Source organism: Allofranklinella schreckenbergeri, from assembly GCF_003703475.1.
Classification (GTDB): domain Bacteria; phylum Pseudomonadota; class Gammaproteobacteria; order Burkholderiales; family Burkholderiaceae_C; genus Lampropedia; species Lampropedia schreckenbergeri.
Map to the genome: position 1 here is coordinate 113281 of NZ_RDQM01000007.1, position 47519 is coordinate 160799.

General features: G+C 64.8%; 44 protein-coding genes (1 of these 44 running past the window's edge). 28 read left to right on the forward strand and 16 right to left on the reverse strand.

The features are described 5' to 3' along the window. A protein-coding gene (locus tag EBQ26_RS06995; protein ID WP_122238294.1) for an ATP-binding cassette domain-containing protein crosses the window boundary here: on the forward strand, positions 1–153 show its 3' portion. 1758 nt of this gene lie to the left of the window's left edge; 153 of the gene's 1911 nt are visible here — the last part of the coding sequence; its start codon lies off the left edge, out of view; it ends in the stop codon at positions 151–153. A gap of 78 nt (positions 154–231) precedes the next feature. Continuing rightward, a complete protein-coding gene (locus tag EBQ26_RS07000) occupies positions 232–726 on the forward strand; it encodes a lysozyme inhibitor LprI family protein (RefSeq protein ID WP_122238295.1) in 495 nt (164 codons plus the stop codon). Between the two features lie 131 nt (positions 727–857). Here the strand turns inward: EBQ26_RS07000 and EBQ26_RS07005 are convergent, their stop codons facing one another. From EBQ26_RS07005 to cydD, 10 genes are all read right to left on the reverse strand, one after another. Continuing rightward, complete coding sequence (locus EBQ26_RS07005; RefSeq protein WP_122238296.1) at positions 858–2423, reverse strand: RNA polymerase factor sigma-54; 1566 nt, start codon at positions 2421–2423, stop codon at positions 858–860. Between the two features lie 16 nt (positions 2424–2439). Beyond that, positions 2440–3237, reverse strand: coding sequence for an LPS export ABC transporter ATP-binding protein (gene lptB / locus EBQ26_RS07010; protein WP_122238297.1), 798 nt, complete (start codon positions 3235–3237; stop codon positions 2440–2442). A gap of 7 nt (positions 3238–3244) precedes the next feature. Next, a complete protein-coding gene (gene lptA, locus EBQ26_RS07015) occupies positions 3245–3868 on the reverse strand; it encodes a lipopolysaccharide transport periplasmic protein LptA (RefSeq protein ID WP_122238298.1) in 624 nt (207 codons plus the stop codon). A 296-nt stretch (positions 3869–4164) separates the two neighbouring features. After that, a complete protein-coding gene (gene hisG, locus EBQ26_RS07020) occupies positions 4165–4812 on the reverse strand; it encodes an ATP phosphoribosyltransferase (RefSeq protein WP_122238299.1) in 648 nt (215 codons plus the stop codon). 451 nt (positions 4813–5263) lie between these two features. Then, on the reverse strand, positions 5264–5389 hold the full coding sequence (cydX, locus tag EBQ26_RS07025; protein WP_122238300.1) for a cytochrome bd-I oxidase subunit CydX: 126 nt from the start codon (positions 5387–5389) through the stop codon (positions 5264–5266). Positions 5390–5433: 44 nt separating this feature from the next. Continuing rightward, positions 5434–6591, reverse strand: a complete 1158-nt coding sequence (gene cydB, locus EBQ26_RS07030; RefSeq protein ID WP_122238301.1) for a cytochrome d ubiquinol oxidase subunit II — start codon at positions 6589–6591, stop codon at positions 5434–5436. Next, entirely contained in the window at positions 6588–8210 is a 1623-nt protein-coding gene (locus tag EBQ26_RS07035) for a cytochrome ubiquinol oxidase subunit I (RefSeq protein ID WP_122238302.1), read from the reverse strand. The genes cydB and EBQ26_RS07035 overlap by 4 nt, the downstream gene beginning before the upstream one ends. Positions 8211–8467: 257 nt before the next feature. Further along, complete coding sequence (locus EBQ26_RS07040) at positions 8468–8851, reverse strand: hypothetical protein (protein ID WP_122238303.1); 384 nt, start codon at positions 8849–8851, stop codon at positions 8468–8470. 370 nt (positions 8852–9221) lie between these two features. Then, a complete protein-coding gene (locus tag EBQ26_RS07045; RefSeq protein WP_238944218.1) occupies positions 9222–11000 on the reverse strand; it encodes an amino acid ABC transporter ATP-binding/permease protein in 1779 nt (592 codons plus the stop codon). After that, complete coding sequence (gene cydD / locus EBQ26_RS07050; RefSeq protein WP_122238304.1) at positions 10997–12937, reverse strand: thiol reductant ABC exporter subunit CydD; 1941 nt, start codon at positions 12935–12937, stop codon at positions 10997–10999. The genes EBQ26_RS07045 and cydD overlap by 4 nt, the downstream gene beginning before the upstream one ends. Before the next feature lie 322 nt (positions 12938–13259). Here cydD and EBQ26_RS07055 point away from each other — a divergent pair, with 322 nt between their 5' ends. Then, on the forward strand, positions 13260–14708 hold the full coding sequence (locus EBQ26_RS07055) for a M16 family metallopeptidase (protein ID WP_238944219.1): 1449 nt from the start codon (positions 13260–13262) through the stop codon (positions 14706–14708). A 138-nt stretch (positions 14709–14846) separates the two neighbouring features. Here EBQ26_RS07055 and argB read toward each other — a convergent pair whose 3' ends face one another. Further along, the gene (gene argB / locus EBQ26_RS07060; protein ID WP_122238305.1) at positions 14847–15737 is read right to left on the reverse strand and encodes an acetylglutamate kinase; all 891 of its coding nucleotides are present in this window, start codon (positions 15735–15737) and stop codon (positions 14847–14849) included. A gap of 255 nt (positions 15738–15992) precedes the next feature. Then, positions 15993–16691, reverse strand: coding sequence for a TetR/AcrR family transcriptional regulator (locus EBQ26_RS07065; protein WP_122238306.1), 699 nt, complete (start codon positions 16689–16691; stop codon positions 15993–15995). A gap of 166 nt (positions 16692–16857) precedes the next feature. On the opposite strand from EBQ26_RS07065, the gene EBQ26_RS07070 reads away from it, so the two are divergent. From EBQ26_RS07070 to EBQ26_RS07155, 18 genes are all read left to right on the forward strand, one after another. Beyond that, positions 16858–17676 carry an alpha/beta fold hydrolase gene (locus EBQ26_RS07070; protein WP_122238345.1) on the forward strand — a complete coding sequence of 273 codons (819 nt, stop codon included), beginning with the start codon at positions 16858–16860 and terminating at the stop codon, positions 17674–17676. A gap of 4 nt (positions 17677–17680) precedes the next feature. After that, a complete protein-coding gene (locus tag EBQ26_RS07075; RefSeq protein ID WP_095539988.1) occupies positions 17681–17977 on the forward strand; it encodes an extradiol ring-cleavage dioxygenase in 297 nt (98 codons plus the stop codon). 92 nt (positions 17978–18069) lie between these two features. Beyond that, the gene (locus EBQ26_RS07080) at positions 18070–18909 is read left to right on the forward strand and encodes a DODA-type extradiol aromatic ring-opening family dioxygenase (protein WP_122238307.1); all 840 of its coding nucleotides are present in this window, start codon (positions 18070–18072) and stop codon (positions 18907–18909) included. 25 nt (positions 18910–18934) lie between these two features. Continuing rightward, complete coding sequence (locus tag EBQ26_RS07085; protein ID WP_095542135.1) at positions 18935–19282, forward strand: non-heme iron oxygenase ferredoxin subunit; 348 nt, start codon at positions 18935–18937, stop codon at positions 19280–19282. A 22-nt stretch (positions 19283–19304) separates the two neighbouring features. Next, positions 19305–20723, forward strand: coding sequence for an aromatic ring-hydroxylating dioxygenase subunit alpha (locus EBQ26_RS07090; RefSeq protein WP_122238308.1), 1419 nt, complete (start codon positions 19305–19307; stop codon positions 20721–20723). Further along, positions 20720–21283, forward strand: coding sequence for a 3-phenylpropionate/cinnamic acid dioxygenase subunit beta (locus EBQ26_RS07095; protein WP_095542133.1), 564 nt, complete (start codon positions 20720–20722; stop codon positions 21281–21283). The genes EBQ26_RS07090 and EBQ26_RS07095 overlap by 4 nt, the downstream gene beginning before the upstream one ends. 12 nt (positions 21284–21295) lie before the next feature. After that, on the forward strand, positions 21296–22108 hold the full coding sequence (gene hcaB / locus EBQ26_RS07100; RefSeq protein ID WP_095539993.1) for a 3-(cis-5,6-dihydroxycyclohexa-1,3-dien-1-yl)propanoate dehydrogenase: 813 nt from the start codon (positions 21296–21298) through the stop codon (positions 22106–22108). Continuing rightward, the gene (locus tag EBQ26_RS07105) at positions 22105–23151 is read left to right on the forward strand and encodes an NAD(P)H-dependent flavin oxidoreductase (RefSeq protein ID WP_122238309.1); all 1047 of its coding nucleotides are present in this window, start codon (positions 22105–22107) and stop codon (positions 23149–23151) included. Before hcaB ends, EBQ26_RS07105 begins: the two co-directional genes overlap by 4 nt. Then, positions 23148–23969, forward strand: coding sequence for a 2-keto-4-pentenoate hydratase (locus EBQ26_RS07110; RefSeq protein ID WP_238944220.1), 822 nt, complete (start codon positions 23148–23150; stop codon positions 23967–23969). Before EBQ26_RS07105 ends, EBQ26_RS07110 begins: the two co-directional genes overlap by 4 nt. 167 nt (positions 23970–24136) lie before the next feature. Next, positions 24137–25279 (forward strand): ABC transporter substrate-binding protein, encoded by a 1143-nt coding sequence (locus EBQ26_RS07115; RefSeq protein WP_122238310.1) that lies wholly within the window; start codon positions 24137–24139, stop codon positions 25277–25279. An 11-nt stretch (positions 25280–25290) separates the two neighbouring features. After that, entirely contained in the window at positions 25291–27126 is a 1836-nt protein-coding gene (locus EBQ26_RS07120; RefSeq protein ID WP_122238311.1) for a feruloyl-CoA synthase, read from the forward strand. Continuing rightward, positions 27123–28082 (forward strand): acetaldehyde dehydrogenase (acetylating), encoded by a 960-nt coding sequence (locus EBQ26_RS07125; protein WP_095542127.1) that lies wholly within the window; start codon positions 27123–27125, stop codon positions 28080–28082. Before EBQ26_RS07120 ends, EBQ26_RS07125 begins: the two co-directional genes overlap by 4 nt. Before the next feature lie 64 nt (positions 28083–28146). Further along, positions 28147–29208 carry a 4-hydroxy-2-oxovalerate aldolase gene (gene dmpG / locus EBQ26_RS07130; RefSeq protein ID WP_122238312.1) on the forward strand — a complete coding sequence of 354 codons (1062 nt, stop codon included), beginning with the start codon at positions 28147–28149 and terminating at the stop codon, positions 29206–29208. A 4-nt stretch (positions 29209–29212) separates the two neighbouring features. Then, a complete protein-coding gene (locus EBQ26_RS07135) occupies positions 29213–30244 on the forward strand; it encodes an FAD-binding oxidoreductase (RefSeq protein ID WP_095540000.1) in 1032 nt (343 codons plus the stop codon). A 23-nt stretch (positions 30245–30267) separates the two neighbouring features. Continuing rightward, a complete protein-coding gene (locus tag EBQ26_RS07140; protein ID WP_095542124.1) occupies positions 30268–31320 on the forward strand; it encodes a branched-chain amino acid ABC transporter permease in 1053 nt (350 codons plus the stop codon). A 10-nt stretch (positions 31321–31330) separates the two neighbouring features. Then, positions 31331–33295, forward strand: a complete 1965-nt coding sequence (locus EBQ26_RS07145; RefSeq protein WP_122238346.1) for a branched-chain amino acid ABC transporter ATP-binding protein/permease — start codon at positions 31331–31333, stop codon at positions 33293–33295. Then, positions 33292–34083 (forward strand): ABC transporter ATP-binding protein, encoded by a 792-nt coding sequence (locus tag EBQ26_RS07150; protein WP_122238313.1) that lies wholly within the window; start codon positions 33292–33294, stop codon positions 34081–34083. Before EBQ26_RS07145 ends, EBQ26_RS07150 begins: the two co-directional genes overlap by 4 nt. A gap of 249 nt (positions 34084–34332) precedes the next feature. Continuing rightward, positions 34333–35637 carry a dihydroorotase gene (locus tag EBQ26_RS07155; RefSeq protein ID WP_122238314.1) on the forward strand — a complete coding sequence of 435 codons (1305 nt, stop codon included), beginning with the start codon at positions 34333–34335 and terminating at the stop codon, positions 35635–35637. 118 nt (positions 35638–35755) lie between these two features. On the opposite strand, the gene EBQ26_RS07160 is transcribed toward EBQ26_RS07155, so the two are convergent. The 4 genes from EBQ26_RS07160 to EBQ26_RS07175 all read right to left on the reverse strand — a co-directional run bounded on the left by EBQ26_RS07160 (position 35756) and on the right by EBQ26_RS07175 (position 39045). Beyond that, the gene (locus EBQ26_RS07160) at positions 35756–36949 is read right to left on the reverse strand and encodes a vWA domain-containing protein (protein WP_122238315.1); all 1194 of its coding nucleotides are present in this window, start codon (positions 36947–36949) and stop codon (positions 35756–35758) included. Between the two features lie 65 nt (positions 36950–37014). Then, the gene (locus EBQ26_RS07165; protein ID WP_122238316.1) at positions 37015–37638 is read right to left on the reverse strand and encodes a GNAT family N-acetyltransferase; all 624 of its coding nucleotides are present in this window, start codon (positions 37636–37638) and stop codon (positions 37015–37017) included. After that, on the reverse strand, positions 37635–38174 hold the full coding sequence (locus EBQ26_RS07170) for a hypothetical protein (RefSeq protein WP_147474019.1): 540 nt from the start codon (positions 38172–38174) through the stop codon (positions 37635–37637). The genes EBQ26_RS07165 and EBQ26_RS07170 overlap by 4 nt, the downstream gene beginning before the upstream one ends. Positions 38175–38202: 28 nt before the next feature. Beyond that, the gene (locus EBQ26_RS07175) at positions 38203–39045 is read right to left on the reverse strand and encodes an AAA family ATPase (RefSeq protein ID WP_122238347.1); all 843 of its coding nucleotides are present in this window, start codon (positions 39043–39045) and stop codon (positions 38203–38205) included. Positions 39046–39582: 537 nt separating this feature from the next. Here EBQ26_RS07175 and EBQ26_RS07180 point away from each other — a divergent pair. The 7 genes from EBQ26_RS07180 to EBQ26_RS07205 form a co-directional block, all read left to right on the forward strand. Beyond that, positions 39583–42459 (forward strand): 2-oxoglutarate dehydrogenase E1 component, encoded by a 2877-nt coding sequence (locus EBQ26_RS07180; RefSeq protein ID WP_122238318.1) that lies wholly within the window; start codon positions 39583–39585, stop codon positions 42457–42459. A gap of 111 nt (positions 42460–42570) precedes the next feature. After that, a complete protein-coding gene (odhB, locus tag EBQ26_RS07185) occupies positions 42571–43794 on the forward strand; it encodes a 2-oxoglutarate dehydrogenase complex dihydrolipoyllysine-residue succinyltransferase (protein WP_122238319.1) in 1224 nt (407 codons plus the stop codon). A gap of 4 nt (positions 43795–43798) precedes the next feature. Beyond that, positions 43799–44080, forward strand: coding sequence for a BrnT family toxin (locus tag EBQ26_RS07190; protein WP_122238320.1), 282 nt, complete (start codon positions 43799–43801; stop codon positions 44078–44080). Beyond that, positions 44061–44282 carry a hypothetical protein gene (locus tag EBQ26_RS07195; RefSeq protein ID WP_124780947.1) on the forward strand — a complete coding sequence of 74 codons (222 nt, stop codon included), beginning with the start codon at positions 44061–44063 and terminating at the stop codon, positions 44280–44282. Before EBQ26_RS07190 ends, EBQ26_RS07195 begins: the two co-directional genes overlap by 20 nt. Then, on the forward strand, positions 44272–44523 hold the full coding sequence (locus EBQ26_RS12670; RefSeq protein ID WP_124780945.1) for a hypothetical protein: 252 nt from the start codon (positions 44272–44274) through the stop codon (positions 44521–44523). Before EBQ26_RS07195 ends, EBQ26_RS12670 begins: the two co-directional genes overlap by 11 nt. Then, positions 44520–45947 carry a dihydrolipoyl dehydrogenase gene (gene lpdA, locus EBQ26_RS07200; RefSeq protein WP_122238322.1) on the forward strand — a complete coding sequence of 476 codons (1428 nt, stop codon included), beginning with the start codon at positions 44520–44522 and terminating at the stop codon, positions 45945–45947. The genes EBQ26_RS12670 and lpdA overlap by 4 nt, the downstream gene beginning before the upstream one ends. Before the next feature lie 297 nt (positions 45948–46244). Continuing rightward, on the forward strand, positions 46245–47519 hold a 1275-nt coding region (locus EBQ26_RS07205), incomplete at its 3' end, for a DUF11 domain-containing protein (RefSeq protein WP_147474020.1).

A 47519-nucleotide genomic window follows, 5' to 3' on the forward strand; every position in this document is an offset into this window, starting at 1 on the left:
GAGGCCGAGCAAGCGCGCATCCACGCCGAACTGGCCGACGGCAGCCTGTACGCCAGCGACCACCAAAAAGCCGCCGCCCTGGCCGAACGCGCCGCCGCCATTGAGGACGAATTGCTGCAAGCGCTGGAGCGCTGGGAGGCGCTGGGGGGATAAGCCCCTTCTCATCTCCTGCTGCCACCTTGTACCGCCTTTCACGCCGCCTTTCGCACCGCCCGCCGAGACAAAAGCCCCATGCCGAAAACCGCCCCGCCAGCCGTTGGCCCAGCCGCCTTCGCCTTCAGCGCCATCGCCGCGCTGGGGGCGCTGGCCCCGCTCGCCCATGCGCAAAACGACACCACCGCCTACACCGCCTGCCTGGAGAAAGCCGCCAGCGTCACCGCCGACGCCCTCGATTGCATGGCCCAAGAGCTGAAGGTGCAAGACAGCCGCCTCAACCAAGCCTTGCACCAGTATCTGGAGGGGCTGGGCCAGGCGCGCCAAACGCAATTTCGCCAGGTGCAAACCCTTTGGCAGCAATACCGCGACGCCCAATGCCACTTCTACCTGACCCCCGACGGCGGCAGCCAGGCGCGCCTGACGGCCAGCGAATGCCTGCTCAGCGAAACCGCCCAGCGCGTGGAGCTGCTGCGCGCACTCATCCAGGAACAAGAGCTGGCGCCCGACTCCGAGCGCCAACCTGAGGCCCACCCCGCCACACAGGCCGCGGCCGAACCAGCCCCCAATTGAGCTTGCGGCTGGAAACCTCCTTTATACTCCAAATCAAAAGGAAAATAAATTGCCTTGTTTCGGCATGATGGTATTCAAATCAATTTTCTCTTGATTTGAATTGCCCAGCAGATGACGGCGCAGCTCTGCGCTTACAGGCTTTTGCGCAAATTGGCGGGCGCAATGCGCAGAGCTTCGCGGTATTTGGCTACCGTGCGGCGCGCGCATTCGATGCCCTGGGTTTTGAGCAGCTCGGAAATCTGGTTGTCCGACAGCGGCTTTTGCGGGTTTTCTGCCGCCACAAGCTGCTTGATGAGCGCACGCACGGCGGTGCTGGAGGCGCTGGCGCCCGAGTCCGTCTCCAGCCCCGAGCCGAAAAAATGCTTGAGTTCAAAGGTGCCGTGCGGCGTATCCATGTATTTGGCGGTGGTCACGCGCGAGACGGTCGATTCATGCATGCCCAGCTCCTCGGCCACCTCGCGCAGCACCAAGGGGCGCATGGCCACTTCACCGTGCTGGAAGAAAGCCTGCTGGCGCTGCACGATGACTTTGGCCACACGCAAGATGGTGTCAAAGCGCTGCTGGATGTTTTTGATGAACCAGCGCGCTTCCTGCAAATGCTGCTGCAAGGGCGCGCCTTCAGCGCCGCTGCGGCGCAGGGCGCTGGCGTAGGCCTCGTGGATGCGCAGCCGGGGCATGACGTCGGGGTTGAGCCGCACTTCGAACTCGCCCTGCCGACCGCGCGCGCCCGGCGCGGGGCGCACGATGACATCGGGCACGATGAGGTTGCGCTCCACATCAGCAAAGCGCCGCCCGGGCTTGGGTTCGAGCCGCGCAATCAGCGCCAGCGCCTGGCGCACCGGCTCGGGCTGGGCATGCAGCAGCGCGCAAAGCTGGCGCACATCGCGCCGCGCGATCAGCTCCAGCGGCTGCGCGCACAGGCTGCGCGCCAGCGCCAGCACGGCCATGTCCCCGGCGTAGTCCTCTGAGCGCTCCAGCGCGCGGATTTGCAGTTGCAGGCATTCGGCCAGATCGCGCGCGCCTACGCCCGCAGGCTCCATGGTGTGCAGCAGATTGAGCGCGAGCTGGAAATGGTGCAGCAGCTCGTCCACCTCTTCCAGGCTGCGCGCCAGGGGCAGGACCAGGTCCTCCAGCGTGTCTTCCAGATAGCCGTCTTCATTGAGCGATTCGATGAGAAAGTCCAGCGCGGCCCGGTCGGTGGGCGAGAGGAAGAATTCCCCGGCCTGCTGGTGCAAGAAGTCGCTCAGCGAGATGTGCGCGCCACGGATGTCGGCGGCATCCACATCGGCATCGCCGCCGCCCTGGCCGCGCGGCGGGGCGTCGCCCCCCCATTCATCGTCGTTGGGGGAAATGTCCAGCGAGCCATCGCCATCCCAATCGGCAGGGGCATCGGCCAAGGCCTGGCCTTCGGCCTCGTGGGCAGCGGCGGCCTCATCGCCAGCGTCGTCGCCGAAGGCCTCGCGCTCCAGCGCTTTTTCTCCGCTGGGCACGGGCGCATCGGCGGCGCTCAAGCCGAATTCTTCGCGCTCGGCGCGCTCCTCGCCCTCTTGCAGTTCCAAAAAAGGGTTGACCTCCAGCATGTGCTCGACTTCTTGCTGCATCTCCAGCGTGGAGAGCTGCAACAGCCGAATGGACTGCTGAAGCTGGGGCGTGAGCGCCAGGTTCTGCGAAGTCTTGAGGGAGACGCCGAGCTTCATGGCACGCTGCCTCGCTTCACATGCGGAAGTTCTCGCCCAGATAGACGCGGCGCACGTCGGGGTTCTCGATGATCTCCTGCGCCGGGCCTTGCGCCAGCACGGAGCCTTCGCTGATGATGCAGGCGCGATCGCAAATGCCCAGGGTTTCGCGCACGTTGTGGTCGGTAATCAGCACGCCAATGCCGCGCTCTTTGAGAAATGCAATGCTGCGCTGGATTTCCATGACCGCGATGGGATCCACGCCCGCAAAAGGCTCATCCAGCAAGATAAAGCGCGGCTGCGTCGCCAACGCCCGCGCAATTTCCACGCGCCTGCGCTCACCGCCCGAGAGCGCAGGCGCAGGCGTGCTGCGCAAATGCTCCACCCGCAGCTCGCCCAGCAAACGCTCCAGCCGCGCATCGACTTCCGCGCGCGATAGCGCCTTGCCCTGCGCATCGACTTGCAGCTCCAGCACCGCGCGCACGTTTTCCTCCACCGTCAAACGGCGAAAAATGGAAGCCTCCTGCGGCAAGTAGGACAAGCCCAGGCGCGAGCGCTTGTGAATGGGCATATCGGCAATGGAATGGCCGTCGATGAAGATATCGCCACCATCGCTGCGCACCAGGCCGACGATCATGTAAAACGACGTCGTCTTGCCAGCGCCATTGGGGCCAAGCAAGCCCATCACTTCACCATTGACGACATCCAGGGACACGTCCTTGACGACCTTGCGCCCGCCATAACTTTTCTGCAAATGGCGCACTTGCAGGCTGGAAACACCCTTGGCCTGCCGATCGGCGGCGCTGATCTCTGCACTTTGGAGCGATACCACCATCGCCGCCTCACTGGCCTTGCAAGCGGCTGCTCGGCTGAAGCGCCGCACCGCCTGCGCCTCCCGCCCCCTGTGCGCTGGTGCCCGAAGCGGTTGATGCGCCAATCACCGCGCGCACACGGCCCGAGCCGCCCTGCCCGGCCTTGCGGGCGCCATCCACCGTGAACACGCCTGTGGTGTTGTTGTAAACAATCACCGCGCCATCGATTTCGTCATTGAGGCGCCCGGCCTGCAAGCGCCGCAACTCGGCTTTGCCTATGAGTTTGACTTGATCTGCCTTGCTGTCGTACTCGATACGCCCAGCCTGCGCCTCCACCACCTCCACAGGCGCGCCTTTGGGCGTATCGCGCTGCTGGCGGAAAAAAGCGCGGCGGCCGCCTGAGGCTTCCACCGTGCCGAACTGGCTGCCATCGGCGCGCTGCTGCACCGTGAGCTTGTCGCCTTTGAGCACGATGGTGCCTTTAGTCACCACCACATTGCCGGAAAACACCGTCACCTGGGCCGCATCATCGTGGCGCAGCCCATCGGCCTCGACATTCATGGGTTGATTGCGGTCGCTGGCCAAGGCCAGCGCGTTTGACGCCATGGAACAGGCTGCGGCGAGTACCGCCAGGGAGATCCAGAGTTTCTTCATCACGGCACGATTCTTGCTTTGGGAAATGGTTCAACGATTCTAGCCCGCATGGGCTGGCCCTGTACACAGGGCAGGCGGTGGCGCGGCAAAACGCCAACACACCAGCGCAGCGCAAAAAAAACCCCGCTGGGAAGCGGGGTTAAAAGGGTCTTGGATAGTTCTCGCAATTTCAAACGATTCCCTTCAGGATTCGCCTATGGAATGAACTCATGCGCTGTAGCCGCCGACTCGCGGCTGGGGCCAATTGTATCGCAAATTGCTCGGATTTTGCATTTAGTCCACATCTTGCCTCTTTTTCAGCCATCTTGGTGACGAACTGCCTGCGCAAAGGTATTGATCAAGGGCCGCAATTGGGCCTGCTTCAGGCGCAGCGCCGCTTGATTGACGACCAGTTGAGAGCTGATTTCCATGATGGTCTCCACCTCTTTCAAGCGATTGGCGCGCAAAGTATTTCCAGTGGAAACCAAATCCACAATCGCATCGGCCATGCCCGTCAGCGGTGCCAGTTCCATACTGCCGTAGAGCTTGACCAAATCCACGTGCACGCCTTTGCGGGCAAAAAATTCGCGTGCAATGCCTGTGTATTTGGTCGCCACGCGCAGCCGCGCGCCGCGGCGCACGACGTTGTGGTAATCGAAATGCTCAGGCGTCGCCACGCTGACGCGGCAGCGCCCAATGCGCAAATCCAATGGTTGAAACAGGCCCTGGCCACCATGTTCAATCAGCACATCTTTACCCGCTACGCCCATGTCTGCGCCGCCAAACTGCACATAGGTTGGCACATCGCTGGCCCGCACGAGCACAACGCGCACGTCCTCGCGGTTGGTGGGCAAAATCAACTGGCGGGATTTTTCCGGGTCTTCAAGCACTTGGATGCCAGCCGCTGCCAGTAGCGGCAAAGTTTCTTCGAAGATGCGCCCTTTGGACAGGGCTAGTGTGATCATGGCGTTCTCTGAAAAGGGTGGGTGAACGAGGCGCGGATTCTAGAGCGTGTCAGGGACTGTGCCGCCCTCACGCCAGCCCCGACAAAGGGGCCAGAAAGCCCGCATGCATTGGCGTTTTCCACAAAAAACCGCCGCAGCGGCAATCCACTGCGGCGGTTTGGGACTTTTCAATGGTTTAGAGCGTGTGATGCACTTTCCGCCCCCCGCGAGAGCGCCCCGACGTGTGCAGTGCAAAGCGCTGGCCCCGCCGCAGCCTGGCGGGCTGCAAGGGGGCGGCAACGCCGCAATGCGCATGCCGGGGCGCTTCTCCCTTCGGGCTGGCCCCAAAACCATGCACTCGCCGCGTTGGCCCGCTTGCCAAGGCAATCAGCCTTGGCGGCGCGCGCCGCCTTGCGATTACACGGTTTTGGGGCCAGCGCGGGGGAGCGCAAAGTGCATAACACGCTCTAGATCAAAGGCTCCCAGAGCCTGTTTGGCGTGCGCGCTCGGCGTCGTCCATCAGCTCGTACCACATGGCGTTGAGCACGGCCAGGGCGGCGGCCAGCGGCAGGCCCAGCATCCAGGCGAAATACCACATTGTGAGTTCCTTTCAAAAATGGTTGATTCGGTGTTGGGCCGCGCTCAGTAGATGGCGTGGCCTTTTTCGTCGTCCACGTCCGCGTTGCGCACCTTGCCGCGCATGACGGAGTACACCCAGCTGGTGTAAGCCAGCACGATGGGCAGGAAGATGAGGGTGACCACCAGCATGATGAACAGCGTCATGTGGCTGGAGGACGAATCCCACACCGTCAGGCTGGCCGCCAAGTTGGAGCTGGAGGGCAGGATGAAGGGGAACATGGACACGCCCACGCTGAGGATGATGCCGGCGATGCCCACGCCGCTGGCCAGCAGGGCGAGGATTTCGCGACGAGCAGCCAACATCAGCGCAGCCAGCGCGAAGCCGACGATGCCCAATGCAGGCACCAGCCACAGCACGGGGGCTGCAGCATAGTTGGCAAACCAAGCGCCGCCATCCACCACCACGGTTTTGTACAGCGGGTTGGAGGGGCCGTTGACCACCACCTCGCTGGTGATGCGGTAACCCTCCACACCCTTGGCCAGGTACAGGCCCAGCAGCGCGAACAGCACGGCGCTGCCGATGGCGCAAGCGATACCCCATTGGCGCACGCGCTGTTGCACGGGGCCTTCGGTCTTCAGTTGCAGCCAGGTGGCGCCGTGGCAGGTGAGCATGAGCACGGAGAGCACGCCCGCCAGCAGCGCGAAGGGGTTGAACAGCGCCCAGAACGAGCCTTCGTAGTGGATTTGCATGTCCGGCTCAATGCGGAAGGGCACGCCTTGCAGCACGTTGCCCATGGCCACGCCGAACACCAGCGAAGGCACAAGGCCGCCGATGAACAGCATCCAGTCCCAGCGGTTACGCCAGGCGCTGTCCTCCACCTTGCTGCGGAACTTGAAACCCACGGGTCGCAAAATCAGCGCAAACAAAATGGCGAACATGGCCAGGTAAAAGCCGGAGAAGGACACGGCGTAAAGCTGCGGCCAGGCAGCGAAGATGGCGCCGCCAGCCAGAATCAGCCAAACCTGGTTGCCTTCCCACACGGGGCCGACGGTGTTGATGACCACGCGGCGCTCGGTATCCGTCTTGGCCACGAAGGGCAACAGCGTGCCCGTGCCCAGGTCAAAGCCGTCGGTGACGGCAAAGCCCACCAGCACCACGCCCAGCACCAGCCACCAGATGACGCGCAGGACTTCGTAATTCAGTAGTTCATGCAAGATCATGCGGACTCTCCAGCAGCAGTACGAGGGGTCAAAGAAGGGGCGGCGGCGTGGCCCGCGGGTGCGGGCGACAAATCGCCGGGCAAGGCTTGCAGCTCACGCGCATCGGGGCCTTTGCGGATGGCCGCCAGCATCAGCTTCATCTCGATGATGAGCAGCACGGTGTAGATGGCCACAAAGCCCAGCATGGTCAGCAGCACGGTTTTGGCGCCCAGGTTGGAGACGGCCACGGCCACCGGCAGCACGCCTTCGATGGCCCAGGGTTGGCGGCCGAACTCGGCCACGAACCAGCCGCACTCGGCGGCAATCCAGGGCAGCGGGATGGACCACACGGCCACTTTCAGCAGCCAGGGGTGGGCATCGAGGCGGCGGCGCGCCGAGAGCACGAAGAAGGTGGCCGTCAGCACGATGAAGAAAAAGCCCAGGCCGACCATGATGCGGAAGGTCCAGAACAGCGGCGCGACCTGCGGCACGGTGTCCCAGGCGGCCTGTTCGATCTGCGCGGCGCTGGCCTGGCGCGGATCGTCCACATAGCGCTTGAGCAGCAGGGCGTAGCCCAGGCGGTCGCTGTGCGCCTCGAACTGCTCCATCAGCGCCTGCGGCGCTTGCTTGCCGTTGAGGGCGCGGATTTGCTCCAGCGCGTCATAGGCAATCAGGCCGTTGCGGATGTGCTGCTGCGCGGAGGCCACCAAATCCTTGATGCCGGGGATTTGCGTATCCAGGCTGCGCGTGCCGATCAGGCCCATGACCCAGGGGATGTGGATGGCGTAGTGCGTCTTGCGCGCCTCCTGATCGGGCAGGCCCACCACGGTGAAGGAGGCGGGCGCAGGCTCGGTCTCCCACATGCCTTCGATGGCGGCCAGCTTCATGCTCTGGTGTTCGGAGGAGAGGTAGCCGCTCTCATCGCCCAGCACCACCACCGACAGCGAGCCGGCCAGGCCAAAGGCGGCGGCCACCGTCATCGAGCGCTTGGCCAACTCGACGTGACGGCCCTTGAGCACGAACCAGGCGGCCACGCCCAGCACGAACAGCGCCGCCACGGTGTAGCCGGCCGAGACGGTGTGCACGAACTTGGCCTGCGCCACGGGGTTGGTCACCACGTCGAAGAAGCTGTCCACCTCCATGCGCATGGTGTGCGGGTTGAGCTTGGCGCCCACGGGGAATTGCATCCAGCCGTTGGCCACCAAAATCCACAGCGCCGAGAGGTTGGTGCCAATGGCCATGGCCCAGGTCACCACCAGGTGCTTGACTTTGGACAGGCGCTCCCAACCGAAGAAGAACATGCCCACCAGCGTGGCCTCCAGGAAGAAGGCCATCAGCGCCTCAATGGCCAGCGGCGCGCCGAAGATGTCGCCCACGTAGTGGCTGTAGTAGCTCCAGTTCATGCCGAACTGGAACTCCATGACGATGCCCGTGGCCACGCCCATGGCGAAGTTGATGCCAAAGAGAGTGCCCCAGAACTTGGTCATCTGGCGCCAGATGGGCCGGCGCGTCATGACGTACACCGTCTCCATGATGGCCAGCAGGATGGACAGCCCCAGCGTCAGGGGCACGAATAAAAAGTGGTAGAGGGCCGTCAAGGCAAATTGCAGCCGTGACAGGCCCACGATATCAAGATCCATAAGGGATACCTTTCCAAGGATTCATGCGGGGATTGACGAATGCGTGATGCCCCCCGCGCCGGGGGAGACACCACAGTTTTTTTAAAAAATGCTCAGCCAGCCACTTTCCGAAGGCCAAAAGCCCCCACAGCAGCGCGCTGTGCCGCACACCTTTATTTCAAATCAAAATAAAAACTACTTTATATCCATCATTCCTAGACAAGTGGATTTTATTTCTTTTTGATTTGTAAAATAATGGGTTTGCAGCCGATCAGGCGCTACAGCGGCGGCGCTCTGGCCTCGCGCATCAGCAGGCACGGCGTGCGCACCGGCGCGCGGTAGCGCGGCCACGCCAGGCACTGCCAGCCCAGCGCCAGCAACAGCAGCAGCAACGGCACGGGCCAAGGCTCATCCAGCTCGCCTTGCAAGCCCGCCGCGGCCCAGGCGCACACATTGGCGCTGTGCTCGGGCAGCTCTTGCGGCTGCCCGGCGGCAGCAACCACCAGCGGCCCCTGGGCAGTGCACAACACCACGGGTAACGCCGACGAAAACGCCCCGCGCCCAGGCATAAACCCTTGCGGCACCAGCGCGCGCAGCAGCAACGCCAGCACCACCAGCGCCGCCGCCCAAGCCAGCGGCAGGCGATGCAGCCGCCGTTGCAACCAGTGCGGCCAGCGTGGCCCATGCGGCCCGCGCAACCATGGGGACGGCTGACCGCTGCGCGCGCACCAGCGACTACCACTGGCGCCATTGCGTATGGCTTTAGAGCGTGTGATGCACTTTTCGCCCCCCGCGAGAGCGCCCCGGCGTGTGCAGTGCAAGGCGCCGTCCCCGCCGCAGCCTGGCGGGCTGCAAGGGGACGGCAACGCCGCAATGCGCATGCCGGGGCGCTCTCCCTTCGGGCTGGCCCCAAAACCATGCACTCGCTGCGTTGGCCCGCTTACCAAGGCAGCCAGCCTTGGCGGCGCGCGCCGCCTTGCGATTACACGGTTTTGGGACCAGCGCGGGGGAGCGCAAAGTGCATCACACGCTCTAGTCATCGCGCAAGCCTTCCAGCAAACGGGTGAATGCGGGCGTGCCCCGCACGGCCTGCGCGGCGATGCGTCCATGCTCCAGCAACACCAGGCGATCGGCCAGCGCCGCTTCGCGCCGCAAGTGGGTGGCAATCACCGCCGTCTTGCCCTGCAAGGCAGCGTCCAGGCGGGCCAGTACATCGGCGGCAGTGTCGGCATCCAGCCCATCGGTGGGTTCATCCAGCAGCCAGAAATCGCCCTCGCACACAAACAAGCGCGCCAGCGCCAGGCGGCGGGCTTGCCCGCGCGAGAGGCCCAGGCCGCCCTCGCCCAGCATGGCGTCCAGGCCCTCGGGGCGGGCGGCGATGGCTTCTTGCAAGCCCGCTGCTTGCAGCGCGGCCCATACCACCGCGTCGGGCAAACCGCGCTGCTGCAAATCCACATTGGCGCGCACGCTGTCGCCAAACAGCACCGTTTGCTGCGGCAGGCCCACACTGGGGTACGCCTGCACGCTGCCGTGGCTGGGCAGCAGCTCACCGCTGAGGTATTGCAACAGGGTGGATTTGCCGCTGCCGCTGGGGCCGATCAAGGCCAGCCGCTCCCCAACCTCTACTTGCAAGGAGCAGCCTGGGGCCGCATCGCCTTCTGCCTTTGCCTTTGCCTCTGCCTCCACGCCGCCCCAGCCCTGCACCTGCATGCGCACCGCATCCAGGCTGGCGGCCAGGCCCGGCGCGGGCAAAGGCAAGGCCGCGGGCGCAGGCGCGGCCGCTTGTTGCAACGGCGCTTGCAAGCGCCGCGCCGCCAATGCGGTGCTGGCCCACTCCGCCGCGCCACGGCGCAGGGCGGCAAACGGCTCCATCGCCGCAATCGCCATCAATACAAAAAACGCCGCCGTAGGCACGGCCATATCGCGCGCCAACACCAGCCAGCCCGCCGCTGCGACGGCTGCCGCCAGCGTGAGGGTGTGCAGCATCTGCCACGCGGCGGCCGCCAGCGCATCGCAGCGCTGGAGTCGATCCTCCAGGCGCGCCAGCGCGGCTTCTTGCTCCAGCCAGCGCGCCAGTTGGGCATCAAAGCGCCCGGCCATGACCAGCTCGGCCTGCCCGCCTGCCAAATCCAGCGCGTGCTGGCGCAGGCGCTCGCCGTGGCGCGATTGGGCCAGCGTCAGCCGCGCGCTGGCGCGCAACAGCCACCAGGGCACGCCCAGGCCCGCGCCCAGCAGCCACAGCAAACCGGCCAGCCCCAAGCCCCAGTGGTGCCAGGCCAGCCAGGCGCTCAGCCCCAGCGAAGCCGCCAGCGCGGCGCACGCGGGCGTGAGCAGGCGCAGATACAAGGCCTCGGCCGCATTCAAATCCCGCGTCAGGCGCAGCAGCAGGCGCGCGGGCTGCAAGCGCCATTGCCGGTGCTGCTGTGCCCGCGTGCGCGCACTGGCCGGTGGCCGCGCCAAGCCGCGAAACAGGCGCTCGCGCAGGCCCACCAGGGCATGCAAGGCCGCCGAGTGGGTAAGCACGCGCTCGGCATAACGCCCGCCTGTGCGCCCCAGCGCCAGCAGCCGGATGCTGGCCGAAGGCAAAAAGATGTCGAACGCCAGCGCCGTGCTCACCGCCAGCCCGGCAATGGCCGTGGCCGTGATGAACCAGCCCGAGACGCCCAGCAGCAGCGCCCCCATCAAGGCCGTGGCGCAGGCCAACAGCAGGCCCAGCGCCATCGCCCGCTCGTGGCCCGACGAGAGCGCCCCCAACAAGCGCCGCATGGCGCCGCGCTTGCCTGCCGGGGTGAATGTGCGCGCGCGCTTCATGGCTGCGCCTCCTGCCCGCCCTGGGGCATTTCGGCGGGCAACGCCTCAGGCTGTGCAGGCCTGCGCAGCCATTGCGCTTGGCCTTGGGCGTCCAGGTTTAATTCGTAAGGCAGGCTGGCCGCCAGCTCCGGGTCGTGCGTGGCAACCAGCAGGGTTTTGCCCTGGGCCAAGCGGGCCACGCTGGCGCGCACCTGGGCAGCGGTGGCGGCATCCAGATGGGCCGTCGGTTCATCCAGCAGCAGCAGGCGCGTCGACTCCGCCACGGCCAAACGCGCCAGCGCCAGCCGCAACGCCTCGCCGCCCGAAATGCCGCTGCCACCTTCACCCAAGCGCACCTCGGCCATGCGATCGGCCAAAGCGGCCAGCCCAGCATCGCGCAAAGCGGCGCGGGCTTGGACTGGCGATGCGGGGATGTCGCGGCCCAAATAGAGATTGCGCTCCAGAGAACCTGCCAAAAAATGCGGTGGCTGGCCCAGCCAGCCTATGGCGCGGCGCAAGCGGGCAACTGTGCCGCTGTGCAAGGGCACGCCGCCAATGCGCACTTGCCCCTGCTGCGGCTGCACCAACCCGGCCACCAGGGCCAGCAAAGTGCTTTTGCCGCTGCCGCTGGGGCCCGTGAGGGCGACGTGCGCCCCGGCTGGGATGTCGATGTGCCAGGGCTGACGAGTGGCCTGCGCTGCATTCACTGCGCTCATTGCCGCTGGCTCTTGCACCGGCGCAGCCTGGGTGCTTGGTTCCACCTGCGTCTGCATGGTCGGCATCACGCCGCACAGCGCGACGGACGGCGCTGGTCCTTGCAGCGCCTGGGCTTCATCGGCCTCCAAGCCCTGCGCTGGCGGCATGTCCCCGGCGCCAGTTGCCTGATCGGCATCGTCGGCATCGTCGGCCTCATCGGCCTGCACCAGGGGCGTCAGCCCTTGCAGCAAATGCGCCAGGGTGCGCTGCGCGGCCAGACCGTTGGCGCGGTCGTGCCAGACGGCCGACAGCTCGCGCAACGGCTCGAAAAAACTGGGTGCCAGCATCAGCACAAACAGCCCTTGGTGCAGGCTCATCCGCTCGCCCCACGCGCCAAAGGGCAACTGCCCCAGCAGGTGAAAGCCGACATACACCGCCACCAGCGCCACGCCCAGCGCGGAAAACAGCTCCAGCACCGCCGATGAAAGCATGGCCACGCGCAGCACGCGCATGGTTTGGCGCGCCACCGTCTCGCCCAATTGCGTCAGGCGCGCCGCCGCGCTGTCCACGGCATGCAGCGCGCGCAAGGTCGGCAAGCCGCGCAGGCGCTCCAGCAAATGGCCGTGCAGATGCCCCAGCACCAGCATTTGTCGCTCGCTGATGGCCTGGGCGCGCCAGCCCACCAACGCCATGAACAAGGGGATCAAGGGCGCCGCCAGTGCCAGCAGCAGCGCCGCCACCCACGTGTGCATGGCCACGCACACCAGCACCACGGGTGCCACCACCATCACGCGCCACTGCGCGGCGCGGTAGCGCGCCAGCCAGGGCACCACAGCCTCGGCCTGTTCCACCCAGGCGCTGGCCAGTTGGCCGGAGGAAGGGCGGCGGGCATCCAGCGGCGATGTGGCGCGCAAACGCGCGGCGAATGCCTGGCGCAGCGCCGTCAACTGCGCCCTGGCCCAGCCGTAGGTGGCCCGCGCGCCCGCGTATTCCAGCGCCGCGCGCAGCACGCCCGCCAGCACCACAACGCCAGCGGCGTACCACAACTCGGCCCACGGCGCGGCCACCAGCGCGGCGCGCGCCTGCTCGCCCGTGGTCACATCCTGGGCCGCCCCTTGCGCATACGCCAGCAAGGCCGCCAAGGCCCCCGCCAGCCACCACGCTTGCACCACCCAAAGCAAAGACGCTACACCCTGCAAGGTGTAGCGCCACGTGCTGGCCCGCCCGGCTGGACGGTTGGTTGGACTGAGGTTGGTGCGCACGGCTTCATGCCACTGTGAATCAAATGTTTCCGATTGTGGCTTGAAGCCCTTTCCATCCTCTCTTTGCCCGACGAATTCAGTGCGATTTTGACGCTGGCGAGACAGAATCGGCCCCACCACGCGCGCGCCGCCCTCCAAGAGATTCAGTCCGTCACGACATCCTTTATTTTTAATTCAAAAGAAATATTGGATTAATACCATCTTGCCGAAATATGGGAAATTCCATTCCTTTGATTGGATATTAAAAGCCTCCTTACCAACCCCGTCGCCAACGGCATAACACGCTCTATCATGCGCGGCGCTTTTTTTCACCCTCTGCACCATGCCGATGAACCCGATTGCTTTGCTGCGCCGCTCGGCGGCGTTTGTTGTTTGCGCCCGTCCTCTCGTCCGCCCCGCTGTGCTGGCGAGCATGGCCTGCGCGCTGCTGCTGCCACTGGCGCACGCCCAACCCCCACAAGCCCAGCTCCCCCACACCCAAAATCCGCCAGGCCTGTTGCCTATTGAGCACTGGCGTCAGCCCAACGGCGCGCAGGTGTGGCTGGTGCGCAGCCCCAGCTTGCCGATGGTGGATGTGCAGATCGACTTCGACGGCGGTGCGCGCCGCGACCCGGCCAACCAAGCTGGCCTGGCCGCCGCCACCGCCGCCATGCTCACCAAAGGCGTGCGCGCCCAGGCGGGCCAGCCCGCGCTGGATGAGGACGGACTGGGCCAGGCCTGGGCCGATCTGGGCGCATCCTTTAGCGCCAGCGCCAGCGAAGACCGCTTTACCCTGCACCTGCGCAGCCTCACCGATGCCGCCTTGCTGCCCCAGGCCGCGGCGCTGGCCGCGCGCCAAATCGGCCACAGCGCCTGGCCCCAAGCCGTCTGGCAGCGCGAGCGCCAGCGCTGGAGCGCCAGTCTGCGCGAAGCGCAAACGCGCCCCGCCACCATCGCCCAGCAAGCCTTTGCGCACGCCGTGTATGGCGATCACCCCTACGGCTACCAAACCACAGAGCAAACGCTGGCGCGCATCAGCGTGGGCGACATGCAACGCTTTTACGCCGCCCATGTGCAGCCCTGCCGGGCCAAAGTCTCCATCGTCGGCCAGATCGAGCGCGAGCCAGCCAGCCAGCTTGTGGCGCAATTGCTCTCCGGCCTGCCCCAAGAGGCGTGCGTCGCGCTGCCCGAGTTGCCCGCCGTCGCGCCACTGACAGGCCCCAGCGAGCAACGCCTGCCCTTTGCCGCGCAACAGGCCCAGGTGCTCATCGGCCAGCCCGGCATCCGCCGCAGCGATCCCGACTTTCTGCCCCTGCTAGTGGCCAACCACATCCTGGGCGGCAGCGGCTTTGGCTCGCGCCTGATGGAACAGGTGCGCGAAAAGCGCGGCCTGACGTATGGCGTTTACAGCAGCTTCAGCCCCGGCAACCACGAAGGCGCCTTCAGCATCCACCTGCAAACCCGCGCCGACCAGGCCCAGGCTGCGGCCGATCTGGTGCTCCAGGTTGTGGCCGAATTCGTCGCCCAAGGCCCCACGGACAAGGAGCTGCAAGACGCCAAAGCCAACCTCATCGGCGGCTTTGCCCTGCGGCTGGACAGCAACGCCAAGCTGCTGGGCAACGTGGCCAACATCGCCTGGAACAACCTGCCGCTCGATTACCTGGATACCTGGACGCACAACGTGCAAGCCCTGACCGGCCAGGACATCCACCGCGCCGTGCAGCGCGTGCTGCGCCCCGACGCCCTGGCCACCGTCATCGTCGGCGGCAGCGCCCCGGCCAATGCCCGCTGATTCGCGCGCTGATTCACACCCCAAAAATTCCAGATCAAACAAAGAAACAAAAAAGCCTTTCGGCAATACCATGTTGCCGAAAGGCTTTTTTGATATTTCCTTTGATTGATAATTTACCGATCAATCCTCAGAGGCCCATCAACCCATCGCCGCATTGCGAATCATGGTGCCGTAAGGCGTATCCGTCAGCACCTCCAGCAGCATCGCGTGGGGCACGCGCCCGTCGATGATGTGCACGGCATTGACGCCACTCTTGGCCGCATCCAGCGCCCCGGCAATCTTGGGCAGCATGCCACCGGAAATCGTGCCGTCCTGCACCAGCGCATCAATGCGCGCCGCCGTCAGCTCGGGCAGCAACTGGCCTTGCTTGTCCAGCACGCCGGGGATGTTGGTGAGCATCAGCAGCTTCTCGGCCTGCAACACCTTGGCCAGGCTGGCGGCCACCACATCGGCGTTGATGTTGTAGCTCTCGTTGCTCGCGCCAAAGCCAATGGGGCTGACCACGGGGATGAACTGATCGTCTTGCAGCGCCTTGACCACGGCCGGATCAATGTGCTCGATATCGCCCACCTGGCCCACATCGTGCTCCATCCCGGGGTTTTGCGCATCCACCATCTTGAGCTTGCGCGCGCGGATCATGCCGCCATCGCGCCCCGTCAGGCCCACGGCCTTGCCGCCAGCCTGGTTGATCAGGCCCACGATGTCTTGTTGCACCTCGCCAGCCAGCACCCATTCGACGACTTCCATCGTCTCCGCATCCGTCACGCGCATGCCCTGGATGAAATGGCCTTGCTTGCCCAGGCGCTTGAGCGCCGTCTCGATCTGCGGCCCACCGCCATGCACCACCACAGGGTTGATGCCCACCAGTTTGAGCAGCACCACATCCTCGGCAAACGCCGCCTGCAATTGCGGATCGGTCATGGCGTTGCCGCCGTACTTGATGACCATCGTCTTGCCATGAAACTGGCGGATATACGGCAGGGCCTGCGAGAGGATGTGGGCTTTGTCGTGCGGGGCAATGGCGGTCATGGGCAATGCTCTCCAAATAGGCAAAAAAGAGGGGGAAAAACAGCGGCGCATTGTGCATGAAGGATCTGGCGCATGGCGCTACGTCGCTGCACGGCCCGGCTCAGGCCATCCAAGCCTATCTGGGCAAAAAGCAGGCCGCGCATTGAATGCACCCAAAATTACAAACCAATGTAAATTCAGATCAATGATAAATATGCCGAAAAATGCATAAATATTTTCCTTTAGAACTGGAAATAAACCAAACGCCCCGCACCATCACGGCGACGAAGCGCTGCCCGCCTCCGGCGCCACAGGTCTTTGGGGCGAGAGCAGCAGCCGCTCAATAGCCTCGCGCCGCTCCAGACGTACGCTTTCGGGCAAATGGGTACCCACATTGGACTCCGCCTGGATATAGCTGTAGAGCATGAAAGCGCGCGCCTGCGCTTCGTGCAAACCGAACTGCAAGGCCACAAAACACTGGGCGATATAGGAAAGGCGATGCGCATCCACAGCCGTCACGGCCTGGTAAGCCAGCTCATCGCGCCTGGCCCATGCGCGAATGGCCAACTCAATGGAGGCGGCTCGCTTGGCCGTTTCGCCACGGAAAGGCAGCGTTAACAGCTCTGCAATAAGCTCCTTGGGCGAAGCCCCTTGGCGCTCAAATCGCACGATGACCTGATGGGTGGACGCATCGCGCCAACTCTCCAGCAAGCGCGCCAGCAAATCCTCCCGGTCGGTGAAATGCCAATAAAAGCTGCCACGGGTAATGCCCAACTGCTTGGACAGCGCATCCACATTCACCGCATCAATGCTTTTCTGAACAAGCAACTCCATCGCCGCATCAATCCAGTCCTGCGGCGTGAGCTGCACGCGCGCAGGCCGTGCGGCTTTTTTTTGCGCCAACTTCTGCGCACGTGCAGCCGTGCGCGATTGAGGCTCATTAGAAGGAGAGTTCGATTGAACGGGGCTAGACATGCAAAGCTCCTAACGAAAGAGAAAGGACAAAAAAACCCGACAACATTCACATACACATCTGAACTGAATAATGGTTAATACCTAGGTGTATTCCTCTATGAAAAGTAGTAGTTCAATCGATTTAATCCCCCATACAATACACATACAGACCTGTATGGAGAACAACATGAACCACGATGGAATCGGCAAGACGCTGGTGGCTGCCGACCACCAGACCAATTATTTTGACGAGGGGCAAGGCAAGCCCTTGTTCCTGTTGCACGGCTCGGGGCCTGGCGTGTCCGGGTGGACGAACTGGAGCAAAGTCATGCCCGAGCTGGCACGCCAGTTCCGCGTGGTCGTGCCCGACATCGCCGGCTTTGGCTTCACCGAATTCAAGGAAGGCAACCAGTACGACATCAAGCTGTGGACCAAGCACCTGCTGGGCATCATGGACGCGCTGCAAATCGAAAAGGCCTCGTTTGTTGGCAATTCCTTCGGCGGCGCGCTGGCCATCGGTCTGGCGCTGTTCAAGCCCGAGCGGGTGGACAAGCTGGTGCTGCTGGGCACGCCAGCGGGCGAATTCGAACAAACCCCCGGCCTGCGCTCGGCCTGGGAGTACGAGCCTTCGATGGAGAACATGGAGCGCACCATGCGCCTGTTCCCCTTCGATCAAAGCATCATCACCGAAGAAATGGTGCGCACCCGCTACGAGGCCAGCGCCCGCCCTGGCGCGCAGGACGCGCTGCGCAAGCTCATCCCCAAACCGCGCACGGAAGGGGTGACCATGGTCAAAGGCTTTCCCGAGGCATCGCTGGCGCAAATCCAGGCGCCGACACTGGTGCTGCACGGGCGTGAAGACCGCGTGGTGCCGCTGCAATGCGGCATGCTGCTGGGGCAAACCATTCCAGCGGCCGATCTGCACGTCTTCGGGCGCTGCGGGCACTGGGTGCAAACGGAGCGCCGCGCGGACTTCCTCCAACTCGTTGCCAACTTCTGCGAGTAATGCCATGAGCCGCAATGTCATTGAGAGGGTGTTGCACCAATTGACCGTAGACCGAAGCGCCAAGCAGCGCTTTCGCGAGGATGCGGATGGCTACCTGGCACGTTTTGCGCTGAGCGAGCACGAACGCAGCTTGCTCAAGGGCTTTGACGTGGCCGCGTTACAGCAAATGGGCGTCAATCCCATGCTGACCATGGGCTTCTGGCAAGAACTGGCGCCCACGCGTGACATGCGCCAGTACATGCGGGCTTTGCGCCCCGTGGCCGATGGCGAGGCTGTGCACGTCGCCGCCATCAAGCAGTAAGCCACCCCCCATTTTTGTATTGCTCAATGCCAGCAGCGCCCCAAAGGGCGCTGCAAGGCAGGGGCCACTGTACCGTAAAAAAGGTGTGAACCATGGGAAAAATCGTAGGCGGCTTTCTGGTGCCGCATGACCCGGTGATGTTTGTGGCGCCGCAAGCGCCCACGCAGGAAATCCGCGATCGCATGTGGGGCGCATTCGAGCAATGCGCGCAGCGTCTGGCCGCGCTCAAGGCCGATGCCGTCGTCGTGGTCGGCTCCGACCATTACATGTTGTTTGGCACTTCATGCCTGCCGGCTTTTCTGATTGGCACGGGCGATGTGGATGGGCCGCTGGATCAACTCCCCGGCCTGCGCCGCGAAACCATCCCCGCGCACGAGGCGCTGGCGGGCTTCATCGCCTCGCATGGCCGCGCCAACGGTCTGGATTGGGCCGTAGCGCGCGCCCTGACAGTCGATCACGCCATCGCCATTCCAGAGCAAAAAATCATCAAGCCCGCGCGTGAGGCGAGCCAGAGCATCGGCACCGTGCCTGTTTATCTGGCCTCTGGCGTCGATCCCTACATCACGCTGGCACGCGCGGCCCAGGTCGGGCAAGGCATTCGCCAGGCCGTGGAAGCCTTCGAGCAAGACGTGCGGGTGGCCGTCATCGGCAGCGGCGGCCTGAGTCACTGGGTCGGCACGGCCGAGATGGGCCGGGTCAGCGAGGCTTTTGACCGCCGCATTCTCGATTTCGCCCTGCGCGGCGACGTGGACGGCATGGCCGCGCTGACGGACGAATACATCCTCGCCGAAGGCGGCAACGGCGGCATGGAAATCCGCAACTGGCTGTGCGCCATGGCTGCCGCCGGCCCCTACACGGGCGAGCTGATCGACTACGCCCCCGTGCCCGAGTGGGTCACTGGCCTGGGTTTCGTGCATATGCAAATCCGCTGATCACGCATGCAAAGGAGAACCAATCATGAGCCAAAAAGTGTTTCTGATGCGCCGCGACGAACTGGAAGACGGCCAGGTGCGCAAGGTCGTCAGCCCCAGCGGCTGCCCTATTGCCGTGTACCGCGTCGAAGGCCAGTTCTACGCCACGCACGACACCTGCACCCATGCCACGGCCTCGCTGTCCGAGGGCGAGATCGTCGATGGCGACCTGATCGCCTGCCCGGTGCATGACGGCATGTTCCACATCCCCACCGGGCAGGCCATGGGCTTTCCCTGCGAAGTGGATTTGCAGACCTACAAGATCATCGAAGAAGGCGACGAAATCCACGCCGATCTTTCCCAGCCTTCGGATGCCAGCCAGGCATCCATCTGACCCAAAAGACGGAGACACCACGATGAGCACCACCCACGACAAAGCTTGCAGCGGCAACTGCACGCACGACCGCCTGCTGCAACCGGCCTCCACGCCGCCGCTGCCCAACCTGGAGCAACTGGCCGATTTCGAGCGCGGCACCCTATCGCGGCGCGTGTACTGGGACGATCTGGTCTATCAGCAGGAGCTGGAGAAAATCTTTGGCCGCTGCTGGCTGTTCCTGGGCCATGAATCGCAACTGCCCAAGCCCGGTGACTTCCTCACCACCTACATGGCCGAAGACCACGTCATCCTGGTGCGCCAGCGCGATGGCAGCCTCAAGGCCTTTCTCAACACCTGCCCGCACCGAGGCAACCGCGTCAGCTTCAGCGACTTTGGCAACGCCCGCAGCTTCGTGTGCAACTACCACGGCTGGAGCTTTGGCATCGACGGCGCGCTCAAAGGCATGGCCGGGCAAGAGCTGTTCGACGCCAGCGGCATGAAAAGCGCCGAGCATGGCCTGCATCCCGTGGCGCAAGTGGCCTCCTACAAGGGGCTGGTCTTCGGCAACATGGACCCGAACGCGCCACCGCTGTCGGAATACCTGGGCGACTTCCGCTACTACCTGGATGTGATGCTGGACATGGACGGCCAGGGCACGGAGTTCGTCGGCGGCCCGGTCAAGTCGGTCATCCACTGCAATTGGAAGGTACCCACCGAAAACTTCATTGGCGACATCTACCACGCGTTGTGGACGCACGACAGCGCCGCCCGCGCCGTGCTCGGCGGCGCGGTGGCCGAGGTGTACAAGGACGAGCACTCCTTCCACGTCAACCACAACGGCCACGGCTGGGAGTTCAACCTCGACACCGTAGGCAACTGCGCCACGCTGGGCGACAAGGAGCTGCGCAAATACCTCTACGGCATCCAGCCCACCGTGGCCTCTCGCCTGGGCGAGCTGCGCTCCAAGATGATTGGCGCCATCTCCTCGTGCAGCGTGTTTCCCAACATGTCGTTTCTGCCGGGGCAAAACACCTTCCGCGTCTGGCAGCCGCGCGGGCCGGGCCGCATCGAATTGCACACCTGGACGCTGGTGAACAAATCCGCCCCGCAAGACATCAAGGAGCGCTGGCGCAAAGGGGCCATGCTGACCTTCTCGCCCAGCGGCATTTTCGAGATGGACGATGGCGAGAACTTCGAGTTCTCCACCCGCACCAACGCCGGCTTTCTCACCCGCCAGCAAAACCTGTACATGGGCCTGGGACTGGGCACGCGCCTGCAAGACACCGAGCTGCCCTGCAACGTCTATCGCAACCAGGTCAACGAAGCCAACCAGCGCGCCTTCTACCGCCGCTGGCTGGACTTGATGCAAGCGCAAAGCTGGGCCGACGTGCCCGTGCGCGACCCCAACCGCCTGGACGAATCCGCCTTCCACCACGACGCCCCGCAGGAGGCCGCATGAACAAGCCCGCCACCAACACCCCCGGCACAGCCGCTGCCGCCCCCGCCGAGATCCCCGTGGACGCCGAACTGGCGCGCCGCATTGAGCAGCTGCTCTACCGCGAAGCGCGCCTGCTGGATGAGGAAAAGTGGGATCAATGGCTGGCCTTGATGGCCGAAGACATCCACTACTGGATGCCCGCCGTGGAAAACCGCCGCCGTGCCGACAAGCTCGGCGCCTGGGAGCCCGGGCGCGGCGCGTACTACGACGACAGCCTGCGCGAGCTGACCATCCGCGTCTCGCGCTTCAAGCAGCCATCGGCCTGGGCCGAAGACCCGGCCACGCGCTGCGTGCACGTCATCAGCAATGTGGAGTGCTTTCGCACCGAAGTCGAGGGCGAATACCGCGTGCATTCCAACTTCGTCAACTACCGCAGCCGGGGCGAAGCCGACAACGACATGCTGGTGGGCCGCCGCGAAGACCTCTGGCGCGAAACCGAGGACGGTTGGCGGCTGGCGCGGCGCACCATCCTCATCACGCAATCGCTGTTCATGTCCAAAAACCTCAACACCTTCTTGTAAGCGGAGGTCGGCATGCAATGGCTTCAAGATGATGTGGCCCTGGTCACAGGGGCTGGCTCGGGCATCGGGCGCGCCGTGCTCAAGCGATTTCTGGACGAAGGCGCGCGCGGCGTGGGCGCGCTGGTGCGCAGCGACGAGCACGTGGCCTCGCTCCAGCAGGAGTTTGGCGAGCGCGTCGTGGTCGTGCAGGGCGACGTGCGCAGCGGCAGCGACAACCAGAGGGCCGTGGACGCCACGCTGGCGCGCTTTGGCAAGCTCGACACCCTGGTGGCCAACGCCGGCGTGTGGGATTTTTTTGCCAGCCTGCAAAAGCTCTCGCTGGAGGAGCTGGATCGGGCCTTTGACGAAATCTTCGCTGTCAACGTCAAAGGCTATGTGCTGGCTGCACGCGCGGCCATGCAGGCACTGCGCGAAAGCCGCGGCAGCATGATCTTCACGCTCTCCAACGCGGCCTTCTACCCCGGCGGCGGCGGGCCGCTGTACGTGGCCTCCAAGCACGCGGGCGTCGGCCTGGTGCGCCAACTGGCCTACGAACTGGCGCCGCTGGTGCGCGTCAACGCCGTGGCTCCGGGCGGCACGCAAACGCCGCTGCGCGGCCCGGCCAGCCTGGGCAAGCACGACAAGCGCCTCTCGGCCCTGCCGGGCTTCGAGCAGGCCGTGGCCGATGCCATGCCGCTGGGCTTCATGGCCCAGCCGCAAGACCACACCGGGCACTACGTGCTGTTGGCCTCGCGCACCAACTCGCCAGCCACCACCGCCACCATCATCCACAGCGATGGCGGCTGGGAAATTCGCGGCACGGCCCGCGCCGGGAGTGCGCCATGACGATCCATTCCCCCGAACGCCTGCAAGCGCTCAGCGCACCCCAGCGCCGCTTTCTGGAACTGGTGCAAAGCTGGCGGCTGCCGCTGATGGCCGCGCCCATGTTCCTGGTCTCCGGCCCCGAGCTGGTCATCGCCTGCGCGCAAGCGGGCGTGGCCGGCAGCTTCCCGGCTGCCAACGCGCGCACCATTGCGCAACTGGACGAATGGATGGCGCGCACCGCCGCTGGCGTGGCCCAATGCGGCCCAGGCAGCGTGTTCTCCATGAACATGATCGTGCACCGCACTTACGACCGCTTCGAGCAGGAAATGGCCCTGGTGCAGCGCTACCGGCCCGCCATCGTCTCCACCGCGCTGGGCAGCCCCGCGCGCGTGCTCGATGCCGTGCATGGCTACGGCGGCATCGTCGCCGCCGATGTCATCAGCCCCAAGCTGGCGCGCAAGGCCGCCGAGGCGGGCGCCGATGTGCTCATCCTCGTGGCCCAGGGCGCGGGCGGCCACACCGGGCAGTACAACCCCTTTGCCTTCATCGCCGAAGTGCGCCAGTTCTGGCAAGGGCCGCTGGGCCTGGCCGGGGCCATCAGCTCCGGGCGCGACATCCGCGCCGCCCAGTTGCTGGGGGCGGACTTCGTGCTGGCGGGCACGCGTTTCATTGCCGCCACGGAAAGCTTGGTCGAGCCGGCCTACCGCGAGCTGCTGGCGCAAAGTGCCATGGAGGATCTGGTGCTCTCCAGCGCCGTCTCGGGCGTGCCCGCCAACTGGCTGCGCCAGACGCTTGAGAGCGCGGGCATCTCCAGCGAAGCAACTGAAGCGGCGCAAATCGACTCCGCCAGGATCGATTTCTCCGGCGACATCGCCGCAGGCAAAAAGGCCTGGAAGCACGTCTGGTCGGCCGGGCATGGCGTGGGCGCCGTGCAGCAGCCCCAACCTGCAGCGGCCATCGTGCAAGAGCTGCACGCGGGCTATCTGCACACGCTGGCGCAAGAGTGCGAGCAAGCCAGCGCGCTCTACCAAAAAATGCATTCCCATCAAGAGGCAACGGCATGAACACCTCCACGAATTCCCCCAACACGGCAATGGCTGCATCACCTGCGGCCATCACCCAGGCGGCCGACGCCTTGCACCAGGCGCGACAAACACGCACGCCCATTGAGCGCATCTCCGAGCAGTTCGGCATCCACAGCCTGCAAGACGCCTATGCCGTGGCGCGCCACAACACCCAGCGCGCCCTGACCGAAGGGCGGCGCATCGCGGGCTGCAAGGTCGGCCTGACCTCGCGCGCCGTGCAGCAGCAACTGGGCGTGGACCAGCCCGACTACGGCGTGCTGTTCACCGACATGGAATTGCTCGACGGCGATACGCTGGCGCTGGGCCGCCTCATCCAGCCCAAGGCCGAGGGCGAAATCGCCTTCGTCATGGGGCGCGATGCCAGTGGCGAACACCTGTCCTGGGGACAGTTTCTGCACTGCGTGGAATACGCCCTGCCCGCGCTGGAAATCGTCGACAGCGCCATCCGCGACTGGCGCATCACCTTGGTGGACACAGTGGCCGACAACGCCTCCTGCGGGCTGTACGTGCTGGGCACGCAGCCACGCGCGCTCACCGCGCTGGATTGGGCCAGCGCAGGCATGGAGCTGCGCGCGGGCGCGCACACCGTCAGCGTCGGCAGCGGCGCGGCCTGCATGCAGCACCCGCTGCGCGCGGCCTACTGGCTGGCGCACACCATGGCCGCGCTGGGCCAGCCGCTCAAGGCGGGCGACGTGGTGCTCTCCGGCGCGCTGGGGCCGATGACGCCGCTGCAAGCAGGCCAGCACCTGGATCTGGACATCGGCGGCCTGGGCCGCGTGCGCTGTTACCTGGAATAAGCGCGCCCGCCGCCGGGGGCCAAGCCCCGAGAAATTACAAATCAAAAGGAAAACAAACAAGCCTTTTTCGGCAAGTCAGTCAAATGCCTGAATTTCCTTTGGTTTGTATTGAAAGCGCCTGAGACCCTTTCAGGCAACAACCTCTGAAAACCCCGCAGGAGACAACGATGAAACGTCGCACATGGATCGCGGCTGCGACCGCCGCATGCCTGGCCGCTGGAGCAGCTTTGGCGCAAACCCCCGTCACCGTAGGCGTATCGGTCAGCAGCACCGGCCCGGCCGCCTCGCTGGGCATCCCGGAAAAACAAAGCATTGAGCTGCTGCCCGCCACCCTGGGCGGCCTGCCGGTGAAATACGTCGTGCTCGACGACGCCACCGACCCTTCTCAAGCAGCCAAAAACGCGCGCCGCCTGGTCGAAAGCGACAAGGCCGACGTCATCATCGGCTCTTCGGCCGTGCCGCCCTCGCTGGCCATTGCCGAAGTGGCCGCCCAAAGCCAGACGCCGCAAATCGCCCTGGCCCCCTTTGAACCCAAGGCCGCACAACTGCCCTGGGTATTTCCGCTACCACAATCGGTGGACGTGATGGGCGGTGCCATCTTCGACGACATGAAAGCCAAGGGCGTGAAAACCGTCGCCTTCATCGGCTTTGCCGATGCCTGGGGCGAAGCCTGGCTCAAGGCGCTGCAAGCGCGCGAAAAAGCGGGCGACTTCAAAATCACCGCCAGCGAGCGCTATGGCCGCAACGACACCTCCGTGACCGCCCAGGCGCTCAAGATCAGCGCCGCGCGCCCCGATGCCGTGCTCATCGGCGCCAGCGGCAGCCCCGCCTCCCTGCCCATGCGCGCGCTGCATGAACGCGGCTACAAAGGGCAGATCTACCAGACCCACGGCATTGCCAACAACGACTACCTGCGCGTGGCAGGCAAATCCAGCCAGGGCGCCATCCTGCCCTCCGGCCCGGTGCTGGTGGTCGAGCAACTGGACGACGCCCATCCCAGCAAGGCCGCAGGCGCGGCTTACGTCAAGCTTTACGAGGACAAGCACGGCGCTGGCAGCCGCAACAACTTTGGCGCCTATGCCTGGGATGCCTATTTGCTGCTCGACCACGCCGTCGCCAAAGCCGCAGCCAACACCCAGCCTGGCACGCCCCAGTTCCGCCAGGCGCTGCGCGAGGCGCTGGAGCAAACCAGCGAGCTGCCCGTCACGCACGGCGTGATCAACATGTCCGAAGGCAACCACTCGGGCTTTGACGCGCGCTCGCGCGTGCTGCTGCAAGTCGATCAAGGCGCCTGGAAGCTGCTCAAGTAAAGGGGAAAACCATGCAAAACCCACCCGTTGCAGGGCGCGATCTTTTCGCCGCCCAGGGCCAACTCGCCCCTCAAAACGTGCATGTGCAGGCCAAAGGCGCTGGCGCGTTCGTGCTGCGCTCGCCCATGTCGCTGGCCGAGCCAGCGCGCTGCATTGGCGATTGGCTTGAACACTGGGCCGCCCAGCGCCCCGAACACACTTTTCTGGCCGAGCGCGATGCCGATGGCCAATGGCGTCGCCTCAATTACCGCCAGGTGCGCCAATGCGTAGGGGCCATTGCCCAGGCGCTGCTGGACATGGACTTGCCCGCAGGCCAGCCCGTGGTGGCGCTGTCGGACAACAGCATCGACCACGCCTTGCTGATGCTGGCGACCATGCACATTGGCCGGCCGTTTTGCACCATCTCCAGCGCCTACACCCGGCTGGCCAAAGACGCCTCTCGCTTGCAGCAAATGCTGGCGCTGGTGCGCCCGGCGCTGATTTACGCCGCCGATGCCAGCGTGTACGGCCCACGGTCGGTCGAGGCTGCACCCGATGTGCCCAAAGTCTTTACCACCGGCGCGGACGCCATTCCCGGCGCGCACAGCTTCCAGTCGCTGCTGGATACGCGCGAAACGCCCGCCGTGGCCGAGCACTTCGCACGCATCCGCCCCGAAGACCACGCCAAATACCTGCTGACTTCCGGCTCCACCGGCATCCCCAAGGCCGTCATCAACACCCACCGCATGCTGTGCGCCAACCAGGCGGCCATTGCCCAGGTCTGGCCGTTCCTGCACGAGCAGCCGCCGCTGGTGGTGGACTGGCTTCCCTGGAGCCACACCTTTGGCACCAACCACAACTTCAACATGGTGCTGGCGCATGGCGGCTCGCTCTACATCGATGAAGGCCGCCCGCTGCCGGGCCTGCTGGAGAAATCGGTGCGCAACCTCTGCGATGTGCAGCCCACCATGTACTTCAACGTGCCACGCGGCTTTGACGCCCTGGCGCCACTGCTGGAGCAAAACGAGGAGCTGGCGCGCCAGTTCTTCGAGCGGCTGCAAGTGATGTTCTACGCCGGTGCGGCGTTATCGGCCTCCACCTGGGAGCGCATCGAGGCCATCTCCCAGCGGGCAGTCGGGCGGCGCGTGTGGTTTACCTCTGCCTGGGGCGCGACCGAGACTGCCCCCGTCATCACCACACTGCATTGGCGCACCGAGCGCGCGGGCTGCATCGGCCTGCCCGTGCCCGGCATGGAGCTGAAGTTCGTGCCCAACGGCAAGAAGATGGAAATGCGCGTGCGCGGCGCATCGGTCTTCCCCGGCTATTTGCACGCCCCCGAGCTGACGCAGCAAGCCTTTGACGAAGAAGGCTTTTACAAAATCGGCGACGCCGGTTTGTTCGCCGAGCCGGGCAACCCCGCCAGCGGCATCGTGTTCGACGGGCGCGTAGCCGAAGACTTCAAGCTCTCCAGCGGCACCTGGGTTTCCGTCGGCCCCTTGCGCGTGCGCGCCATCGGCGCCATGGCCCCGCATGTGCAAGACGTGGTCGTCACCGGCCACAACCGCGAAGCCGTGGGGCTGATGGTCTTTCTCACCCCGGCTGCGCACAACGTGCCGCGCGAAACACTGGAGCGCGATTTGCGCGCAGGCTTGCAACGCCTGCACGACGAAGGCGCAGGCAGCGCCCAGGCGCCCTCGCGGCTGTTGATCCTGGATGAGCCGCCCGATGTGGACGCGGGCGAGATCACCGACAAGGGCTATCTCAACCAGCGCGCCATCCTGGAGCGGCGCGCCAGCCAGGTAGAACGGTTGTACGCCGGCAAGGCCGATCCCGACATCCTCATCATTGAAAAGGCAAGCAAAGCATGAGCCACACCACATCCCCCACTGCACCGCGCCCGCGCAAGGCCGCCATCATCGGCAGCGGCAACATCGGCACGGATTTGATGATCAAGATCATGCGCCACGGTGGCCCCATTGAAATGGGCGTCATGGTGGGCATCGATCCCGCCTCCGACGGGCTGGCGCGCGCCGCGCGCATGGGCGTGGCCACCACGCACGAAGGCGTGCAGGGGCTGATCGCCCACCCGGACTTTGCCGACATCGACTTCGTCTTCGACGCCACCAGCGCCGCCGCCCATGTGGAAAACGATGCCGCGCTGCGCCGCGCCAAGCCGGGCATTCGCGTCATCGACCTCACGCCAGCGGCCATCGGGCCGTACTGCGTACCCGCCGTCAATGGCGATGCGCACCTGGACGCGCCCAACGTCAACATGGTCACCTGCGGCGGCCAGGCCACCATCCCCATGGTCGCCGCCGTCAGCCGCGTAGCCCGCGTGCATTACGGCGAGATCGTGGCCTCCATCGCCAGCAAGAGTGCTGGGCCAGGCACACGCGCCAACATCGACGAGTTCACCGAAACCACCTCCCGCGCCATCGAGGCCGTGGGCGGCGCGGCCAAGGGCAAGGCCATCATCATCCTCAACCCGGCCGAGCCGCCGTTGATCATGCGCGACACGGTTTACACCCTCAGCGACGAGGCCGATGAAGACCGCATCGCCGAATCGGTGCAGCAGCAGGTCGAGGCCATGCAGCAGTACGTGCCCGGCTACCGCCTCAAGCAGCGCGTGCAGTTCGACCGCGTCAAAGACCTGCGCATCCCCGGTGTGGGGCAGGCGCTCTCGGGCCTGAAAACCTCCATCTTTCTGGAAGTCGAGGGCGCAGCCCATTACCTGCCTGCCTACGCCGGCAACCTGGACATCATGACCAGCGCCGGGCTGAACATCGCCCAGCGCATGGCGCGGCAAATGGCCCGCGCCGCTTGAAGCCTGCGCGGCCTGAACGACCGCCCCATCAGCCCACCCCACACACCATCAGGAGATCCGCCCCATGCACAGCGGCCAGAAAATCTACATTTCCGACGTGACCTTGCGCGATGGCAGCCACGCCATCCGCCACCAGTACAGCGTGGCGCAAGCCCAGCAAATCGCCCGCGCGCTGGATGCAGCCAAGGTCGATTCCATCGAAGTGGCCCACGGCGACGGCCTGCAAGGCGGCAGCTTCAATTACGGCTTTGGCGCGCACACCGATCTGGAATGGATCGAGGCCGTTGCCAGCGTGGTGCAACACGCCAAGATCGCCACCTTGCTGCTGCCGGGCATTGGCACCGTGCACGACCTCAAGGCCGCCTACGACGCGGGCGCGCGCATCGTGCGCGTGGCCACCCACTGCACCGAGGCCGACGTGGCGCGCCAGCACATCGAATACGCACGCCACCTGGGCATGGAGGCCGTGGGCTTTCTGATGATGAGCCACATGCAAACGCCCCAGGGCCTGGCCGAGCAGGCCAAGCTGATGGAGAGCTACGGCGCCACCGTGTGCTACGTGGTCGATTCCGGCGGCGCGCTGACCATGAACGGCGTGCGCGAGCGCATCCGCGCCTTCAAGGACACGCTCAAGCCCGAGACGCAAGTGGGCATCCACGCCCACCACAACCTCAGCCTGGGCGTAGCCAACTCCATCGTCGCCGTGGAAGAAGGCTGCGAGCGCGTCGACGCCAGCCTGGCGGGCATGGGCGCAGGCGCGGGCAATGCGCCGCTGGAAGTTTTCATCGCCGCTGCCGAGCGCATGGGCTGGCACCACGGATGCGACCTGTACCGCCTGATGGATGCCGCCGACGACATCGTGCGCCCGCTGCAAGACCGCCCCGTGCGCGTGGACCGCGAAACCCTGGCGCTGGGCTACGCGGGCGTGTACAGCTCCTTCCTGCGCCACAGCGAAGCAGCCGCGGCCAAATACGGCCTCAAAACCGTGGACATCCTGGTGGAGCTGGGCCGCCGCCGCATGGTGGGCGGCCAGGAGGACATGATCGTGGATGTGGCGCTGGACTTGCTCAAGCAACAAGCCCATGACCGCGACCCCATCATCCCCGTCATGAGCGAAGCGGGGTGAGGCCATGAGCGAGGCACCCATCCACCACATCCGGCTGGAGCCAGCGGGCGGCCAGTTCAGCTGCCGCGCAGACCAAACCGTGCTGGAGGCCGCGGCCGAGGCGGGCTACTGGCTGCCCCATAGCTGCCGCACGGGCAGTTGCGGCAGTTGCGCCATGCCGGTGCTCGCCGGCCAGTTTCATTACCGCAGTGCGGACGAAGGCAAGGGCGAGGCCGACGCTGCCACCTTGCAAAGCCTGGCGCCCGGGCAGTTCCTGGCCTGCCAGGCCGTGCCCGATTCGGACATGACGCTGGACGCCCCTGGCGTGCCCGCCGAGCCGGGGCGACGCATCGTCAAGGCGCTGGCGCGCGTGCAACAGGTCGAGCGCGTCAGCGCCGACGTGGTCGTCGTCAAGGCCCAGGTGCCCCCGGCCACGGGCTGGGGCTTTGAGGCCGGGCAGTACGCCGACCTCATCCTCAAGGACGGCAGCCGCCGCTGCTACTCCATGGCCAACGCGCCCAACGACAAGGGCGAGATCGAATGGCACATCCGCCGCATCGAGGGCGGGCGCTTCTCGCCCCACGCCTACGACGCGCTCAAGCCCCGCGACATGCTGCGCATCGAGGGGCCGTTTGGCTCCTTCACGCTGCAAGGCGGCGACGCGCCCGTGCTGCTGCTGGCCTCGGGCACGGGCTATGCGCCCATTGCCTCTTTTCTGCACACCCACCTGGACGAGCTGGCCCGGCGCGGCGCCGTGCTGTATTGGGGCGGGCGCCAGCGCCAGGATTTGTACGCGCTGGGCGATGAGGCCAGTTGGCAGACGCGCTACCCCGGCGTGCGCGTGGTGCCCGTGTTCTCCGACGCGCCGCCGCAAGAGCGCGGCCGCCGCGGCCTGGTGCACCAGGCGGTGCTGGAGGATTGGCCTGACCTCTCGCGCTTTGAGGTCTATGCCTGCGGCAACCCCTTGATGGTGGAAGCCGCGCGCCAGAGCTTTGTGCAAGCCGGGCTGGCGCCAGAGCGCTTTTTCAGCGATGCCTTTGTTTTCCAGAAAGCCTGAGCGCAGGCGGCAAGGAGCACCGAATGGACTTTTCAATCGCATCCATTTTGTTGCAGGACGGCTTGACCAATGGCGCGGTATATGCGCTGGTGGGCATGGCCTTGATCCTGATTTTTTCCGTCACCCGCGTCATCTTCGTGGCGCATGGCGAGCTGATTGCCTTTGCCGCCATTGCCATGGCGCAATTGCAGGAAGGCGTAGTGCCCGGCGTGCTGTGGCTGCTGCTGGGTCTGGGCATGCTGACCTTTGCCGTGGACGCCGCCGTCACCCTGTGGCGGCTGCGCGCAGGCACCCAGCGCAGCGCAGCCAACCTGGGCCGCAGCGCCGCCTTCAACCTCGGCCTGCCGCTGCTGGCCTGGGCGCTGCTGGCGCACACCAGCCTGGGCCAAAGCGGCCTGCCCGCGCAACTGCTGCTGACGGCGCTTTTGGTGGTGCCCATGGGGCCAATGCTATACCGGCTGGCCTTTCAGCCGGCGGCCGAGGCCTCCACCCTGGTGCTGCTCATCATTGCCGTGGGCGTGCACTTCATGCTGCTGGGCCTGGGCCTGCTGGTGCTGGGCCCCGAGGGCGCGCGCAGCGAGGCGCTCAGCCAATGGCAATGGCAACTGGGCGCGGTGAGCATTTCCGGCCAGGGCCTGCTGGTGATTGCAGCTTCCATGACGATGATCGTGGCGCTGTACCTGATTTTCGAGCACACCCTCACCGGCAAGGCACTGCGCGCCACCGCCATCAACCGCACCGGCGCACGGCTGATGGGCATTGCCCCAGCGCAATCGGGCGCCATCGCCTTCACGCTGGCCACGCTGATGGCTGTGCTGGCGGGCGTGCTGGCCGGGCCGCTGACCACGATGCAATACGACACGGGCTTTCTCATCGCCCTCAAAGGCTTTGTGGCAGCCATGGTGGGCGCGCTCTCCAGCTATCCGCTGGCCTGGGTCGGCTCGGTGCTGGTGGGGCTGGTGGAGAGCTTTGGCTCATTCTGGGCCAGCGCGTACAAGGAGGTCATCGTCTTCACGCTGATCATTCCCGTGCTGGTCTGGCGCTCCCTGCAAAACCCGCATTCGGAGGAGCATTGAGATGGATCGCATGACCTCTTCCGCCCCCCCTGCTGTGCCACCTTCTACCCCCCTTTCAGCGCCGCAAAGCCCGGCGCGCAGCCTCCTGCGCATCGATCGCCTGGCCATCGCGGCTTTTTTCGGTTGGATTGCGCTGCTGCCCTGGCTGCCCGTGCCGCCTTACTGGTACACCATCGGCGGCTACGTCGGCATCGCCGCCCTGGTCGTGCTGGGGCTGGTGCTGCTCACCGGCATGGCGGGCATGACCTCCTTCGGCCAGGCCGCGTTCGTGGGTATTGGCGCTTACACCACCGCCGTGCTGAGCACGCATTACGCCCTCTCGCCCTGGCTGGGCTTGCTGGCGGGCATGGCCATTGCAGGCGTATCGGCCATTGCCATTGGCGCGCTGACGGTGCGCCTCTCGGGCCACTTCCTGCCCATTGCCACCATTGCCTGGGCGCTGTCGATCTATTACCTGTTCGGCACGCTGGAAATTCTGGGCAAGTACGACGGCATCAGCGGCATCCCCCCCATCGGCCTGCTGGGCGTGGCGCTGGACTCGCCGCGCGCCATGCTCATCCCCATCTGGATGGTGGTGGCGCTGTTTTTGCTGCTGGTGAGCAACCTGCTCGATTCGCGCCCCGGTCGCATCATCCGCGCCCTCAACGGCGGCGCAGGCATGGCCGAAGCCATGGGCGCCAACACGCCCAGTTACCGGCTGTGGACTTTTGTCTGTGCCGCCTTGATGGCTGCCATTGCCGGCTGGCTTTACGCCCATTTGCAGCGCGCCATCAACGCCACGCCATTCGGGCTGAACACCGGCATCGAGTACCTGTTCATGGCCGTGGTGGGCGGCCTCTCCAGCCTGTGGGGGGCCATCGTCGGGGCCACGGCGCTGACCATGCTCAAGAGCTTTTTGCAGGATTGGGCGCCCAAGCTCTTTGGCTCCGTGGGCAATCTGGAGCTGGTGGTCTTTGGCGCCATCATCGTGCTGGCGCTGCAACGCTCGGCGCGCGGCCTGTGGCCTGCGCTGGTGGGGCGGCTGCCCGCGCGCTGGCGGCCCGCCGCGCGCCTGGCGCACGCCATCGGCCCGGTGCAGACCGAGCCAGCCCTGCCCTCGCGCAGCAAGCCTGCCGCCGGGCAGCCGCTGCTGTCGGTGCAGCAGGCGCGCAAGCAGTTTGGCGGTCTGGTGGCCGTCAACGACATGAGCTTCGAGGTGCGCGCGGGCGAGCTGGTAGCCCTCATTGGCCCCAATGGCGCGGGCAAATCCACCATGTTCAACCTCATCACCGGCGTGCTGCCTGCCACCAGCGGCGAAATCCGCTTTCTGGGCCAGCGCATCGACGCCCTGCCCGCGCGTGAAATCGTGCGCCACGGCATTGGCCGCACCTTCCAGCACGTGCGCCTGATGCCGGAGATGAGCGTGCTGGAAAACGTCGCCATCGGCGCCTATCTGCGCGGCAAAACCAGCATGCTGGGCGCGTCCATCCGGGCCGATCGCCATGAGGAAGCTGCCCTGCTGGGCCTGGCCGCCTGGCAAATCCAGCGCGTGGGCCTGCAAGACGTGATGCACCAAAGCGCGGGCAGCCTGGCCCTGGGCCAGCAACGCATTGTGGAAATCGCCCGCGCCCTGTGCACCGACCCCATGCTGTTGCTGCTGGACGAGCCTGCCGCCGGCCTGCGCCTGCAAGAAAAGCAAGCCCTGGCGCGGCTGCTGACGCAATTGCGCAGCGAAGGCATGGCCGTGCTCATCGTCGAGCACGACATGGACTTCATCATGGGCCTGATGGACCGCATCGTCGTCATGGAATTCGGCAGCCGCATCGCCCAAGGCAAGCCCGAGGAGATCCGCAACGACCCCGCCGTGCTGCGCGCCTACCTCGGCGGCGTGGAGATCGACGGGGAAACCGCCCCGGAAAGCCCAAAAGCAGATGCGGCAGACGCAGCAGCCACCGCCACCCCAACCGCCAGCCGCCCAGAAGGAGCCAGCGCATGAGCCACGCCCACCAAGCCCCCACACCCGCCGCGCCAGCCGTATCCGCCGCGCCGTTGCTGGCCGTGGAGAACCTGCACGTGCGCTACGGCAAAAGCGCCGCCTTGCTGGGCGCCCAGCTGCAACTGGGCCAGGGCGAGCTGGTGTGTGTCATCGGCCCCAACGGCGCGGGCAAATCCTCGCTGCTCAACGCCCTCATGGGCTGCCTGCCCGCCAACGGCAACGCCAGCGGCACGGTGCGTATTGCCGGGCAGGATGTCTCGGCCCTGCCGCTGGAGCAGCGCGTCAAACGCGGCCTGGCGCTGGTGCCCGAGACGCGCGAGCTGTTTGCCAGCATGAGCGTGGAGGACAACCTCATCCTCGGCAGCTACCTGCTGCGCCACCAGGGCGCGGCCCAGCGCCAGGCCCTGCTGCAAGAGATCTTTGCCCTGTTCCCGCGCCTGAAAGAGCGGCGCAAGCAGCCTGCGGGCACCATGTCCGGCGGCGAGCGGCAAATGCTCGTCATCGGCCGCGCGCTCATGAGCCGCCCGCGCGCGCTCATGCTCGACGAGCCATCGCTGGGCCTGGCGCCCAAAATCATGAACGAAGTCTTTGCCATCATCGAAGACCTGCGCGCCCAGGGCCTGGGCATCTTGCTGGTGGAACAAAACTCCCGCGCCGCCCTGCGCGCCGCCCGCTACGCCTACGTGCTGGAGCTGGGCGCCATCACCCTGCACGGCCCGGCGCAGGAAGTGGCCAACCACCCGCAAGTCATCGAAGCCTATCTGGGCAAAAAGCAGGCCGCGCATTGAATGCACTCGGAATTACAAACCAATGTAAATTTGATTCAATGACCAACATGCCGAAAAAGGCATGAATATTTTCCTTTGGAAATGTAAAAACACCAGGCGCGCCCGTCAAAAGGCGCGCTTTGGTCCATCTGGGCAAACCTATAATTCCGCGTTCGCAGGCCCTCTGCGGACGCGGGCGAGTTGGCGCACCGCATTCCCCCTTGCGCACACGCGCCCCTCGTCCCCGGCATTCGTGAAGAAACCCCGCCCATGAAAACACTGATCCAAGGAGGCCGCCTGCTTGACGCGGCCAGCCAACTCGATACCACGGGCGATGTGGCCATCGCCTCCGGCCGCATCATCGCCGTCGGGCAAGCCCCCGCGGGCTTTGCGCCCGAGCGCGTGATCGACGCGCGCGGCCTGTGGGTGCTGCCCGGCCTGGTCGATTTGTGCGCCCGCCTGCGCGAGCCGGGCTACGAGCACGCGGGCATGCTGGAAAGCGAAATGCGCGCGGCCGTGGCCGGCGGCATCACCACCTTGGTTTGCCCGCCCGACACCGACCCGGTGCTGGACGAGGCTGGCCTGATCGAGATGCTCAAGCTGCGCGCCAGCCGCCTGCGCCAGGCCGCGCGCCTGTTTCCGCTGGGCGCGCTGACCAAAGGCCTGCAAGGCGAGGTGCTGACCGAAATGTCGCACCTGACCGAGGCCGGCTGCGTGGGCTTTAGCCAGGCCGAGTCGCCCATGCGCAGCAACCAGGCGTTGCTGCGCAGCCTGCAATACGCCAGCACGTTTGGCTACTCCGTCTGGCTGCGCCCGCAGGATGCGTCGCTGGGCGGCGGCGTGGCCGCCAGCGGCCCCCTGGCCCAGCGCCTGGGCCTGGCGGGTGTGCCCGTGGCGGCGGAAACCATCGCCTTGCACACCATTTTCGAATTGCTGCGCGCCTGCCCCTGCCACGTCCACCTGTGCCGCATCAGCAGCGCGCAAGGCGTGGCGCTGGTGCGCCAGGCCAAGGCCGAAGGGCTGCCGGTGACGTGCGATGTGAGCGTGCATTCGCTGCTGCTGACCGATACCGACATCGGCTACTTCGACAGCCGCGCCCGCTTGCTGCCGCCGCTGCGCCAGCAGCGCGACCGCGAAGCGCTCTCGCAAGCGCTGGCCGACGGCACGATCGATGCGCTCGTCTCCGACCACACCCCGGTGGCCGACGATGCCAAGGAAGTGCCCTTTGCCGATGCCGAGCCGGGCGCCACGGCGCTGGAGCTGCTGCTGCCCCTGGCCCACAAATGGGCCGAGCAGGAAGGCGTGCCGCTGCTCACAGCCCTCTCGCGCGTGGGCGCGGGCGCGGCGCGCGTGTTGGGCGTGGCGCTGGGCACCTTGAGCGCCAGCGCGGGCCGCCTGACGCCGGGCGGCATGGCCGATTTGTGCCTGTACAACCCACAGGCGGAATGGGCCGTCACCCCCGCTGCGCTGCAAAGCCAGGGCAAATACACGCCGTTCGAGCAAGTGCCCATGCCAGGGCGCGTGCAGGCTACGTGTGTGGCGGGCGATTGGGTGTACGAGCGCGCCGGGGCGTGAGAGCCTCATTCATTACCAATCAACAGAAATACAACATCAATACTACATTGCCGAAACGGCAATGTTTTATTTCCTTTTGATTTGTAAGAATAATAAAAAGCGGCTCCAAGCCGCTTTTTTATTTGGACAGCAAGCGCATGGCGTCCTCCAGCCCCTTGATGGTCAGGGGGAACATGCGCCCGCCCATGAGCTGGTTGATGAGGTCGATGCTGTGGCGGTAGGGCCAGGAGGCTTGCGGCTCAGGGTTGATCCAGGCGTGCTGGGGGAAGGCGTTGGTGAGGCGTTGCAGCCATTCGGCGCCAGCCTCGGCGTTGTGGTATTCGACGCTGCCGCCCGGTTGCAGGATTTCGTAGGGGCTCATGGTGGCGTCGCCCACGAAGATGAGTTTGTAGTCCTTGTTGTACTTGCGGATGATGTCCCAGGTGTCGAACTTCTCGGTGAAGCGGCGGCGGTTGTGCTTCCACACGAAGTCGTAGACGCAGTTGTGGAAGTAATAAAACTCCAGGTGCTTGAATTCGCTTTTGACGGCGGAGAACAGCTCCTCCACGCGGGGGATGTGCTCGTCCATGGTGCCGCCCACGTCCATCAGCAGCAGCACTTTCACGCTGTTGTGCCGCTCGGGGACCATCTTGATGTCCAGCCAGCCCGCGTTGGCGGCGGTGGCGCTGATGGTGCCGGGCAAGTCCAGCTCCAGCTCGGCGCTGGTGCGCGCGAATTTGCGCAGGCGCTTGAGGGCGACTTTGATGTTGCGCGTGCCCAGCTCCTGGGTGTCGTCATAGTCGCGGTACATGCGCGCGTCCCACACCTTGACGGCGCTTTTTTGCCCGCCCTTGCCGCCGATGCGGATGCCGCGCGGGTTGTAGCCGCCGTGGCCAAAGGGGCTGGTGCCGCCGGTGCCAATCCATTTGTTGCCGCCTTCGTGGCGACCTTGCTGTTCTTGCAGGCGCTTTTTCAGCGTCTCCATCAGCTCGTCCCACTCCATCGCTTCCAGCGCGGCTTTTTGCTCGGGCGTGAGTTCGCGCTCCAGCAGTTGCTTGAGCCAGTCCTGGGGAATGGCGCGGGCCAGCTCGGCGCGCTGCTCCACACCGTGGAAGTAGGCGGAGAAGGCGCGGTCGAACTTGTCATAGTGCTTTTCGTCCTTGATGAGCACGGTGCGCGCCAGGTGGTAGAAGGCGTCCATGTCGCCCACGTCTTGCGGGTCGGCCAGCGGGCCGATGACGCCCGCTTGCAAGGCTTCGAGCAGGGCCAGAAATTCCTTGACGGAGATGGGCAGGCCGCCCGCGCGCAGGGTGTAGAAAAAGTCGATCAGCATGGCGGCGTAGTCGGTGGCGGGGTGTGGGAGGCGTGGGGAAAGTCGGCAAGAAGCCTTGCGTGGCGCTAGGCTGGCTGCCGGGCCTGATCGCGGCTCTGGTGGCGCGCCAACTGGTGCAGCAGATGGGCGCGGGTTTCGGGCCACTCTTCACGGGTGAGGCTGTACATGACGGTGTCGCGGATGGTGCCGTCGCGGCGCAGCGCGTGGCCGCGGATCACGCCGTCTTTTTTCGCGCCCAGACGCTCGATGGCGCGCTGGCTGGCGTAGTTGAAGTTGTCCGTGCGCCAGCCCACCACGCGCGCGCCCAGCGTCTCGAACGCATGGGTGAGCAACAGCAGTTTGCAGGTGGTGTTGACGTGCGTGCGCTGCACGCGCTGGGCATACCAGGTGTAGCCAATCTCCAGCCGCCGCACGGCGGGCAGGATGTCGTGGTAGCTGGTGCTGCCCAACACTTCGCCACTGGCGGCCTCAATGACGGCAAAGGGCAGCCGCTGGCCTTGTTGCTGCATCTGCAAGGCCGTTTCGATGTAGGCGCGCACATTTTCCGGCTCGGGCACGCTGCTCACGCGCAGTTCCCACAACCGGCCGTCGCAGGCGGCGGCGCGCAGGCCGTCTTCGTGGTGCGGTTGCAGCGGCTCCAGGCGCAGGCCGTCGGCGTGCAAGGTGGTGGGGGCGATGGCCCAGTTCATGGCTGTTCTCCAGGGGAGGCAGGGCGAAAGGATGGCGCGGCCGCCAGCAGCTCGGCCAGGCGCTGCGCGTCCTCGGCGGCGATGTAGCCGATAGGGCCGCTCACGCTTTGGCCGTCATCGCTGCCGGGGCAGGCGCTGTTGGCGGAGCGGTAGCGCTGGGTGCCGGTGCGGTCGGTCAAGGTCAGTTCGTAAATGGGCGCGCCGATTTCGCATGGCCCGGCTTCTTGCGTGCGCAAGTTCGCCAGCGCATCGCGGGCGGCCGCGCTGGCCTGGGCCAGCGGGCGTTCGATGACAACGTGGGCGGCGGCGTGGGAAGCGGTGGTGGCTGAAGCAGCTGCGCCCGCCCATTGGCTTTTGACGATGGCGATATGGGCCTGCGCGTCGTCATGCCGGGGGCGCCAGACCAGCGCGCCTTGCACGTCGTAGCCACCGCCGCAAGCGGCCAGGGCAGCGGTGCAAAGCGCGGCCACGATGGAGCGGGGGCAGGGGCGGGAGCGCGACAAGACACGCAGGCGGGCGGGAGCATCCAGAGGCATAGGCGGGGGCAGCGGTGGCTGGCAGTGGTCAGCGGTTGCGCTGGTTCATGAAAACGAGTTTTTCCAGCAAGGTGACGTCTTGCTCGTTTTTCAGCAAAGCGCCCAGCAGCGGCGGCAGGGTGATTTTGTCGTCCTGGCTGCGCAGCGCTTCCAGGGGGATGTCCTCGGCCACCAGCAGCTTGAGCCAATCGATCAGCTCGCTGGTCGAAGGCTTTTTCTTCAAGCCAGGCACGCTGCGGATTTCGTAAAAGCTCTTGAGCGCCGCACTCAGCAGCTCGCCCTTGAGGCTGGGGAAATGCACGGCCACGATCTGGCGCATGGTGTCGGCATCGGGGAATTTGATGTAGTGGAAAAAGCAACGGCGCAAAAAGGCGTCGGGCAGCTCCTTCTCGTTATTGGAGGTGATGAACACGATGGGGCGCTGGCGCGCGCGGATGAGTTCACGCGTTTCATAGACGTAGAACTCCATGCGGTCGAGCTCGCGCAGCAAATCGTTGGGGAATTCGATATCAGCCTTGTCGATCTCGTCGATCAGCAGCGCCGTGGGCTGCTCGGCGGTGAAGGCCTGCCAGAGCACGCCTTTGACGATGTAGTTGTGGATGTCCTTGACGCGGTCGTCGCCCAATTGCGAATCGCGCAGACGGCTGACGGCGTCGTACTCATACAAGCCCTGCTGCGCCTTGGTGGTGGATTTGATGTGCCATTGCAGCAGGTTCAGCCCCAGGGCCTGGGCCACTTCTTCGGCCAGCATGGTCTTGCCCGTGCCCGGCTCGCCCTTGACCAGCAGCGGGCGTTGCAAGGCAATGGCCGCGTTCACGGCCAGCTTGAGGTCTTGGGTGGCAACGTACTGATCGGAGCCTTGAAATTGCATGCTCATCCTTTGAAAGAAAAACGGGGCCAAGCGGCGGGGAAATGAAGAAACGGGCGATTTTGCCGCACGCTCATGCCATCGCTGCCCGTGCAAGCCCTCCCGCACCTGTCAAAAACCCGTCAAAAGACAATTATTTTATAAATCATCAGGAAATAAAATTACCTTAATTTGGCATGATGACAATAAAACCATTTTTACTAAATGGAATTAATCGCAAAAAACACCAAAACGCCCTGCACACCCGCACCAGATCACACCCAATCGCACCGCGCCGCCGCCCATGCCGCCAGGGCCGAGCGCCACCCACTGGGGCGAAACCGCCACACCCGGCCCATACCACCCGCCAAACACCGCCCAAAGCCACCCAGGCGCGCAAAAAGGCCCTGCGCGTACGTGGTGGCAGTGGCACAATCGTGCCCATTCTTTTCCGGCGCCTTCCCCCACGCCCCGCATCCGCCAATCGGTTCAGCCGTGTCGCGGAAGGTTTTTGTCAAACCAACTAATGCGCTCCCAAGGAGCGCCGAGGTCCCGCGAGTCATGAGCGATCCCACCCTGTACCAGCAATACCAGGGCAACACCCATCTGTTCGGCAGCAACGCGCCGTATGTCGAGGAGATGTACGAAAACTATCTGGCCGACCCCACCAGCATCCCCGAAAGCTGGCGCGAATATTTCGACGCGCTGCAAAACACCCCGGCCGCTGATGGCACCTTCAGCCGCGACGTGCCGCACCAGCCCGTCATCAACGCCTTTGCCGAACGCGCCCGCCAGGGCGTGACCCAGGTTGTCGTGGCCAGCGGCGCCGACACCGAAATGGGCCGCAAACGCACCGCCGTGCAACAGTTGATTGCCGCCTACCGCAACGTAGGCCAACGCTGGGCCGATCTGGACCCGCTCAAACGCACGCCGCGCCCCCACATCCCCGAGATGGAGCCCGCCTTCTACGGCCTGGCCGATGCCGATCTGGAAACGGTGTTCAACACCAGCAACACCTTCTTCGGCAAAGACACGATGACGCTGCGCGAGCTGCTCAACGCCCTGCGCGAGACTTACACCACCACCATCGGCGCCGAATACATGTACCTGACCGACCAGACGCAAAAGCGCTGGTGGCAGGAAAAGCTCGAAAGCGCGCGCACCAATCCGCATCTGAACGCCGAGCAGAAAAAACACGTGCTCAAGCAGCTCACCGCTGCTGAAGGGCTGGAGCGCTTCTTGCACACCAAATACGTCGGCCAAAAACGCTTCTCGCTCGAAGGCGGCGAGAGCTTCATCGTCGCCATCGACGCGCTGGTGGAAGCCGCTGGCGTGGCAGGCGTGCAAGAAGTCGTCATCGGCATGGCCCACCGCGGCCGCCTGAACGTGCTGGTCAACGCGCTAGGCAAAATGCCTGCGGATTTGTTCGCCGAATTCGAGCACACCGCGCCCGAAGACCTGCCTGCGGGCGACGTGAAATACCACCAGGGCTTTAGCTCGGACGTGCCCACCGCGGGCGGCCCCGTGCACCTGACGCTGGCCTTCAACCCCTCGCACCTGGAAATCGTCAACCCCGTGGTGGAAGGCTCGGTGCGCTCGCGCATGGACCGCCGCGGCGATCCGCAAGGCAAGCAAGTGCTGCCCGTGCTGGTGCACGGCGACGCCGCCATCGCCGGCCAAGGCGTGGTGCAGGAGACGCTGGCCATGTCGCAAACGCGCGGCTACACCACTGGCGGCACGGTGCACTTCGTCATCAACAACCAAATCGGCTTCACCACCAGCGACCCACGCGACACGCGCTCGACCTATTACTGCACCGATGTGGTGAAAATGGTCGAAGCGCCCGTGCTGCACGTCAACGCCGATGACCCCGAGGCCGTCGTGCTGGCCACCCATCTCGCGCTGGAATACCGCATGACCTTTGGCCGCGATGTGGTGGTGGACATCATCTGCTTCCGCAAGCTGGGCCACAACGAGCAGGACACCCCCATGCTCACCCAGCCGCTGATGTACAAGAAAATCGCCCAGCACCCCGGCACGCGCAAGGTCTATGCCGACAAGCTCATCGCCCAGGGCGTGCTCGATGCCGACGGCCCCGAGGAGATGATCCGCGCCTATCGCGCCGTGCTCGAGCATGGCAAGAACACCGTCGAGCCGGTGCTGACCAACTTCAAGCGCCAGTACGCCGTCGATTGGGCGCCCTACCGCAGCAAGTGGACGGACGAGGCCGACACCGCCATCCCCCTCTCCGAGTGGAAACGCCTGGCCGAACGCCTGACCACCTTGCCCGAAACCGTCACCCCGCACCAGTTGGTGAAAAAGGTCTATACCGACCGCGCCGCCATGGGCCGTGGCGAAATCCCCGTGGACTGGGGCATGGGCGAAGGCATGGCCTTTGCCTCGCTGGTGGCCAGCGGCTACCCTATCCGTCTCTCGGGCGAAGACAGCGGCCGTGGCACCTTCAGCCACCGCCACTCCGTCATCCACGACCAGAACCGCGCCGCCTACGATGAGGGGGTGTACATCCCGCTGCAAAACATCGCCGAAAACCAGGCGCCGTTCGTGGTGATCGACTCCATCCTCTCGGAAGAAGCCGTGCTGGGCTTCGAGTACGGCTACGCCTCCAACGACCCGCACTCGCTGGTGATCTGGGAAGCGCAGTTCGGCGACTTCCTCAACGGCGCGCAGGTGGTGGTGGACCAGTTCATCGCCTCCGGCGAGGTGAAGTGGGGGCGCCTGAACGGCCTAACCATGATGCTGCCGCACGGCTACGAAGGCCAAGGCCCCGAGCACAGCTCGGCGCGCATCGAGCGCTTCATGCAGTTGGCCGCCGACACCAACATGCAACTGGTGCAGCCCACCACCGCCAGCCAGATCTTCCACCTGCTGCGCCGCCAGGTGCTGCGCCCGCTGCGCATCCCGCTGGTGATCTTCACGCCCAAGAGCCTGCTGCGCAACAAGGACGCAACCTCGCCCATCAGCGAATTCACCGAAGGGCGTTTCCGCACCGTGATCGGCGAGCAAAACGAGGCCATCCTGGCCAAGGCCGACAAGGTCAAGCGCCTGATCGCCTGCTCCGGCAAGGTGTATTACGACCTGGTGAAAAAGCGCGAAGAGTTGGGCGAGGACAACGTCGCCATCATCCGCATCGAGCAGCTCTACCCCTTCCCGCACAAGGCCTTTGGCGCGGAAGTCAAACGCTTCCCCAACGCCAAGGAAATCGTCTGGTGCCAGGACGAGCCGCAAAACCAGGGTGCCTGGTTCTTCGTGCAGCACTACATCTACGAAAACATGCTCTCGGGGCAAAAGCTCGGCTATGCCGGGCGCGCCGCATCGGCCTCGCCCGCAGTGGGCTATGCCCACTTGCACCAAGAGCAGCAAAAAGCGCTGGTCAAAGCCGCCTTTGCGCGCCTCAAAGGTTTTGTGCTGACCAAGTAAGCCCCGCCAAGGCTGTCGCCCTGATCTTCAACCAGGGCGGCAGCCTTCTTCTGCTGCTTTTTCGCTTTTTTCCCCGCCCCTTTCCTCGAACCCCCACTAAGAGACATTCCCATGGCCGTCATCGAAGTCAAAGTTCCCCAACTCTCCGAATCCGTTTCCGAAGCCACGCTGCTGCAATGGAAAAAGAAAGCCGGTGAAGCCGTCGCCGCCGACGAAATCCTCATCGAAATCGAAACCGACAAAGTCGTGCTCGAAGTGCCCGCCCCCTCGGCTGGCGTGCTGGCCGAAATCGTCGAAGGCGACGGCGCCACCGTCACTTCGGATCAACTGATCGCCCGTATCGACACCGCCGCCCAGGCCGCTGCAGCCCCCGCTGCCGCCGCGCCCGCGCCAGTTGCTGCCCAGGCTGCTGCCCCTGTTGCCGCCGCGCCTGCTGCCGCATCGGCCAGCAAAGCCGGGGTCGCCATGCCCGCCGCCGCCAAGATCCTGTCGGAAAAAGGCATTGACGCCGCCAGCGTTGCCGGTACCGGCAAAGATGGCCGCGTCACCAAGGCCGACGCGCTGGCCGCCAGCCCTGCCGCCCAAACTGCGGCCAAGCCAGCCGCCGCGCCCGTGGCCCCGGCCATCGCTGGCGAACGCCCCGAGCAGCGCGTGCCCATGAGCCGCCTGCGCGCCCGCGTGGCCGAGCGCCTGCTGCAATCGCAAGCCACCAACGCCATCCTGACCACCTTCAACGAAGTGAACATGGCCCCGGTCATGGAGCTGCGCAAGAAGTACCAGGACAAGTTCGAGAAGCAACACGGCGTGCGCCTAGGCTTCATGAGCTTCTTCGTCAAAGCCGCCGTGCATGCGCTCAAGCAGTACCCCATCGTCAACGCCAGCGTGGATGGCAACGACATCATCTACCACGGCTACTTCGACATCGGCATTGCAGTGGGCTCGCCGCGCGGCCTGGTCGTGCCCATCCTGCGCGACGCCGACCAACTCTCCTTTGCCGACATCGAGAAGAAGATCGCCGAGTTCGGCGCCAAGGCCAAGGAAGGCAAGCTCAGCATTGAGGAAATGACCGGCGGCACCTTCTCCATCAGCAATGGCGGCGTATTCGGCTCGATGATGTCCACCCCCATCATCAACCCGCCGCAATCGGCCATCCTGGGCATCCATGCCACCAAGGAGCGCGCCGTGGTCGAAAACGGCCAGGTCGTGGTGCGCCCGATGAACTACCTGGCCCTGTCCTACGACCACCGCATCATCGACGGCCGCGAAGCCGTGCTGTCGCTGGTGGCCATGAAGGACGCCCTGGAAGACCCGGCACGCTTGCTGTTTGACATCTGATGGCATGAGCGCATTCGAGTGGGACGAGGCCAAGGTCGGCCTCAACCTGCGCAAGCACGGCGTGGCCTTTGCGGAGGCCGCGACCGTGTTTGAAGATCCGCTTGCCCTGAGCTTCTTCGACGATGCCCACTCCATGGCCGAAGAGCGCTGGATTACCATCGGTTACTCCGCGTCTTCGCGCATGTTGCTGGTCGTCAGCACCGAGCGGCAGGAGGCCATCCGCATCATCAGCGCCCGCAAGGCGACTTTGGAAGAAAGGAAGTCTTATGAATGGCACAACCGATGACATGCAGCGCGACTACAGCGAACTGTTTGCCCGTCAGACGCCCGTGCGTGGCAAATACTTCGAGCAAGCCATGCGCGCCAAACGCATGGTGGAAATCGACAGCGATGTGCTACAGGCCTTCCCCACTGCCAAGGAACTCAATGCCGCATTGCGCAGCCTGATTGCTGCCTCGCGCCACGTGCATTTGAAAGATGCTTCCTGAAAAGCCGCCCCCTGTCCCCAATCTGACGCCTGCGTGCGCTCCGCTTTCTGCACCGCAGGCACTCACCCACACATCTCCACCCACGGATCACCTCACCGGCATCGAACGCGCCCTGCAACGCGCCTATGAAAGCGCCTGCCGCATCGCCTGGCAAACCAACACGGCGATGGTGTTCGAGATAGACGGCCAGATCGTCAAAGTCCATTTCCCCCAACCCACCCCTCCCAAATTCACACCATGAGTAAAGCATTCGATCTCATCGTCATCGGCGCTGGCCCTGGCGGCTACATTGCCGCCATCCGCGCCGCCCAGTTGGGCATGAACGTCGCCTGCGTGGACGCCTGGAAAACCAAGGACGGCAAACCCGCCCCCGGCGGCACCTGCACCAACGTCGGCTGCATCCCCTCCAAAGCCGTGCTGCAATCGAGCGAGCACTTCGAGCAAGCCAATCACCACTTTGCCGAGCACGGCATCAGCGTGGGCAAAGTCAGCATGGATGTCGGCCAAATGCTGGCGCGCAAAGCCAGCGTGGTGAAGCAAAACAACGAAGGCATCCTCTACCTGTTCAAGAAGAACAAGGTCAGCTTCTTCAACGGCCTGGCCTCCTTCACCAAAGCCGTCGAGGGCGGCTTTGAAATCCAGGTCAGCGGCGACAAGCCCGAAACCCTGACCGGCAAGCAAATCATCATTGCCACCGGCTCCAGCCCGCGTGCGCTGCCCGGCGTGCCGTTTGACGAAAAAATCGTGCTCTCCAACGACGGCGCGCTGGAAATCGCCAGCGTGCCCAAAAAGCTCGGCGTCATCGGCTCGGGCGTCATCGGCCTGGAGCTGGGCAGCGTCTGGCGCCGCCTGGGCGCGGACGTGACCGTGCTCGAAGGCATGCCCGCTTTTCTGCCCGCCGCCGACGAAGCCATCGCCAAAGAAGCCAAAAAGGCCTTCGATAAGCAAGGCCTGAAAATCGAGCTGGGCGTGAAAGTCGAAGAAGTCAAAACCACCAAGACCGGCGCCACCATCCAATACACCGACGCCAAAGGCCAGGCCCAAAGCCTGAAGGTGGACAAGCTCATCGTCTCCATCGGCCGCGTGCCCCACACCGAAGGGCTGAACCCGCAAGCCGTGGGCGTGCAGCTTGATGAGCGCGGCGCCATCGTCGTCGATGGCGATTGCCGCACCAACGTGCCCGGCATCTGGGCCGTGGGCGATGTGGTGCGCGGCCCCATGCTGGCGCACAAGGCCGAGGAAGAAGGCGTAGCCGTGGCCGAGCGCATTGCTGGCCAGCACGGGCATGTGAACTTCAACACCATCCCCTACGTCATCTACACCAGCCCGGAAATCGCCTGGGTGGGCAAGACCGAGCAGCAGCTCAAGGCCGAAGGCGTGGCCTACAAAGCCGGGAGCTTCCCCTTCATGGCCAACGGCCGCGCCCGCGCACTGGGCGACACCACCGGCCTGGTGAAAATCCTCGCCGATGCCAAAACCGACGAAGTGCTGGGCATGCACGTCATCGGCCCCATGGCCAGCGAACTGATCGCCGAAGGCGTGATGGCCATGGAATTCAAAGCCAGCGCTGAAGACATCGCCCGCACCTGCCACGCCCACCCCACGCTGAGCGAGGCCACCAAAGAAGCCGCTCTGGCCGTGGACAAACGCACGCTGAACTTCTGAGGACTTCAGTGATGCTCTTCGAGGTTGCCGCACCAGCAGGCTCTTAGAAACACTTATGCACAAGGGCGGGCAACCGCCCTTGTGCATTTCATGCATTCATAAAGAAAAAATTTGACCTTATATAGGCATATCCACAATGAAATTACTTTTACACATGATTTAGAAAAATAACCCTCCACAACACTGCCAACCCCGTATTTAATGGTTTGCTCGGAAGCCCAAAAGCAAGCAACCCACCTAGAATCGCGCTCCTTCAGCCCATTCGGCCCCTTTCTTTCACACCTTCGTTACCAACCCATGCACACCCCTCGTTTCACCCTACAAACCGTAGCCCTCGCTGCCAGCTTGCTGTGCGCCACCGGCGCTGCCCAGGCCAAAACCTGGGTTCTGTCCTCCGACAAGGAAGGACTGTCCAGCTACAACACAGGCATCAGCATCGTCAACTCCATCTACAGCACATTTGAAACTGCTGCTGGCGGCCCCACGGAAACCATTGACGGTCGCGGTCTGCTGCATGCCAGCGCGACCGATCCCTTGCCTGCCGACGTACCCGCCGATGTGGACATCGTGGTGGTCGCCACCGTCCAACCCAATCAAACCGTCACAGGTGTGCAGCACGGCGTTGATGCGACGCGCTTTGCCAAAGTCATGGATTGGGCCAAAACCCGCAGCGACCTGACCTTCGTCTTCCTCAACGACGGTTGCTGCCGCCCTTCGGACACTGGCAGCGTTGCGGGCTTTCTCAACAACAGCCTGGGCCTGAGCGCCGCGGACGAGATCACCAGAGTCGGTAGCGTGGCCCCCCAAGGCAACTCCGTCTATCTCAACACCAACTCGCCCTACAAAGACAACTTCGCTGCCCTGGACCCACTGGCTGCCGAGGTCTATGGCAAATACGTCAACGTCCCCGCTCCCTACGCCGTCTATTTGGCCCCTGCCGCTGCCGACACCCCGCCCGCATCCATGCCAGCAGCTGCGGACAAAGTACAGGCCTATGGCATCGTCGTCCCCCGCGCAGCCACCAATGGCAGCGCTTGTGTGATCGCCTTTAGCGACACCAGCCAATTCGCTCTGGCCTCCGCTCCGGCACAAGCAGGCGAACTAGCCAATAGCATCATGGCTGCCGCGAGAGACTCTGCGGGCGCCTGCCAGGTGAAAACCGTGGCGACTGCCGATCTGGTGCCCTCCATCACCCTCTCTTCGCCCCTGCAAGTAGGCGGCAACGGCACGCTCACCGTCAAGGTAGACAACCATGGCCAAAGCGACAGCGCCGCTGGCGGCAAAGTCGTGGTCACTTTGCCAGCGCAAGCGCAAGTGGATGACACCGCATTGCCCACAGGCTGCACCAAACCGGCGCCCTCTGAAGTGGAATGCACACTGGGCGCCATCACCGCACAAAACCACAAAACATTCGCACTGCCCATCACCATCGTTGGCTCTGGCGCGGACAGCACCTTCCGCTCCCAGGTGACAGGCGCCGCCGCCGACACCGGCGAACTGGCGCCCCAACTGCAAAACAACGGCCCCATTGAGCGCAAAGTCACCATCGCCGCTCCCACAGCCACCATCACC

What these genes read in the sequence shown, in the direction of transcription:
- lptA (WP_122238298.1), bottom strand. Translation starts at nt 3,868, where the DNA reads ATGAAGAAACTCTGGATCTCCCTGGCGGTACTCGCCGCAGCCTGTTCC.
- EBQ26_RS07005 (WP_122238296.1), bottom strand. Translation starts at nt 2,423, where the DNA reads ATGAAGCTCGGCGTCTCCCTCAAGACTTCGCAGAACCTGGCGCTCACG.
- EBQ26_RS07085 (WP_095542135.1), top strand. Translation starts at nt 18,935, where the DNA reads ATGAGCCAAAAAGTGTTTCTGATGCGCCGCGACGAACTGGAAGACGGC.
- EBQ26_RS07120 (WP_122238311.1), top strand. Translation starts at nt 25,291, where the DNA reads ATGCAAAACCCACCCGTTGCAGGGCGCGATCTTTTCGCCGCCCAGGGC.
- lptB (WP_122238297.1), bottom strand. Translation starts at nt 3,237, where the DNA reads ATGGTGGTATCGCTCCAAAGTGCAGAGATCAGCGCCGCCGATCGGCAG.
- cydB (WP_122238301.1), bottom strand. Translation starts at nt 6,591, where the DNA reads ATGATCTTGCATGAACTACTGAATTACGAAGTCCTGCGCGTCATCTGG.
- EBQ26_RS07145 (WP_122238346.1), top strand. Translation starts at nt 31,331, where the DNA reads ATGACCTCTTCCGCCCCCCCTGCTGTGCCACCTTCTACCCCCCTTTCA.
- EBQ26_RS07105 (WP_122238309.1), top strand. Translation starts at nt 22,105, where the DNA reads ATGACGATCCATTCCCCCGAACGCCTGCAAGCGCTCAGCGCACCCCAG.
- EBQ26_RS07150 (WP_122238313.1), top strand. Translation starts at nt 33,292, where the DNA reads ATGAGCCACGCCCACCAAGCCCCCACACCCGCCGCGCCAGCCGTATCC.
- EBQ26_RS07055 (WP_238944219.1), top strand. Translation starts at nt 13,260, where the DNA reads ATGCCGATGAACCCGATTGCTTTGCTGCGCCGCTCGGCGGCGTTTGTT.
- EBQ26_RS07115 (WP_122238310.1), top strand. Translation starts at nt 24,137, where the DNA reads ATGAAACGTCGCACATGGATCGCGGCTGCGACCGCCGCATGCCTGGCC.
- EBQ26_RS07095 (WP_095542133.1), top strand. Translation starts at nt 20,720, where the DNA reads ATGAACAAGCCCGCCACCAACACCCCCGGCACAGCCGCTGCCGCCCCC.
- EBQ26_RS07065 (WP_122238306.1), bottom strand. Translation starts at nt 16,691, where the DNA reads ATGTCTAGCCCCGTTCAATCGAACTCTCCTTCTAATGAGCCTCAATCG.
- odhB (WP_122238319.1), top strand. Translation starts at nt 42,571, where the DNA reads ATGGCCGTCATCGAAGTCAAAGTTCCCCAACTCTCCGAATCCGTTTCC.
- EBQ26_RS07075 (WP_095539988.1), top strand. Translation starts at nt 17,681, where the DNA reads ATGAGCCGCAATGTCATTGAGAGGGTGTTGCACCAATTGACCGTAGAC.
- EBQ26_RS07070 (WP_122238345.1), top strand. Translation starts at nt 16,858, where the DNA reads ATGAACCACGATGGAATCGGCAAGACGCTGGTGGCTGCCGACCACCAG.
- EBQ26_RS07170 (WP_147474019.1), bottom strand. Translation starts at nt 38,174, where the DNA reads ATGCCTCTGGATGCTCCCGCCCGCCTGCGTGTCTTGTCGCGCTCCCGC.
- EBQ26_RS07080 (WP_122238307.1), top strand. Translation starts at nt 18,070, where the DNA reads ATGGGAAAAATCGTAGGCGGCTTTCTGGTGCCGCATGACCCGGTGATG.
- EBQ26_RS07175 (WP_122238347.1), bottom strand. Translation starts at nt 39,045, where the DNA reads ATGCAATTTCAAGGCTCCGATCAGTACGTTGCCACCCAAGACCTCAAG.
- EBQ26_RS07155 (WP_122238314.1), top strand. Translation starts at nt 34,333, where the DNA reads ATGAAAACACTGATCCAAGGAGGCCGCCTGCTTGACGCGGCCAGCCAA.
- EBQ26_RS07195 (WP_124780947.1), top strand. Translation starts at nt 44,061, where the DNA reads ATGAATGGCACAACCGATGACATGCAGCGCGACTACAGCGAACTGTTT.
- EBQ26_RS07000 (WP_122238295.1), top strand. Translation starts at nt 232, where the DNA reads ATGCCGAAAACCGCCCCGCCAGCCGTTGGCCCAGCCGCCTTCGCCTTC.
- EBQ26_RS07160 (WP_122238315.1), bottom strand. Translation starts at nt 36,949, where the DNA reads ATGCTGATCGACTTTTTCTACACCCTGCGCGCGGGCGGCCTGCCCATC.
- hcaB (WP_095539993.1), top strand. Translation starts at nt 21,296, where the DNA reads ATGCAATGGCTTCAAGATGATGTGGCCCTGGTCACAGGGGCTGGCTCG.
- EBQ26_RS12670 (WP_124780945.1), top strand. Translation starts at nt 44,272, where the DNA reads ATGCTTCCTGAAAAGCCGCCCCCTGTCCCCAATCTGACGCCTGCGTGC.
- EBQ26_RS07090 (WP_122238308.1), top strand. Translation starts at nt 19,305, where the DNA reads ATGAGCACCACCCACGACAAAGCTTGCAGCGGCAACTGCACGCACGAC.
- EBQ26_RS07110 (WP_238944220.1), top strand. Translation starts at nt 23,148, where the DNA reads ATGAACACCTCCACGAATTCCCCCAACACGGCAATGGCTGCATCACCT.
- EBQ26_RS07190 (WP_122238320.1), top strand. Translation starts at nt 43,799, where the DNA reads ATGAGCGCATTCGAGTGGGACGAGGCCAAGGTCGGCCTCAACCTGCGC.
- EBQ26_RS07125 (WP_095542127.1), top strand. Translation starts at nt 27,123, where the DNA reads ATGAGCCACACCACATCCCCCACTGCACCGCGCCCGCGCAAGGCCGCC.
- argB (WP_122238305.1), bottom strand. Translation starts at nt 15,737, where the DNA reads ATGACCGCCATTGCCCCGCACGACAAAGCCCACATCCTCTCGCAGGCC.
- dmpG (WP_122238312.1), top strand. Translation starts at nt 28,147, where the DNA reads ATGCACAGCGGCCAGAAAATCTACATTTCCGACGTGACCTTGCGCGAT.
- hisG (WP_122238299.1), bottom strand. Translation starts at nt 4,812, where the DNA reads ATGATCACACTAGCCCTGTCCAAAGGGCGCATCTTCGAAGAAACTTTG.
- EBQ26_RS07045 (WP_238944218.1), bottom strand. Translation starts at nt 11,000, where the DNA reads ATGAAGCGCGCGCGCACATTCACCCCGGCAGGCAAGCGCGGCGCCATG.
- cydX (WP_122238300.1), bottom strand. Translation starts at nt 5,389, where the DNA reads ATGTGGTATTTCGCCTGGATGCTGGGCCTGCCGCTGGCCGCCGCCCTG.
- EBQ26_RS07035 (WP_122238302.1), bottom strand. Translation starts at nt 8,210, where the DNA reads ATGGATCTTGATATCGTGGGCCTGTCACGGCTGCAATTTGCCTTGACG.
- lpdA (WP_122238322.1), top strand. Translation starts at nt 44,520, where the DNA reads ATGAGTAAAGCATTCGATCTCATCGTCATCGGCGCTGGCCCTGGCGGC.
- EBQ26_RS07165 (WP_122238316.1), bottom strand. Translation starts at nt 37,638, where the DNA reads ATGAACTGGGCCATCGCCCCCACCACCTTGCACGCCGACGGCCTGCGC.
- EBQ26_RS07135 (WP_095540000.1), top strand. Translation starts at nt 29,213, where the DNA reads ATGAGCGAGGCACCCATCCACCACATCCGGCTGGAGCCAGCGGGCGGC.
- EBQ26_RS07180 (WP_122238318.1), top strand. Translation starts at nt 39,583, where the DNA reads ATGAGCGATCCCACCCTGTACCAGCAATACCAGGGCAACACCCATCTG.
- EBQ26_RS07140 (WP_095542124.1), top strand. Translation starts at nt 30,268, where the DNA reads ATGGACTTTTCAATCGCATCCATTTTGTTGCAGGACGGCTTGACCAAT.